Consider the following 57,671-nt stretch of genomic DNA (forward strand, 5'->3'; position numbering starts at 1 on the left):
GCGGGGATGTTGGCCATCTTATTGGTTTGGGGAGTAGTCAACTTAAAGTAGGCAGTTTGATAAAGTGAAACGTAGCGTAACACCGGGTGCGGCCGGGTTACGCTACGTTTTTTAGATCGCCAACTGACGGAAACATTTCTAAAATTTTCCTTTAGACACCTTCAGCGTTGCATCAAATCTCTGAAATTTTACATTAGTTATTAGTAAGGGCTAAAAACCACAGAGACTTTCCGTTCAAATCAACCTAGATAGTTACTCACGGCTGCCAGGCGGTCCCCACAGGTGGTGTCGATGACTCGTTTAATGGCGGTAAGCTATGTCAGCTGGGGATTGGAGCATGTTTGCGAACTTTCAACCTTTAGTAACACTCTCAATCTCAGCCCCGTGGACGCAAAAAAACCGGAGTAACCAACTCCGGTTCCCATTAGCATCATTGAGTAACCACAACATCTTTAAGTTTGTAGTCAGAAAAACGCTGTTCACTCAGCTTAGCCATATCTCAATATGTAGTATTGAGCAATCTGATCGCGTCAATTTGGGCAATTGGCCCGGTCTGTAAAGGTAAGTCTAATCTTGACGATAAGGCCTGCTTTCACAAAGTCGAGAACCCGTCAAACTGCCGAATTATTCGGGCTTCTCTGAAAGATTGATTGGTATTACATAACTCAGTATATCAGATGGCAGTAGAATTGCAAGCGCTTTCGTGGATACGCTTATCCATTAGATTAATTTTCAGTTAATTGTCTCAGTAAACAAACTTTGTGAAACTTCCAAGGGTTGGATTACCCTTTCGGTAAGGCAACGATGAGCTGACCCCAGTGTAGTTTAACCTGCAGCGTGCTCGTGGCCGCTTGCGGCAGTGAACGCTGGAGCTTTGAGAAGTCCAGCACCCCCTTCTCAGCCACGACACGGTGCTTGCCATCCACCTGCGCATCGGCAGGTACTGGAAATGTCAGCGATAGCCGTAGGAGCGTGGGCGTTTCAGCCAATTCTAGCGTAATCATCGGTGGTTTAACGTGGCTGATACTCGGCAGAATGGGGGGAATCGTCTGGTTTACCAATTTCACCATTTCCTTGAGTACTGAGACCGTCGCCGTCAAGGGATCGGGAACCTTAACGAAGAGCTGGACACCGCTTTCCCTGGCTAACAGGTAGTTGTGGTAGAGCTCATAGCGTAGGCCCGGCGTCGGGATGTTCGACAGGTCATCGACGGTCAGCTCAGCGGCGTTGCTGGTCGCCCAGCCCGAACGAATGTCGATATAAAGCTGGCGAAAGCCCTCGTAGTCTTGATCCTCCAGGTAGCCGCCCAGCCCCAGGAGCATGTTCTGATAGTCGTGACTAAATTTGCGAACAGTCGCCAATTGGCGGTTCAATTCGGTCGTGTACTGCTCACGAAATTTCTGTTGCTGTGTCTGAAGCTGAATGTGCTCCTCTTGCAGGTGGGTCTGCATCAGCATGTAGGTGCTCAACGTCAGCCCCACCACCAGCGTCCCTGAAATTCCAGCTAGGAAGATCAGGTAGTGGTCGGAATCGGCCAGACTCTGAAGCGAGTATTCAAAGAGAATGTACACCAGGCCCAGGACCGTCATAAAAATCAAAAATAAATACTCCGTCGACCGCCCCAACATCGCTTGAATCAGGTTCTCCATGGGTGCCCGCGTGAGCAGGATGCCCATTGCCACCAGGGTAAAGAGGACGGTGTCAATCGTCAGTTCCGTGAGAGTCCCCCACACGCTGGCAGCAAAGGTGACACTCGTCAGGCGAATCGTTCCGGCAATCACCGTCATGTCCACGAATTCAATCAACAAGTAGGCCAAAATCGACACATCAATAAACGCCGGGAGATATTGCCAGCTATTGCGCATGGCAAGTATTCCAATCTCAACAACTAATAGCACAATGATTGGGAGCATCCCCAGCAGCTTGCTGGTGGCCGTAAACGGGTTGAGAATATCAATCGCCGTGAACCCCAGTCCCATGAGCGCACAGAAGAGCAAGAAATTTTTCTTCACGTGCAGTCGCGGAAACCAATAGTATTGAAAGTACACAAACCAAAAGACCAACGAAAAGTCGGCCAGTCCAAAACTCACCGTATTTACCGTAATCACGTGCTCACCTCCCCGGTTTGGTCAGAATCACCGTAAAGTACAACCGGCCACGTTTAATCGCAATCTGTAGCGATGCATTCTCCGTCCGGTTAATAATATCCTGAACCGTGCTCAATCCCAAGCCATGGTTCTCACCCTTAGTGGAATACCCCGCTTGCATAAACCGATTAATCTTCGGCGGATTCGTCTTGGAGACCGCATTAGCCACAGACACCTCCACGGCACCCGGATAGTCCAGAATTGCACAGTAAATGGTCAAGTTGTCATCCACTGTGGGCGCCTCAATCGCGTTATCCAGTAAAACCCCCATCATACGCAGCAATTCCATACTATCCATGGGCAGCGTTTTAACCGGATCGGGAATTTCCAAGCGCATTTCCTTGCCTCGGTTCTGCGCCGCCAACATCTTCTGAAAAAGTAGGCTCTTGAACGGGGGATCCCCCAACCGTTGCAGGCCATCCGCTTCCAGCCCCACCAGATGATGGGTCGTGGACCAGCGTGAGCTCAGCGTTTGATAATAGGCCGCTAAGCCATCGTAATCTTCGGCATCGAGGTAGTCGCCTAGACGTAGCATCTGTTGTTGATAGTTGTGGGTGAATTGTCGAATCGCCCGTACCTGATCGGACATGCGCCGGTCGTAGCGGCTCTTCAACAGACTCTCCTGATAATCCGCGCGCACGTGCTGCCGATGGAAGAAGCTTTGGAGAAAGGCGAAGAGGCTCACCGCAATCACCAGGACCATCACCAGTTCGATACTTAAGGCAAACGTCAACATGGCGTGGGTAATCCTCAAGTGGTGAATGATCAGCGACGACATTTCCGCCAGTAGCGCTAGGCTGGCCAATAAAGCCATGACCGTCCACTGTTCCTTATGACTAAAGTCCAACGCATCCAAGTTCCCCGGGCGCAACCGCATGCCGGAGACCCCAACCGAAATCAACATGTAGATGGCGAACTGAAAGATCAATCGCGCAGTCACTCCCGAGACCCCGTTGGTGAAATCCACCCCCCACAGTTCGATGAAGACTTGACGACAGACGTCGTTAATCAGCACGACGACCAAATAGATAACAATCGTCGCATTCACGAAGATTAATGCCGACTTACGCCGGTGATGCACCAGATACGTCAGCGCACTGATGGGCGGAATCAGAAGACTCCACGACTGGCCGATAAAGGCGGGAATCAGCCCCCAGCCAATCCACTTTAGGGGTAGCTTCCAGTTTTGTGGCCGAATCACCCCAATCCATAACGTGATGAACCATTGCATGGTGACCGCCAGTACCAGATTGACCCAAAATCGACGGTCAAATATTTGAAATAAGTCCATCATCTCTCGCACCCTCTTAGGACTTTAAATGTTTTTGCACTAAGGTTTTAACCTCGTGGAAGCGACGTGTGGCCACGTCCGTCTGATCCCCATTGGGAAAAATCAGCCGCCGCGTCGCCGTGTCAATCCCACTGACGTTATCCAAGTTCACCAAAAAACTCTTATCCGTGCGGTACAGCTCCGGATATTGATCCGCAATATCCTTTAAGAAACCCGGAAACTCCATCAGCTGATTAACCGCGTGGACGGTGACCTTATGGGGCGTGGTCGACGTCGCCACGAAGTACACGTCGCCCATCGGCAGGCTGAACGTCCGCCCCCCTATGTTATAACTGAAGAGATTTTCCGTATTGCCTAAGTAATTGGTATACGAGAGCGTAAAATATCTTGTGTAAACGCACAAAAGATTTCTAAATTGTATAGAAATAGGGAATGCCTTCCCTTATGATATTTAGTAACCACAGAAAACATCACAGGAGGCATTCCCCATGAATGAACTTACCACAGAAATTATCGCTGCACTAGCCCAAAAACAAGATTTGGACGAAGTTTTTCGTCACCACCTTGAAATCGCCATCAACCAGCTGCTTCAAACTGAATTGGCAGAGTTTTTGGGTTACGAACGCTACTCATACGCTGGGATTAACACTGGTAATAACCGCAACGGCAGTTATGAGCGCTCGTTTGATACGAAGTACGGCCAACTTAACTTAACCATTCCTCGAGATCGCAATGGCCGGTTTGAAAATCATACCTTGCCAGCCTACGGTCGGCACAGTGATAATTTAGAAACAACGGTTATTCAGTTGTATACCAAGGGAATTACCACTGCTGAAATTGCCGAACTCATTGAGAATATGTACGGTGCTCACTACTCCAAAGCCACGGTTTCCAACATGACTAAAGCCGTCAATGAACAGGTTCAAGCTTTCCAGCAACGTCGACTGGCTTCACAATATGCGGCTATCTTCTTAGATGCCACTTACTTGCCGTTAAAGCGGGATACCGTTCAAAAAGAAGCGGTTCATATTGCGATTGGCATTCGTCCAGATGGTACGAAAGAAGTGCTGAACTACCAAGTGGCGCCGACGGAATCAACTGGGATCTGGACTGAATTACTGGGAACCCTGATTAAGCAAGGTGTCAAAGATGTGCTGTTGTTTGTGGCCGATGGGTTAGTTGGTTTGGATGAAGGTTTAAATCGGCATTTTCCCAAAGCTAAACGACAACGTTGCCTGGTTCATGTTGGGCGTAATTTGATAAACAAAGTTCGGGTGAAAGACCGTAAGGCCGTGATCAATGACTTTAAACAAGTTCATTGGGCTGCCAATCGTGAAGCAGCCGAACTGAAACTGAATGAGTTCGCCAACAACTGGCATCGTACCTATCCCAAGTTAATCAAAGATCTGCTTAAAATGCCGAATCTGCTCACTTTCATGGACTTTCCACCAGCCATTCGGCAATCACTCTACTCCACTAACTTGATTGAGAACTTTAACAAGCATCTCAAGCGCACCACCCACCGCAAAGAACAATTTCCAACGGAAGATTCACTGGATCGATTCCTGGTTTCTCAGTTTAATGCTTATAACGAGAAGTCTCTGAAGCGGATCCACCGAGGCTTTAAAGGACTCCAGGACACCTTGGAAGCATCATTTATTTGAGTTAGTTACATATTATATGTACGAAGGCATTTCATTTACACAAGATTCTTGACGCTACCTGGTATACCGCTAATAGCCATAGTCCACATTTTCACGAAGTTTCTGATCAATCTGGGCCCGTCCCAAATCCTTCACCACGAAGTCCATGGGTTCCACCTTTCGTTCGAAGGTCAGGAGCGCCATTTCGGAGTGGGTCGTCACGAAGACAATCTCGGCAAACCCCAACTGCTTTCTGATGGCAATCGCCGTTTCAAGCCCCGTGGTGTCCTCGGCCGGAAATTCGATATCCAAGAAAAACAGTGCATATTCTGGCGGATTAGCGGCCAAATTCTGTAACAACGCCTGCGGACTGGGCGTGGCCTGTCGAATCTGCATATCGTAGTCATTAATCATGATGTAGCGCTTCACAACGTCCGTATAGTGGGCGAGTTGCTCTGGATTATCTTCACAAAGATATACGGCTAACACCCTATCACGTCCCTTCACCCATCCATGGTAGTCCTGTTTGAAAAAATGTTAAATTAACCAATACCACAACTCAATTATACCGTAACCTTATTATTCCTTAATGTACCTTGATTCCCTTTCAGTTGCAATCGTTTCCTCCCACAAAAAAAGAATCATCCCCTCAGATGATCCTCTTTTGATTGGATTATTTAATTACCGGCGTTGGCTTAATTAGCACTCCCCCAAGTTCTAATGAAGTCATGAATCCTTTAGGTATTAGGAATAACCCAATTCAGTCGCTTACTCTTCAGTCCATCACTGAAAATCCTGCTACTAGTCGCCTAAGTTTCAGACTAATTTTCTACTCTGCCAACCGTCCTCTTGATTAGATAATCTCAGGGTGCGAATCTGATTAAGGTCTCCCCCAAATTGTGACCTTAACCACGCATAGTTTGATTAGTTGATTCGCAACATCAGTCCCGCAAGAACTGACCCCTTCCAACTGTCATAACTTTAACATGGTTTTTGCTTATCGGGCGTTAAGTCGCAAAAACGTCGATATTTGCACGATAAAGCAGTAAAAATCAGCACAATTTAATTGTGTCGTAGCGAATAAGTGACGTAACCACCCAAAATCAGGGGACCAAAGAAGGCCAGAACCAGGTCGACTAGCCCCCGCCAATACCACTTTAAGTGGGTTTTAGGTGCCGCCTCTAACCAGGGTTCGCGTTGGGGCCGATTCATCTTTTCGTAGACCGAGGCTGTCCGATCAGCTGCGCGCTGCTTCTTTTTCCGGCGAATTGTCGGGGCTTGGACGTCGCGCTGATCTTCCAGAATGGCCCACTTGGCGAACGGAAAGCACAGCCAACTGATCAGAAAGTACCAGTCGGCCCCCGTCATCCCCGGTAATAGGCGCCACCGCGCGTAATTGAGATGCCCTAGTAAGGCGAGCACGAGGACGAAACCCAAGCCGATTCCGGCCTGGCGAAGCCAATACGTTAGGGATAATTTCATGAGGAGAACTCCTTTTCTTTTTCAAAAAACTTGGTAAAATTGGGGTAAATGCGATGTAAACGAGGTGGAACACATGGCAGGAGATTTCAATCCCATCACTGCCGCGGGTTACCGCGACCTGCAGAAAAAGATTGCGGCGCTTGAGGCGGACCGTCCGGAAAAGATTGCGATTCTGGCGGAAGCCCGGGCCCACGGCGACCTCTCGGAAAATGCGGAATATTCCGCGGCTAAACGCGATCTACGGCACTTGGAGAGCCAATTAAGATTCTTCAATAAGCAACTGCAATACGCCAAGGTCGTTGACCCCAGCCAAGACGACAAGGTGGAGCTGGGTAAATGGGTCACCGTCAAGTTCATGGACGATGACGATCAGGTCAGCTACCAGCTCGTGGGGACGCAGGAGGCCGACCTAAACGCTGGTAAAATCACCCGCGTGTCGCCGTTGGGCAAGGCCTTACTGGGCCATCATCCGGGAGACACCGTGACCATCAAGGCGCCGAACGCCAGCTATCAGGTCACCTTACTGGCGGTAAGTTTGGAGCGGCCCGCGTAATATTAGGAATATTATACCACGCTAAAAATACCGGTTAGGATCGTTCATCACGATTCTAGCCGGTATTTTGTCATATCCACTACATTACCGCGTTGAGGTTACCCCAAAGACCGGCAATAAGATTTGATCGACAATCTCATATCGGGCCGCCAGAGGCAAAGCCTGCCGGGTAATCACCTCGTTAATCAGGAGTATGCCGGGGAGGTTGACCAACCGATCTGGCCACTGCGCGTGGGTAATCTCGCCGCGTGCGGCCGCGTGATCCAATAGGGGTTGGACAATCTTTTGAATTCCCCGATTTGGGTCGTCCGCGTTGGCTTGGGTCAGTAAGTTATCCAACTCTAGGTGCTGCAGACGATCTGCCAATAGCCCCCGAAACGTCTCGTCCTGTAATTTATCCAAAAAGGCCGCCATCTGGCCCATCAACGCGAGAAAGTCCGTCCGCAGACTCCCGGTATCCGGGACCACGTAGCCCGTAAATCCACCAAACCGTGCAAAGGCCGCGATCACAAGGTGAGCTTTGTCCGGCCAACGCCGATACAACACCGTTTTAGTCGTGGCGGCCGCGGCGGCCACACCTTCGATGGTTAGGGCTTGATAGCCCTTCTCCTGGAGCTGGGCCCAAGCGGCCTCAAGGATCGCGTTCGTCAGGGCTGGCCCGCGTCGCCGAGTCTTTTTTTCTGCCATTTCGATTAGTCTCCCTTGTTTTTTATAAAATTCGGGTGTAATATGCCATTCATAAGATACGGCCGTATCTAATTTGAAATCAGGTGATTCGATGTCTACACAAAAATCGCAACAAAATATCACACAAATCGCACTCTTCCTGGTCATCGGAGCCATCGCGCCACTACTCGATACTACCATGACCAACGTCGCTCTCGACACCATTATGAAGTCACTCCACGTTTCCGTCAACGCTGCCCAGTGGATAACGACCAGTTACGTCCTCGCACTGGGAATTACGGTTCCCGTTACCGGTTGGGCCACCAATTGGTTCGATGGAAAACACCTGTACCTGGGTGCTTTAGCCGTCTTTTTACTGGGCTCGCTACTTTCCAGCTGGGCGTCCACACTGCCGGTTCTCATTAGCGGCCGGATTATTCAAGGTGCGGCAGCCGGGATAATCGTACCACTGATTACGACCCTCGTGGTCCAAGTGGCCGGTAGCACCGGTCTTGGTAAATTAATGGCTGTGGTCGGCATGCCAGCCGTCTTGATTCCCATCCTAGGGCCCACCATCGGCGGCTACCTGATTCAAACGCTGAACTGGCACTGGATATTTCTGATTAACATTCCGCTGGTGGTGATTTCACTCTTCCTATTGGGTTGGAAGATGCCCACCTTTCCCGCACCCAAGCGTGGGAAGCGCCTCGACATCCCCAGTTTGGCTTTCCTCGCTAGCCTCTTCACGTTTGCCATCATTGGCATTACTCACTTCAGCACAGGCGTACAACTCTCCTCCCGCAACGTCTGGCTCCCCTTATCAGCGGCCACAGCGAGTCTATTCGCTTACGTAATCTATGCCCATTTCCATGCTGACAAGGCCCTCGTTAGCCTGCAGTTATTTAAATCACCCACCTTCGACGCTGCCACCATCATTCTGATGCTTTCGGGAATCGCCGTCAATGGCGCGATGTTCCTGTTACCCCTGTATCTCCAAAACACACGAGGACTCAGCGTGGTCTGGTCCGGAACCTACCTCATTGCCCAAGGCGTGGGGCTGCTGGTCGCACGTAGCCAGATCGGCAAGCTAACCGACAACATCGGGGCGCGGTGGGTGGTTCTCGTATCCATCGTGATTGCCGTGGCGGGAACGCTACCGTTCGTCTATTTTTCAGCGCATACCAGCACGTGGTGGTTACTTCTGGCGCTCTTCATCCGCGGAATCGGCCAAGGTGGCCTGACCATCCCCGTCATGGCCGACAGCTACACGGGACTCCCGCAAGATTTGATTGCCGAAGCCACGACAGCCACCCGGATGCTTCAAAATATCGGCGGCGCCATGGGTACGGCCGTCCTCGCCACCATCATCCAACATACCTTGCCACACGCCGGGCTGAACGCTGCTTACCAGACAGCCTTTCTGTGGTCGGTCGGCTTTATTCTGATGACAGCCATCCCAGCATGTTTTCTGAGTCACCACTCGGCTAAAAGTTGGCGGTAATCGCGTACTGGCCGTCTGATTCTTCGTCAAGTTTGATCTGGATCGCTGTGGACAGGATCGGGAAAAATCAAGGGTGATCTTGCCCCTCGCTTTGCGCCGCCAGATAAAAATTTAGCCAGCCAATTACGTTGGGCGCCAAGGGATTTATCCGCGTATTATTTGAATATGATTAAATTAAGTCTTGACATCTCATCTAATTTTAATTATTGTAGGACTCATCAACTAACCTAAAACAATAACTTTTGAAAGCGAGGGACGACCATTATGACGATTAAACCAACAACCACCATGTGCCAGTCCCTGGCTATTCAATTGGCAGCCTTATTATTAACGAAGAAGGACCCGGTCACTTGACCTTGAGCTAACCCTCAAAATTCAAGTGCTGAGCCCTTCTTTCCCGTGTGGTAATGAGGGCTCGGCATCCGTGTAAGACCTCATTCACCCCGTGGATGAGGTCTTTTTGTTAGAACAAAGGAGGATTGGGTACCACCACGTTTCATCAAAAATAAGAAGGCAGGGATGACAAATGATTAAATGGCAAAAAACATTCTTCAAATTGGGCGGACTCGTTGCGATTATTTTAACACTCGCGGGTTGTAGCACGGCTAAAAGCAACGGTAGCGCACAAGGTAACAACCCAGGCAAAACCATCAAGATTGGTGTCAACATGGAGCTTTCCGGTTCGGCAGCCGGTTACGGCCAACAGCAAAAACAAGGCATTCAGCTCGCCGTCAACAAAATCAATCGGGCCGGGGGCATCAAGGTCGGTCAAACCAAAAAGAAGATTCAGCTGGTTGTTCGCGACAATAAGACTTCCAATACGACCGCTGCTTCGGTAGCCGCACAGCTGGTGAATAACGATAAAGTCGTCGCCGTGGTCGGACCTGCTGCCACGAATGCTGGCACCGCCTCAATCCCTAACATGACCAAGGCTGAGGTACCGTCCGTCAGTCCATCGGCAACCGACCCGGGCTACACGCTCCAGAAGAATGGCACCGTTCAGAAATACATCTTCCGGGCCTGCTTTCAGAACAATTACCAGGGGTCATCGGCCGCAACCTTTATGACCAAGACCCTTAAGGCCAAAAGAGTCGCCATCCTGACCGACAACTCGAGTGATTACGGAACCGGCTTGACCAAGTCCTTCAAGCAGACTTACACCGGAAAGATTGCTAGTAGCCAGACCTTCCAAGAAGGCGACAAGGATTTCAACGCCATCCTGACGGCCCTCAAACACAAGCGGATTGATGCCATCTACGCACCGGGTTACTACTCCGAATTGGGACTCATTATTAAGCAAGCGCGTCAGGCCGGAATTAACGTCCCAATCGTGGGCAGCGATGGCATGGCCGACGCCAAGCTCACCAAGATTGCTGGCGCGGTTAATACGACCAATATTTACTACACCACGCCATTTTCCACGAAAGCCGGTGAAACGAATACCCGGGCCGCCAGCTTCCTGAAGGCCTACCAAGCTAAGTACCACACGACCGCGCCAACCTTCTCCGCGCTAGCTTACGATTCCGTCTACATGATTAAATCCGCCATCGAAAGTGAACAATCGGCCAATTCCGTTAAGATCACCACTGGTTTGGCCAAGCTCAAGAACTTCAAGGGCGTCACTGGAACCATCACCATGAATCAACACCATAATCCCGAAAAGTCGATGGTGATTGAAAAGATGACGAATGGCCGCGTTTCACAAGCCTACACCATCAAATAATCCCGTTAAGATTGGAGTGAGTATATGCAGACATTCGGACAACAACTGATTAATGGCCTGTCATTGGGCAGTATCTACGCCCTGTTGGCTCTGGGATACACCATGGTTTACGGCATTATTAAGCTGATTAACTTTGCCCACGGTGACATTTATATGTTGGGCGCCTTCTGGGGCTATTACGTCATTAACGGGCTCCACTTTAACTTTATCTTCGCGATACTCTCCGCTATGATTTTCTGCGCTCTGGTGGGCGTCCTGATTGAATACTTCGCCTACCGACCGCTCCGTCACTCCCCGCGAATTACGGCGTTGATCACCGCTATTGGCGTCTCCTTCTTGCTCGAAAATGGGATGACCTACTTCTTTTCGGCTAACACGCGTAGCTTCCCGCAGGTCATCACCACCGTAACCTATCACGTAATGGGTCTACGCATCTCCAATATCCAACTACTTATTCTCGGAACGGCCTGCCTACTGATGATTTTGCTAGAAATCATCATCAAACGGACCAAGATGGGCAAGGCCATGCGCGCCGTCTCAGTTGACCCGGAGGCCGCCCAACTGGTGGGGATTAACCTCAATCACACCATCTCCTTTACGTTTGCCCTTGGCTCCGCCATGGCAGGTGCTGCCGGCGTACTCATCGGCCTGTACTACAACTCCATTGACCCCTTAATGGGCATGACACCGGGCATTAAAGCCTTTGTGGCCGCGGTTATTGGCGGCATTGGGTCGATTCCTGGCGCCTCAATCGGGGGCTTTCTGATTGGCCTTCTGGAGACTGGCGTCCAAGCGGTCGGTCTATCGGCCTACAAAGACGCCGTCGTCTATGTCGTCTTGATTGTGATCCTGCTAGTCCTACCGGCCGGTATTTTCGGAAAAAGGACGAAAGAAAAGGTTTAGGAGGTAACGTACGTGAAAGCAAATCTTAAATACAACCTAGCTTGGCTAGGCGTGATGGTGCTGGCCTTTGGCCTTATCGATGCGAGTGAATTTCTCGGTATTATTAACGCCTTCATCGAAAATATGCTAGTTACGATCGGCATCAACATCATCCTGGCCACCGGGCTAAACCTCATCATCGGCTTCTCCGGTCAATTTTCACTCGGCCACGCCGGTTTCATGGCGATTGGTGCCTACGCAACCGGCATTATGACCCAAAACATGGCCACCCCCCTAGGCTTCTATCTGTCTATGGTCGTGGGTATCATCATCGCCATGGTAGCCGCCTTAATTGTGGGCATCCCCACGCTACGGTTACGAGGCGATTACCTCGCCATTGCCACTATGGGAGCTGCCGAGATCATTCGGATCTTAATCAATAACTTTAAAATCACCAACGGCGCGGCGGGGCTCTTTAACATTCCACCGCTAGTCACTTGGGTCACGGTCTACATCCTGATGTGTCTTACGACCATCATCACGGTTAACTTCATTCATAGCCGCAGCGGTCGCGCCGTCATGGCGGTTCGAGAAGATGAGCTTGCCGCCGAGGCGATGGGGATTAATACGACCCGTTGGAAGCTGACGGCCTTTGTCTTCGGTGCCGCAACAGCCGCGATTGGCGGGTCGCTGCACGCCGCCTACATTCAGACTATCGCCCCGGGCGACTTCAACATCATGGCCTCGATTGCCATTCTGATTATCGTTGTCCTCGGTGGCGTCGGTAGCATCACCGGAACCTTCGTGGCCGCCATCGTCTTGGGCGCCCTCGATACAATTCTCCAGAATTTCGGGACTCTACGCATGATCACCTATTCGCTGACATTGATTCTTATCATGATCTTCAAACCCGCTGGTCTCCTCGGTAATTGGGAATTTTCGTTCAAACGTTTCGGCCATATGAGAAAGGAAGTGACGACACATGACTAGTTCTCTCTTAACCGCTCAACAACTCGTCAAAAACTTCGGTGGCCTGACCGCCGTGGCCAACGTCTCCGTGCACTTCGATCAAAACGAATTGGTCGGTTTGATTGGTCCTAACGGCGCCGGTAAGACCACACTTTTTAACCTATTAACTGGCGAAACACCGGTCACGTCTGGTGCCATTACCCTGTACACCGACCAAGGGGTCCAACCGCTAAACGGCAAACGCCCCGCGCAAATTGCGCAGGCAGGGATCTCCCGAACCTTCCAAAACATTCGCCTCTTCAAGGAACTCAGTGTCTTAGACAATGTCCGGATCGCCATGACCAACCACTATCACGACGGTTTCTTAGCGAGCGTCTTTCGACTGCCAAAGTTTTACCGGACCGAAGCTACCATGGTCACGGCCGCTCAGGACTTGCTGGCTATCTTTGACCTCACGAACGTGGCCGACCAGCCTGCCAAGAACCTGCCCTATGGGACCCAGCGCCGACTGGAGATCGTTCGCGCACTAGCGACCAAGCCCAAGCTCCTATTCTTGGACGAACCGGCCGCTGGTATGAACCCGGAGGAAACGGCCGATTTAACACGGCTGATTCGTCAGATTCAACGGGATTTTCATATCACCATCGTCCTTATCGAACACGATATGTCGCTGGTGATGAACGTGGTTGAGCGCCTCTACGTGTTGGAACACGGCGCTCTGCTGGCCGAGGGCACCCCGGCCGAGATTCAACAAAATCCAGACGTTATTCACGCTTATTTAGGAGATGAAGCTTAATGCTTGAAGTTCAAGACTTAGTCGTCAACTACGGCGCCATTCAGGCCATTAAAAAAGTCAGCTTTTCCATTCATACTGGAGAGATTGTGACCCTCATTGGCGCTAATGGCGCTGGCAAATCTACCATTCTCCACACGATATCCGGTATTCTTCGCCCTACCAGCGGTAAAATCACGTACCTGAACCACCCAATTCAGCGGGAAGCCGCTCCCAAGATTGTCCGCGCCGGCATCTCACAGGTTCCAGAGGGCCGCCACATTTTCCCTGGCCTATCCGTACAGGAAAACCTCCAGATGGGTGCCTTCATTCGCAAAGACCGGCAGAACCTGGCTCAAGCCTACACGGAGGTGTACCACTACTTTCCGGTGCTCAAGCAGCGACGTCATCAAGATGCCGCAACCCTGTCCGGTGGGGAGCAACAGATGCTAGCCATGGGCCGGGCCCTAATGTCCCATCCCCGACTGATATTACTCGATGAACCCTCGATGGGATTAGCGCCCATCTTTATCAACGAAATCTTTGAAATCATTCGGGCCATCAACGCCACGGGTACCACCGTCTTGTTGATCGAGCAAAACGCCAACAAAGCCCTTGCCATTGCCGATCGCGGCTATGTCCTCGCCGCCGGTCAAATTAAGTTGCAAGGAACCGGTCAAGACTTGCTTAACAATCAGGCCGTTCAACGCGCCTACTTAGGAGGTTAACCCATGAGTGTAGCAAATTACATGTCGACCCACTTAATTACTGCCAGTCCGCAAACGACCGTCAGCACTGCCATCGAGCTGATGAAAGATAATCAGATTCACCGCTTACCAGTGTTAGACGGCAACCGCTTAGTCGGCCTGATCACGCAAGGCATTATTGGCCGCGCATTGCCTTCGCAAGCCACGAGTCTCTCCGTCTATGAAACCAACTATTTATTAACCCAAACCACTGTGGCGACCATCATGGAGAAGCACGTGCAGACAATCGCCGCCACCGCACAGTTAGAGGAGGCCATTTACCACATGCGTCAACACCAGATTGGTGTACTTCCGGTCACTCGCGATGCGCAGGTCGTGGGCATCATCACGAATAATGACATTTTGGAGGCTTTCCTGAATATCTCTGGCTATGGTGAACCCGGTATCGTCTGCCGCGTCCGCGTGACCCACGACCACCCCGGTGTCATCTTCGCCATTGGCAAAGTGTTGGCCGAACATCACTTGAGTATCCAGACCTTGATGGTGGTCCGCGACCAGCAAGCCCGCATCATTGAGCTCCACATTGCCAGTGATCAGGCCGCACCAGTCACACAGGTGCTAACGGCCGCAGGATTTACCGTCGTTTAAGCGCCGTTAGTTAATTCATTATATTACAGGAAAAAGAGGGGTCGCGCTACGTTTCTTCCAAAATAAGCTGACCTATCGTCTTTAGCCATTTATTGGTCCACAGCGGCAACTAGTATTTTAATAATCGTGTCCGTCTATGGGCAAACTAAAAGAGCATCTCCCCACTCATACGAGTTCAGGAGATGCTCTTCTTTTAATTTGGATTAATCACCAAAGCGGTAATCTCGTGATTACTTCAATGGCTTCCATTGCCAAGCGTTAACTTCTGGCAAGTCAGTCCCAACTTCACGGATGTAAGCATTGTGCTTAGCAACCATGTCGTCCATCCGTTGTGCGAAGTATGCGCCCTTAACGGCGTATTCATCGATATCATCAACGGCTTCCTTAGCCAAGTGGTAACGGTCCAAGTGGTTCAGGACACGCATGTCAAATGGCGTGGTAATATCCCCGTTTTCACGGTAACCATGAACATGTAAGTTGTGGTTGTGACGGTCGAAGAAGAGATCCTTGATCAGGCCTTCGAAACCGTGGAAGGCAAAGATAACTGGCTTATCGGTCGTAAACAGACGGTCGAATTCGTCATCGGAGATTGCCCGTGGGTCCAACTTAGGAGAACGCAACTTCAACAGGTCAACCACGTTGATGAAGCGAATCTTCATTTCTGGGAATTCGTCATGCAACAATGAAATTGCGGCTAAGGATTCCCAAGTTGGTTCGGTACCAGCAGCAGCGAAGACAACGTCAGGTTCTTGACCTTGGTCCGTAGAAGCCCAGTCAATGTAGCCCAAACCATTGTGAACCAGGTTCGTGGCTTCATCAATGGAGAACCATTGTGGACGTGGGTGCTTGGACGTTACGATGATGTTAATCTTTTCGCGGCTCCGGAAAGCAACGTCACCAACAGCTAACAAGGTGTTAGCATCAGCTGGCAAGTATTCACGGATAAAGGCTGGCTTCTTTTCAGCCATGTGGGTCAACATCCCAGGATCTTGGTGGGTGTAACCGTTGTGGTCTTGCTGGAAGACAGTTGACGTGTCAACGAAGTTCAAGGATGGGTAGTCATGACGCCATTCTTGTTCAGCAGCCTTACGTAACCACTTGAAGTGTTGGGTTAACATGGAATCCACAACCCGACCGAATGATTCGTAGGTTGCGAAGAACCCATGACGACCGGTCAGAACGTAGCCTTCCAACCAACCTTCAGCTTGGTGTTCGGACAGTTGAGAATCGATGACTCGACCTTCGTGTGCCATGTTTTCATCGTTAGGTTCCTTGATGTCTTCCATCCATTGACGCTTCCCGTAGTCTAACATCGCGTAGAGCCGGTTAGACTTGGATTCGTCAGGACCAAAGGCACGGAAGGAATCTGGGTTCAACTTCATGGTGTCGGCCAAGTACTTGGACCAAACTAACATATCTTGGGCAATCGTCTTGCCGTGTTCAGTCGTGTCCACAGCGTACTTCTTGTAGTCTGGGAGCTTCAATGGTTGTGGCTTGATCCCACCATTAGTGATTGGGTTCATCGCCATCCGTTGTTCGCCCTTAGGTGCCATGTCGCGAACTTCTTGCTTAACAGAACCGTCTTCATTGAAGAGTTCTTCTGGCTTGTAAGACTTCAACCAGTTAACCAACATGTCAGCGTGTTCCATATCACCAGCGGCAACAGGAATTGGTACTTGGTGAGCACGGAATGAGCCTTCAATTGGGTTACCGTCTAAGTCAGCCTTAGGACCAGTCCAGCCCTTAGGTGAACGGAAGATGATCATTGGCCAGTTAGGTAATGAATCATCGTTGTTTTCACGAGCATGCTTTTGGATAGCCTTAATCTTCGTAATGACTTCGTCCATCGTCTTAGCCATGTCTTCGTGAACCCGCATAAAGTCGGTGTCACCCGCTTCAATTTCAACAAAGTGAGGATCCCAACCCATACCTTCGAAGTACTTCGTTAAGTCTTCATCGGACATCCGTGATAGGATGGTGGGGTTAGAGATCTTGAACCCGTTCATGTTGATGATTGGCAGAACCGCACCATCTTTGATTGGGTTGATGAACTTGTCAGAGAACCATGAAGCAGCCAATGGGCCAGTTTCAGATTCCCCATCACCAATTTCAACAGCGGCGATCACGTCTGGATTGTCTAAGATTGCACCAGTACCGTGTGACAGGCTGTAACCAAGTTCCCCACCTTCGTGGATAGAACCTGGTGTCTCAGGAGCGGCATGAGAAGCAACACCGCCTGGGAAGGAGAATTGCTTGAATAAACGCTTCAAACCTTCCTCGTCTTGAGAAATGTTTGGATAAATTTCACTGTAGCTACCATCAAGATATGAGTTAGAAACCATAACTTGGCCACCGTGACCTGAACCTTCAATATAGAACATGTTCAGGTCGTACTTTAAGATTGCCCGGTTTAAGTGAGCATAGATAAAGTTTTGAGAAACAATTGTCCCCCAGTGTCCGATAGGCTTGATCTTCACGTCATCAGAGGTTAAGTCACGCTTCAATAATGGGTTGTCACGCAAGAATAACTGACCTACTGATAAGTAGTTTGCTGCACGCCAGTACTTGTCAACGCCTTCCAAGTAAGTCTTGGAGTCGAAGTCTGCATTTGCCATGTAATTAACACTCCTTCTTTGAATTTGTAACTGCACAATCTAGTTGATAGAACTTAACGTAAAATTTATCTCGTAGTAATTACCGGGATGCTTTTTACAAGTATTATAATAACGCTTTTTAAATAAAAGTCAACCTTTTTGACAATTGGACCGTATCAATTTTTATAAAAGTCGAACCTAATTGTAAAAGCTTGTCCTGACTGGTTTTGTTGCCATTAGCGGACAGCTTTTTTAGTTATTTTTCATTTAAATAAGTTATACCAATATAAGGATACGCCCGGTCAATGTTCGTGTTATGTCATTCCCGTAACTAGACCAATAAAAAAGTGGCGCCCTTTCAGGCGTCACTCCGCATTGCTTATTCTTCATCTAATGAAACAAAGGTGTTATAGTTCAAATACTGATAGTGCAGGCGCATGTTGGAGACTTCAAACGGCGTTCCATCATCCAGGAAGAAGACCCCTTCCATGATACCCACCGGTTCCACGGGCTTGAGGTTCAGTAAGTTTTGATCGTCGGCCGTGGAAGGTTGTGTTCGGATAGACATGAATGACTTGGTAACAACTTTCCCTTGCGACTCCAAGTAATTAAAGATCGACTCCGAAACGGTCTTCTGGGATAAATTGGGAGCAATCTTAATGGGAATATATCCCGTTTCAATCATAAAGGGTTTGTCTTCAAACAACCGGAGTCGTTTAATCTCATAGACGAAGTCCCCCTCAGCCAAGAACAGATCCTGCTGAATTTCCTTGCTGGCCGGAATAACATCGAATTTGAGCAAGCGAATGCCCGGTGTGGTGCCGGCGGACTTCATACTGTCGGTAATTCCTAAATTTGACCCCTCATATTGAAAAATCGATTGGTTTTTCATATATAATGGATTAATAAAGGTCCCGGACCCCCGCTTTTTAAAAATAATCCCCTGGTTGGCGAGCACACTCAACGCCCGCTTAACTGAGCTGCGGCTGACCCCATACGCTTCGCTCAGGCTTCGTTCATCTGGTAGCCGCTTATTGGGAAATTCATTTTGATGGATGCGTTGTTTTAAGTCCCGCATAACCTGTCGATAGACTAAATCTGCCATGATATCTCCTCATAACTCTTCAACTAGAACTTCTACTGTGATAGAGTATAACAGGTTTTGGCGGCGGTGTCTGCTTTTATCAGGAAACAACCGTTCCATTTATTTTTAAAGTGCGGTCCAATTTACAAATATTTACGGTGAAAGGTGAGTCAAATGGCTAAGAAAAAGAAAGGCAAGCGTCTGCACAAGACGCTTGTTGAACAGATTCTCGATAAAAATAAAGTGGCCTACAAGCAGGTTGAATTTGCCACCCACATCAAGGGCGACGTGGCGCAGATGGAGGTTGACCACGATCAGGTCGACGAACACCACATCTACAAAACTCTCGTCCTCAGTGGTCCGACGACCGGCCCCGTCGTCGGTGTCGTCCCAATTGACGAGCACCTAAACGAAAAGAAACTGGCCAAGGTCTCTGGCAACAAAAAAGTTGATATGGTACCGTTGAAGGATTTAGTCAAGACAACGGGGTATGAACACGGCGCGAACACGCCGGTCGGTATTTGGGAAAAGAATCATTTTCCTATCTACTTCGACAACTCCGCTAAGGAACAAGGCACCATTCTGGTTTCTTCTGGACAGATTGGCCGGTCAGTTGAATTGGACGCTACGGACCTCGCCAATCTGGTCCACGGCACATTCACCGACCTACTGGAGTAAACGATGAATACCGACCTGAGCCTGATCTTAAAAAATCTCGGTCTCGTGGGACTGGATCTATTGGTGATTCCCTTTGTATTTGTCACCCTACTCACCTATCTTAATCGTGATACCAAGAAATTTCTGGCCAACGGTTTAGGAGTGAACAGTGAGCTTTACCTGGGATTCATCGGCATCTTTCTTCACGAACTCAGTCACCTCTTGATGGCCGTCGTCTTTGGCCATCGTATCGATCAGGTGCGGTTACTCAAGCGCCCCCACCCACAGCGAATTGGGACGGATGGGCAACCCGACCTCGCGTTGGGTTATGTTAATCATACGTGGAATCGCCGGAACTGGTACCAGACAACGGGCAATCTCTTTATCGGGATTGCTCCCATCTTCGGCTGTGCATTGGTTCTTTTGGGACTAACGGCCGTGTTGATTCCCAGCCTCTTTCACGGCATGCTCACACTCGTGGCCGATCCCTTCAATCTGGATTGGACCGGCTTCATCGCTGCGTTAGGCGGGGATAATCATCCCCTCATCCGCTGGTTCATCATGATTCTGTTGTCGTTAAATATCAGTATTGGGGGCTTTGACCTCAGTACCGCCGACTTTGCCAATTCGCGGATTGGCTTGATTGGTTTTGTAACGATAGTTGTGGTGATTACCGTACTCTTGACCATGGGTAATATCGCCACCGGTTATTTACGCGTCATCACCGCCGCGGTGATTCTACTCGCCTTAGTCTTAGGCTACGCCCTGTTAGTCTCACTGCTGACCAATCTGGTGGTCCGCTTGGCTTTTCAAATAAAAATACACTAATAGCAAACGCCGCAAGCTGATTAATGCTTGCGGCGTTTGGTGTTATCGAGATATTTATTTTTCCGACGCTTTAACCAATCACCACGCTACTGAGACCTTCAACGATTTCTTTATGGGAACATTTGTTCTATTCTTTTGGTGAGCGACCTGTTATACTACGGTTACTGTCATTGTTACTGCGGCCAAATGGACTAGGAGGAACGCCATGACCACCACATCTTTCACGCAGCTTCATGCCGACCCGAAACGCCTCTTTACGCAAGTTATTCGCACTAACCATCCCCTAGAGGTCGCCCTCGATGCCCATCAGAGCGTCGTTATTCTTAGTAAGTCCCGTTATGAACAGTTGCTAGAGCTCAATTACCTGTGGTCAGCTGGAACACTGCCACGCGTCCTTCAGCAAGCCGACGAGACGCCTACATCGTCCTCAACGTTATAAGACTCAGACCACTTAACAATCACCAAAATTTCTCCCCCAACAGCACTACTTCGTCAAAAAAGACATTTACCTACTGTAGCAAACGTCTTATTGAAAACCCTATTTATCAGATTTTTGATAGTGGAACACAATCGCATACAGACCAAAGTTCAGAATGCTTAGTGCCAGAATCAATCCGAACGCCAACTGACTCCCCAGCGCCGTCTCGTGCGCATAGGACATCCCGCTGACTTTCACGGAGGACATCAACGCTGCTAAGATGGTGGTCCCGACTGAACCGGCAAACTGTTGTCCCGTATTGTAGATGGCATTGGCATCGGCCCGTTGGCTAAAGTCGACCTCCTTTAATCCGTTGGTCATGGTATTCCCAAAGGCCATCGAACGTCCAATACTGAAGATCACGTAGAGAATCGCGATTACGACAACGCTGAGTCGCTGACCCAACAGGGTAAAACCTGCAGCAGCAACTAGGAATAAACTGCTCCCTAGTAAGATGGGCAGTCGTGCACCGTATTCATCGAGCAGATGGCCAAACCACGGCTGTAAGATTGCGGTGACCAGACTACCAGGTAGCAACATCAACCCACCAAAGAGCGAGCTGGCACCCACGACAATTTGGGCGTAGTTGGGCAAAGCAAAGTTAATCCCAATGTTACAGAACTGAAGAATAACATAGGCCACAAAACTGAAGGTAAACACGGGATTCCGAAAGATTTCCAACTTCAACAACTGTCGGTCGCTATGTTTAGCCAACAGAATGTACCCGGTCATCATCACGACGGCCAATAGAATTCCGCCCAAGAACTGCCAGCTTAACCAGCCCGCAGACGTGAAGCTGTTCAACCCCATCGTGAAGCTGACGAAGGCCACAGCTAACAGCCCGAACTGGCCCCACACGAAATGAACCTTCTTGACGGAAGAAAACTGATTAATTGCACCTACCCCTAAGAGCAGAATCAGGGCTTCCACTGGTAACGTTGACCAGAAGATCAAGCGCCAGTTCCCTAGCGACGCCATGATTCCTCCAAAGGTTGGCCCACTGGCTGGCGCAATCATCAGAATCAAGCCTGCTAGTCCCATGTAAAAGCCCAAGCGAGAACGTGGCACACTCTCCAAGACAACATTAAACATCAAGGGAATTGCAATTCCCGCACAGCCGGCCTGAATAAGCCGTCCCAATAAAAGGATTGGGAAGTTGGGTGCGAGCGCACAGATTAAATCGCCTAAAATAAAGAGCGAGGCTCCCGCGATAAATAATTGCCGATTCGTAAATCTTTGCTTTAAGAAGGCTGACGTAATCATCAGCAAAGCCACCATTAATAGGTAACCTGTGGTAATCCACTGAACTGTACTTAAAGAAACATGCATCGTGCGCATCAAGGTCGGGAACGTCACATTCATAGAGGTCTCGACCAGAATCCCCAGAAAGGCCATAATTGCCACCGCAAAAATGGCAATCAAATTTTGACGTGAAATTTTATCTGGGTCTTTTTGTGCTTGCGTCATTTGAACATCTCACTTTCCTTCAACAACTCGTTACTTACTATCATACGCACTTTTTCAAAAATTTTCATGGGAACTTTATCATTAAATCGGTTGCAGAAAGCCCTTTATCTCGGGAATCCGCGTTAAAGTTCAAAAAAGTTTCGATGTAAACCATTACATTTGGTTTTGGCCCTTGACTTTGTTTTCAGAAAATCATACGATGTTCACGTGAACAAAAGAGAAAAGAAAAAGGGGTATTTTATATCATGCATGTATTTAACCGTGTTTTAGCTGTTGTCGCTGCTGTTGCTGTTTTGGGTTCTGGAATCTTTGCTACGCAAGCCGTTGCATCTACGACTAATTCTGACGCCGCAACACAACAATCCTTATCGCAAAGTTACACCCAACTCATTCAAAAGCAAACTGAACCTCTGAAGTAATTCAGGGTAGTCAAAAAGCTCTTCCCATTGCGGGGAGAGCTTTTTTCATATAACTAAACACCTAAGCAATCACGTCGGCACCAATTTCAGATTGGGTCATAAACTCCTTCATTCGAGAGATCATGTCGTGAACGACAACCCGGCCGACCTGTACCTCTTCAGTCGTCCCAATCATGTTAAAGCCCAGACTCAGCTGACCCTTAAACGTGCTGCAGGCAACTTGGAACATCGGTGCGTAGCGGAAGGAACCCGTCATCAAGCAATTGATGACCGAACTACCCGCGAACTGTAGCCGTGCATCATCAATAATGCCAAAGTTGGTGAAGGCAATCGCCCGAACGTGATAATTGGCCTCCACAATCTCCTGGAGCTTCTGAATGGATTCCGTTTGATACTGGGCCATCAGCGAGCGCACGGAATCTAGGAACTGGTCATGATCCTTCAGGCGCTGCATCTCAACGTGCATCTTCTGAACGGAAACGGACACCGCTTCGTCCTGTGGCGAATGAATGGCCGGATTAAACCGTGCCGTGTGGTTGGCAATCCGCAAAGCTGCCGGATCTTCAACAATCTTTTGCCGCATATCCGTTGGACAAGGAATGGCGAGCTCATCACCACCTCGGTCAAAGGCCTGAACCGCCTTCCCAAAGGTGGTCAGCAGTACGTCATTGACCGTGACGCCTTGCGCGTGGGTCGCGTTAATCAGACTCCGCGTCAAGTCCGGTGTTAACCGCCAACCACTCACGTTGGGCAAGGGCTGTTCTCCCGTTTCATTGGTCAATTGCGGTAGCGCTAACGGCTTGGCCGGATGATCGACATTTCCCTGCTTGGCAGCGGCCGGATGGGTCTTCAAGAGGTCCTTTAGCCAATCGAGATTGACCACGTTAACCACCCCTGCAATTGCCGTAGCACCTTGACTATAGCACTTGCTTAGTAAGTACAGGTACTGCTTGAAGCCACTGCCATCGGTCAGAATATGACTCATGGTAATGGTCAATCGCTGACCACTACCGTTCGGTTGAAGTTCGAAGCGCACCTGCGCCTCTTTTTCCCAATCTGGCGTCGCATCCAGCTGGGCATCAGCCGGCAACACCTTCAGCACCTCGCGACCATCCTTGACGACCGGCTGCCAGCCGTTATCGCTCATTTCATAACGACAGAACAGTTCGGGAACCACCTTCGCCGTCAAATTAATGGCCGTCACTAACCGGTCCTGGTCCAACGGATCGCTAAATGTCAGTTGACACCGAATCACTGGATAAAGTTGATCGAACCCAATCGTATGCAAAATATTTAACGGATTTTCATTCATACGTGCTATTCCCCTTTCACGAAAACGAATTCATGACTTAATTTTAGATATTCTAGACCACCAATACAAGTCTGCTGGCAAACCAGTCGTGCTGCGACCGATGGCAAACAAAAAGCCCCGCAGGACTCCCGTACGGAAGCTCATGCGAGACTTTTTCGTTTACCCTAGTTATTAACCGTCAGCTTGCCGAAAATTTCGTCAGGCGTCTTGTCTGGGAAGAACTTGAAGAAGTTGTAAGCATTGTTGTAGCAAATGTTTTGAACAACCTTCCCCAACATTTCTTCATCGTCAGGTACCCGGCCTTGTTCAACCAACTTACCATAGAAGTTGCAGAGAACACGACGGAAGTACTCGTGACGTGGATAGGACAGGAAACTCCGTGAGTCGGTCAGCATACCAACGAAGTTAGGTAACAGACTTTCTTCGGCGAAGACCCGCAATTGTTCGTCCATACCTTCGGCAGTATCATTGAACCACCAGCCAGCACCGAGTTGCAAGCGTTGTTTGCCGCCTTCTTGGAAGGCACCCATCATAGTTGCTAATTGCATCCAATCGTTGTCATTCAAGGAGTAGAAGATCGTCTTTGGAATATCATGGGTGATTTGCATCTTCGTGTATAACTTGGCCATTTGGTCAGCAATATCAGGTTGCGTCCCAACAGCATCATAACCGGTATCAGGACCTAATTTGTCGAACATTGGCCGGTTAAGGTCACGGATAGAGTTGATGTGGAACTGCATCGTCCAATCAAATTCCTTGTTCAACTTCATTAAGTTTTCCAATAAGGCGGTTAAGTATTGGTCAACTTCCTTAGGTGACAATTCTTCGTTGTTGACACCCTTATCAAAGATCGCGTTCAGCTCACTGTCTGAAGCTTCGATGAAGTGATAAGTTAACAGAGAATGGTCAGATAAACGGCCGCCCATTTCATTGAAGAATTCAAACCGTTGCTTAACAGCATCGATCATCGTCTTGAATGAAGTGATCTTGACACCCGAAACATCACTCAATTCCTTCAGGTAGTCGGCGAAACCATCACGATCCACTTGGATTAACTTGTCTGGCCGCATAGCTGGCAAGGTCCGGAAGCCGTTTTCAGCTTCAGTTTCCTTCAACAGTTTGTGGTAGTGCAAGTCAGAAGCAGGGTCGTCGGTCGTGCAGACAGCCTTAACGTTAGAGTTCTTGATTAAGTTCCGCGGCTTGAAGGCATCAGTTTGGAGTTCAGCGTTGGCTTTCTTCCAAATGTCTGGTGCGGTCTTCCGGCTCAAAACTTCGTCAATGTGGAAGAAACGCTTGAGTTCCAAGTGAGTCCATTCGTAGAGTGGGTTCCCCAGAGCACTTTCAATCGTTTCAGCCCAGGCCAAGAATTTCTGATATTCGTCGCCGTCACCGGTGATTAATTCTTCAGGAACTCCGTTGGTCCGTTCTTGACGCCACTTGTAGTGGTCACCGTAAACGCCTTCGTTTAACCAAATCCGCGTAATATTAGGGTAGTTCTTGTTTTCATAGATTTCCTTTGGGTTCAAGTGACAATGGAAGTCAATGATTGGCATATCCTTGGCATAGTCGTTGAAAAGCTTCTTGGCCATGTCATTGCCGAGTAAGAAATTGTCGTCCAATAAAGCCATCAGGATAGTCCTCCTTCTAGAGTCTTGCTAATTTAATCAGCTATCGTGTCTAAATTAGTCTTCGTTGATCTTTGGTTCGTACTTAGCTTGAACTTCAGCCTTGGACTTTGCCAAACCTTGGAGTAAGTCGAGGTGTTCTGCAATGTGGATGTTCAAGTACTTGTCGTACAAGTCTTGGTGTTCCTTCAAAATCTTGAAGAACTTGTCACGGTAAACGTACTTGTAGCTCTTTTGAGCGTTCAAGAGTGAACCGTACATCGTGTGCAGAACTTGACGAGAATCGTCACCATCCAGCAAACTCATAACGTTGGATTCGTTGATCGTTTCTGGCTTAGGTGCAGTCCCATCGGTTTGTGCGTTGAAGACGTAGAATGAAGCAACGTCATCCAAGTTGTCGTAAGCAAACTTGTAAAGTTGAACCATGAACTTAGGATCGACATGGGCAATAACCCGGAGAGCTTCCAACCAGTTAGTCCCAGCGGTCTTAACGTGCCAGCCGTGTTGCTTGGAGATCCGGCCAATGATTTCGTAAACGGAAAGTTTGTCGGAACCTGAGTGAATACTCAACTTGTAACCGAACTTTTCAGCAATGGCTTCATGAACAACGTATTCACGTTCGAAGCGCTTAACGTCACCGATGTAGTCAATAGCCTTCTGGAATTCACCGTAGAACTTAGGTGCGATGGTTTCAGGAGTGATGCCTTCACGATGTAATTCGTTAGCAAAGAAGTAGTGGTTTGCAGGCGTCGTAGGAACAATCGTTTCATCCATAGAAATTTCGAAGTCCAAGTTGTATGGCACGATGAACTTGTGGTAGATGAAGATAGCGTACTTAACAGCTCCATAGAAGATCAGAACTGATTCTTCAACGTCACGCTTGGAGAAGTGAACAGAAGCGTCGTCGCTGATTTGGAACGTCTTGTCTAAGTAAGTCTTGTTGAAGCGTTCTACTAAATCGTCATCCAAAGCGTTGAACTTTTCATCCAATTCTTCGTCAGAGAACTTAGCAACTTCGTTATGAATCTTTTCAGTGGCATCCAAAGTAATCATGGTGCAACCGGCCTTAACGGCGTAGTCAACTTCGTGAGGGTTCTTAACGTGGTCACCATCGTCAACCCAGCCATCGGTGTAACCTTCTTCGAAGACGGCCCAGCCGGCATCCAATAAGACATCGGTTTCGGTACGGTTCATCAATAGTAATTCACGAATGGATTGTTGTGCTAAGACAGGTACGATGCCCCGGCCCTTGAACAAACGTAAGTGAGCGTTAGAAGCGTTGCCTAACCGGTCACCTAAACCAAAGGTGTACTTGTAACCATGACGAGAAGTTGGCTTGATCCAAGCAAAGCGCTTAGCAAGTGCACGCCAGTTGGTTTCGTTCAAATCACCAGTGATTAACGTCTTGTTGTGGTCAACGATGCTTTCCTTGGCGTCAAAGTCCTTGACGTCATCGCGATCTTCGTAAACAACCAAAGTCTTGGCCGTTTGCTTGTTAACGGTTTCATGTAAGATGAAGTAGACGTTGCGGCGATCTACTTGAATTGAAGGTGCATAAACTTCTTTATCTGATAAGCTGTCATAGTTACCTTGGGCAGCAATAATCTCATAGACATCTGAAACTAACTTTTGTAAGTCCATTGATATAACCCTCCATAAATGTAGTTTGATAAAGTTTTTAAAAACCGTGATCCCAAATTATTTAGTATGACGACTAGTTCTTATCCTTATCGGTAGCTTTGCTTTCACCGATCTTGCCGCCTTCCCAACGACCATGGTCAAGGTCATCGGCAATTTCACCAAAGCGCTTGTCATCCAGTTTGTATAAGAAACCGATAACAACAGCGGCAATGATTAAGCAAAGGCCAGGATACAACGTCATAGCGGCCTTGATACCATTTAAGGCACGAGGAGTTTGTGTTGCGTTGGCAACGTAACCCGTTAAGGCCAAGACACCGGCACTAACTAAAGCAGCCAGTGATTGTGCAATTTTCCGTGAGAAGTTAAATGCAGCGTATGTAATAGCTTCTTTACGGACACCTGAACGCCATTCACCAAAGTCAATCGCGTTGGAAACCATGGCCCAAGTAATCCCGTTAGGAATAGCTAAAGCCGTGTACCCAATGGTAACTAAAACGATGAATGTGATAACGTTGGAAGGCAAGAAGTAGTTCAAAATGTTGGCTACGGCACCAACAACGAAACTCCACATTGCGGTCCGCTTCTGACCAAAGTGCTTAGTTAATGTAGGAATCATGAAGACCCCGACGATTGAGCACCCCATCATAATAGCGTTGATGATTGGCTGAAGGCCAATGTTACCTAAGTTGTATTGTGCGTAGAACACCATCATTTGGTTGTTCGTGTTCATGGCAGAAATGGTAAACAAGGTCATGAGAATCAAGGCACCTAAAGGACCGTTCTTAAAGATAACTTTGATGTAATCCTTAAAGCCTTCCTTTTTGGCTGCTTCACCAGTTGCCCGGTGAACCTTAACATTTTCCTTAGTTCCTAAGTAACAAACGGCAAACATTGCAATCCCAATGACAGCGAAGACTGCGGCTGCCCAGAAGTAACCGTGTTCTTCTTTGACACCAGTGTTCCCGTTAGCAATCAAACCCATCAAAGGAATGAAGGCAACCCCGGCAATGAATTGAGCACCGACAGAACCAACCTGACGAGAAGTCGCCATGAAGCTCCGGTCTTGCGAGTTCCGGGACATAACGGAAGCCAAAGAACCGTACGGGTCATTGGTAAATGAATAAACCAGGCCCCAAATCATGTATGCAGCATATGCATAAATAATCTTTTGGACCCCAGTGAGACCAGATGGCATCGTAAACGTTACGACGGTCATAATCCCTAAAATGATGGCTGAAATCATCATGACCGGACGGAACTTACCACGTTTACCGATGTTCTTCCGGTTATCAATAACTGACCCGGCAATTGGATCCATAAACGCATCGAAAATCTTGGTGAAAGCAAAAATCCCAGCGACCGCTCCGGCACCGATACCACACGCATCAATCCAGAACTTAGTCAGATATGCTTGCCCAAGGTCAAACATGAAGCCGTTACCAAAGTCCCCAAACCCATAAGCAATCTTTTCATGAGTAGGAATCCGCTTAGAGGAGTCATTCATCATTTCCCCCTCTTTAACTGCGGGTTTTGGACTTGTTGCTGCTTCTTCGCTCATTTGAGCACCTCCTTGAATCTGCTTCAAACCATTAAACGAAATCGCTTACAATTTTGATACACACGTTAACACAATACTTAACGTGGTTTCGCCATCGCTCGTCGGTTTCCACAACAAATGTTAAACGTCAGAGCTTCCAACGACACATTAGTAAGCGCTTTCCTTTAACAATGTCTATACTATCACAAAGTCATGCACACGTTAACAATTTTTTTGATAAAAAAAGGATTATTTTCGCAAATCCTTTACAGAATCCCGGACTATCAACGTTGGGACGATTACTTTTTTTATCGGATCAGTCATTGAACCGTCCAATAATTTTGTCAAAGCATCGATTCCCTCTTGGACAATATCATCGGTTGGTTTACGCACCGTCGTCAGTCGTGGAACCAGATATTTTGCATAGCTCATGTCATCATAGCCGATGATGGAGAGATCATCCGGTACGGAATAGCCCAGATCTTGGCAAGCGCGAACCGCACCAGCCGCCATATCATCATTGGACGCGAAGACACAGGTCGGGGTTTCAATGTTGCCGAGGATGCTCCGCATAGCTTCGTAGCCGCTATCTGGCAGATACGTGCCCTGTTGCACCCATTCTGGCTTAACCGTGGCGTTACTGGCCGCCGTGACGTCAACAAAGGCCTTTTGCCGGTCACGCGTGGACACAAAGTCACTAGCCCCCTTGATCAAGCCAAACTTTTGATGGCCCATTCGCACAGCGTACTCCATGAGCTTCCGGGCGCCCAGGTAGTCGTCCGTCGTAAAGTTCGAGACATCCTCACGATCAATTTTTCGGTTGAGAATCACCACAGGTAAGCCACGTTCAATCATCATATTGATAAACGCATCATCATTGGTACTCTGACTCACGACAATGGCGCCATCATATTGATGGCGACTCACGGCGTTGCTGCCATCCAGTGCCTCAATACTATCAATCGAGATTGAATAGCCCGCCGGCAAAGCTTCCTTTGAACGATTGATAACATCGACCAAGAAACTTGGTGACGTCCCCGTATCCAGTTCGGAGAAGAAAATGCCGATAATAAAGGAGCGCTTCTCAACCAGCCCCTTAGCATTAATGTTAGGCACATACCCCAAATCATCCGCAATCTTGCGAATCTTGCGTTTTGTTTCTTCTTTGACTAAGGGACTATCGTTCAGAGCACGTGAAACCGTGGTGTGTGAAACGTTAGCGCGCTTAGCAATTGTTAAAATTGTGACCTCTTCCAATGTCTTATTGCCTCCCTGTTACGATCATCAATCGCTCGACTCTCTATTTTAGCAGCCAGCGGGGTAACTTAAGCACGCCTTGAGACTTTCTAAGGTGTTGACGTTATCTACGAAACTGCCGATAGACCTACTATAACAAAACCGTCGACCAAATACAGTGTTTTGGGCCGACGATTTTAACGTTTATTCAAATTTTGACGTTCTTAGGAATTGGTCTAGCTGTTGGCGAGTTGGATAGCCATCATTGTCACCTGGGCTTTGTACCGCCATTGCACCGATAGCATTGGCCCGCTTTAAGGCGATTGGTAGTGGCTGGCCTTCCAGCAATCCTGAAATGAGACCAACGGCAAAACCATCCCCCGCTCCCACAGTATCAACGACCCGTGGCACGGTGAAGCCAACTACGGTGAACTGCCGACCGTCCTTCAGCTTCGCAAAAGCTCCGGCAGCCCCCAATTTCACGACGACCGCCTTGGTGGTTACCCCTTGTTGCAGGTAGAAATCCGCAATCGCTTCCGGTGTTTGGTACCCCGTCAACGTCTGGCCCTCGCTAAGGCCGGGCATGACAATCGTCCCATAACGCGCCAGGTCATTTGTCACCCGCACCATTTCCGTCTGCGAACGCCAAAGCGTGGGCCGCAAGTTGGGATCAAAGGTCACGGGAATCCGTTTATATACCAAGTCGGCGTTGAGTTGGCGGTACGCCGCCAAACAATTGGGTGATAACGCCGCAAATATCCCAGAGAGATGGGCAAACCGAACGCCGGAAAGGTTCACTGTCGCTAAATCAGCGGGTTGGTAGTTCGCGGCGGCCGATCCTTGGCGGAAATAAGCGACGGCCGGATCGCCACGTGTCACGCGTTGCTTGAGATAAAATCCCGTGGGCAATCCCGGCTTTGTGAGCATGGCAGCATCTGCCACACCATCCGTCCGTAACACCCGTCGCAAGTAAACACCGAAGGGATCATCCCCAACCGCGGAAACGTAATCGACAGGGTGGCCAAGCCGGGCCATGCCAATCGCAACGTTGAGTTCTGCCCCAGCCGAAAACTTTTGAAAGTGTTGTGCCGTCGCCAAATCGACGTCACTCTCTTGCGCCTCGAACACAACCATGGGTTCTCCAATTGTCAGTAATTCCCCCATCGCTTACACCTCCCCGTTAGGATTTAGAAATGGCTTCCCAGAGCCCGTTCAAATAGGTCAACCCCAAAGCACGATCGTAAAGACCGTAGCCTGGTCGACCAGCCTCACCCCAAATATCACGGCCATGATCGGGACGAATGACACCGTCAAAACCCGAGTCGTGGAGAGCTTTCATAATCGCAAACATATCGAGTGATCCCGCACTGGATAGATGGGCCGCTTCACGAAAGTCGCGACCATTTCCCGTAAATTTAATATTTCGCGCATGAACAAAGGGTACCCGTCCCTGTGCAACAAACTCACGAATAATGGCCGGAATATCGTTGTCGGGATTTTCGCCCAGACTACCCGTGCAAATCGTAAAGCCATTCGCAAGCGATGGATTCATGGCCACAATGGCCCGCATATCGGCCGCATTTTTAAAAATCCGCGGCAGGCCAAACAACGGCATCGGCGGGTCATCGGGATGAATCGCCATCTGAATATGGCAAGCCTCGCAGACCGGCAAGATCGCATCTAGAAAGTACTTGAGGTTGGCCGCTAACCGCGACGCATCGACATCGGCATAAGCTTTAAACAAGCTCTGTACCTTAGCCAGACGCTCCGGTTCCCAGCCCGGTAGACTAAATCCATTGTCGCCACTCTGAATCTGCTGAATTAAGGCTTGCGGATCTTCTGCCGTGTAACGTTCCTGAAACGCCAACGCCTTGGAACCATCCGCCAATTCGAAGTGCAAATCCGTTCGAATCCAATCAAAGATCGGCATAAAATTATAGCAAATCGTCTTAACCCCAACCTGTGCGAGGTTACGAATTGTTTGCTGATAATTTTCAATGTAGTGGTCCCGTGTGGGCAACCCAATCTTGATATCATCGTGAATATTAACTGACTCGACAATTGTAAACTTCAAGCCTGCCGCTTCAATTTGGGCCTTTAGCGCCTTGATCTTAGCCAGCGGCCACACTTCGCCAACCGGCACATCAAAGAGTGCCCCCACAACCTGTTGGGCCCCCGGAATCTGCCGAATATCCCGGAGCTTAACGGCGTCCTCATCAGGGCCGTACCAGCGAAATCCCATTTCCATCTCTTGCTCTCTCCTTTTAACCGCCATGCATCACATACGATAGGTCACAAGCCCTAGGCACCGTCTAACTGCAACTGATGCCCTTGCCTGCCAAACTACCGTAAGTCATTCATCGCAACTTGATCCATATCATCATATGTTTGATTCTCACCACACATTGCCCAGATGAAAGCGTAGTTCGTGGTCCCAACACCACAGTGAATGGAGTAACTGGGGTTAACCACAGCTTGGTCCTGCTTCATCCAGATATGCTTCGTGTTTTCTGGAGTTCCCATAAAGTGGGAGACTCGCGTATCAGCTGAACCGAATTCACAGTACAGGTACGTTTCCATCCGGCGCGCATGCGTGTGCGCGGGCATCGTATTCCAAGAATTACCGGGTTCCAGCACCGTGTAGCCCATTTGTAGCTGACACGTCTGCATCGTTGAAGCATCGATGTACTTGTGAATAACCCGCTTGTTCATATGTTCTTGATCACCCTTAGGCATCGCAATGGCGTCCTTGTAAACTAGTTTCTTATTCGGGTAAGTCTTGTGTGCCGGCGTAGAAACGACGTAGAACTTAGCTGGGGTCGTGGGATCGATGGAGTCAAAGACCACGTGCTTTGTTCCCATACCGATGTAAAAACCATCGTGGGGCGCAATGGCACTCTCTTCGCCATCAATCGCGACCGTCCCAGCACCACCAATGTTGATAAACCCTAGTTCGCGACGTTCCAGGAAATAATTAACACCTAATTCCTTATCCAGCTTGATTTCCAGCGGACCGTGAACCGGCGTAACACCACCAAAAATCATCCGGTCGTTATAGGTATACGTGAGTAGAATATCGTCAGGACTAAAGATCTTTTCCATCAAAAATTGTTCACGCATCTGGTCTGTATTGTAGTGGTCGATATCTTCAGGACTGTGCGCGTATTGCGTGGTCATATTGAATGCCATCATATTACCTCCATATTGTCGTGTTTAACCAACTAATGAATGCTCTTTTCTCCGCTCAGTTCACATACCAGTTTAGCACATGCTGACGAAAAATCCCCCTCATATATCACCGACTTGAGCGCAAAAGCCACCATCATCTTGTAACAAGTTTCACGTTCAAAATGATTCGTGGATCGGCCTGAAAAGTCGGCCAACCGGTCAGGAATTCCCATTTCTAGGACGCTTGCTAGCGTTGAATTGAAAGCGCATTCATTTAAAAATGTTAACGTGTTCATTATACTGAATTCTTCGGCTGATTGCCAGCCCTCACCCACGAGGTTACTTTCAAAAAAATCGTCGTCGATAGTTAACATCATCAACGACGAAGCAGTCTACTTAAATGTCCAAATCAGTTTTATCACTGGGGCTAACGTTCATGAAGTACCCCGGAAACTTGTCCAACAAGTACTTCCGTTCCTGAAGCATCAACCGCAAGTGGGCCGTCGTTTGAAAACGAACGTCCTCTAGATCACGGCGATATACCACGTCTAACAGATTCTCATGTTGTTGGATAATCGTCTGCCAATTAAGCGTATTGACCTTTAGGCGAATCCACCGGAACCGGTTCAACTGCATGTTCACTGTCTGCAACCAATCCCAAATGTTATCGCGGCCCGCAATCGTATAAAACTCATGGTGAAAGGCCTCATCGAGATCGAAGAAGGTATCCGGATCTTCCTTTTGAATCGCCACCGCCTGCTCACGCAAGTTCACCTTCTGCTCGTGATAGGCTGCATCCGTCATCTTAGCTGTGGCTTCCAGCATAATCTCGACTTCCACGTTTTGCCGAACAAACCGTGCATCCTTTGCTTTTTCCATATCGATCTGGGAAATGTACGTCCCACTCTGCGGAATCACATCAATGAGGCCATCCCGTTCAATTCGAATTATGGCTTCTCTGACTGGCGTCCGTCCAATTCCTAATTCCTCAGAAATTGTCTTCTCAGAGATCTTCTGGCCGGGAATAAACTTATTATGCATGATCCGGTAGCGAAGCTCAGAGTACGCCTCATTTCGCATATTCTTCGTCATTTGCTGCATCTCAACTACACCTCCTTATGGTGTTCACCAACTTACTTGTATATTAGTTTAACACAGGCACCAACGATTTTCTCTTGATTTTTATCGAATGGTTAAATAGTTCACAATTTAGTAAACCGATTAACGTTTTGTCAAACCAACTCTTCTTTATCGCCATAATTTTTTAAAATTTAACTCATTACTTAACATTTGACTAACAAACTAGTTTGGCAGTTAGGCGATTTACGCGAGGCATTCCTCTCCATATTGGTCAATTGGTCGGAGTCGAATGGTTGCAAACGATATAAGCCGCTCATACCATTTTCAATGAAATCGAGAACAATATCATCGCCCGACCTATTAAAGTTTGCCTTTGGCTTTTGAAATATTATCAAAAAATCCTGATCCGAATTTCTCCGCAATCAGGCTTTATTTTACAACTTAAAACACTTGTTGATACAGCATTGCCGCTGCGATTGCACCGGCAGTTGGGGCCACAATCGGCACCCAGCTGTAATTGAACTGTGAACTCCCCTTGTGGGGGAACGGCCAGACCGCATGCAACAACCGCGGTCCGATATCCCGAGCCGGATTCAACGCCGGTCCAGTCGGTCCCCCAAAGGAAATGACCAAACACATGACCAGAAAGCCTAGGCCAATAAAGTCCGCACGTGGGTCAATCTTGTCAGCAGTCATGCTCACCGCCCCTAAGACCAGAAGAAAGGTACCCACAAATTCATTGATGAACCCGTTCAACTGGCTATTGGCTGCGTCAATCGTCGAGAATGTCCCCAGGATAGCCTCCGTGTCGGTCGTCCGATCATAGTATGGTTTGTACGCCAAGACGAGGACTAGCTGGCCAATGATGGCCCCCACCGTCTGCGCTAATATGTATGGCATGACCTCCTGCCAAGGAAAATTACCGGTAACGGCCATAGCCACCGTCATGGCCGGATTAATCTGAGCGCCGGAAATGGTCGCGAACATTAAGGCCGGGATCATCACCCCAATGCCATATCCAAAACCAATCAAAATCCAACCACCATGATAGCCCTTAGTTCCCTTGAGCTCAACGTTAGCAACCGAACCGTTACCTAGGGCAACCATGACGGCCGTCCCAATCAGCTCGGCCATACACCGAACGAATAAAGAATAATGCATAAATTCCTACCCCAATCATCTTTTCTGGTTTATCCTGCCGAAAATATTCATGGCCGTCATCAGTCAATGACGCGCCCAAAAAACAGCAGCATTAACATCATCCCCCTATCTCCAGTCGCTTTCAACATATTTTTCATGGTTTCACACCATAATTTGAAAATTATCCCTAAATTAGCTTAAATTTACCCATTAATCACGCATCCCCCCGCTAAAACATCACTGTATTTTCACGGCTTTTCAATTTCGCATCCATTTCAAATCAGTAATGTAAGCAAAAAAAATACGGCTCATCTCCCCCTTCAGGGAAAATAAGTCGTATTATTTCGAGGATTGCCCTCAATCTTTTAACTGACGACTAGTCTTCATCAAAGAAGCCAAAGTAGTCGTGCGCATTATTGTAGGAAATATCTTCCACAATCTTACCCAGGTAATCGTAATCTTCTGGCACTTGACCAGTCGTGACCCATTCACCGATCAGGTTGCAGAGAACCCGACGGAAGTATTCATGCCGCGTGTAGGAGAGGAAGCTCCGTGAGTCGGTCAACATGCCTACGAAGTTTGGCAACAAACTTTGTTGAGCCAAGATGTTCAGTTGGTCGTGCATCCCATCACGGGTATCGTTGAACCACCATGCACAGCCCAATTGCAACTTCTGAACGCCGTCGCCTTGGAAACTTTGCATCCCCGTAGCCAGTTCCATCCAGTCATTCGGGTTGGTGGAGTACAGAATGGTCTTAGGAATACTGTCTTCTTCGGACATTGCACTCAGTAACTTCATCATTTCACCAGCAATGCCTGGTTGTGACCCCATGGAATCCCAACCGGTATCAGCACCTAATTTACGGAACATTGGGCCGTTAGCATTCCGCAAGACATTGATATGATACTGCATTGTCCAGCCGAACTTTTGGTTCAAACGCATCAGCACCTTCAATAAGGTTGTCTGGTACTTGTTGACCTCATCGTCCGTCAGGTGTTGATTATCTTGACGTGCCTTGGCCATGATGGCGTTGAACTCATCGTCCGTGGCTTCAGCGTAGTGGAAGGTGTTCAGCCCATGGTCGGATAACCGGCCACCCATTGAAGCAAAGAAAGTAAAGCGTTGTTCCAATGCCGCCGTCAAGGACTTCAAATCCGTAATCTTGACGCCAGAAACATCGCTAAGCTTGTCCATGTACTCACCATAATTACCTTGGTTGATCCGTACCAGGTTATCTGGCCGCATTGCAGGCAAGACTTTGAAGCCATTTTCTTTTTCTTCGGCCTTCAGCAACTTGTGGTAGTGCAAGTCAGATGCCGGATCGTCCGTCGTGCAGACGACCTTGACATTGGCGTTCTTGATTAAGTTGCGGGGCTTGAAGTCATCCGTTTGGAGTAAAGCATTGGCTTTCTTCCAAATTGCTGGCGCACTCTTTTCATTAAAGACTTCGTCAATCCCGAAGAAACGCTTTAATTCCAAGTGGGTCCATTCATAAAGCGGGTTCCCAATTGCCCGGTCGATAGTCTTCGCCCAAGCTAAGAACTTCTGGTATTCGTCACCATCACCGGTGATTAATTCTTCTGGCACACCGTTGGCCCGTTCCAGACGCCACTTGTAGTGGTCCCCGGCGTTACCATCATTCAACCAGATCCGTGTAATGTTAGGATAATTTTTGTTTTCGTAAATATCCTTTGGGTCCAAGTGGCAGTGATAGTCGATAATCGGCATTTTTTCTGCGTGTTCGTGGAACAGCTTCTTTGCTGGTTCACTTGTGAGTAAAAAGTCTTCGTTCAATAAAGCCATGACACAGGTCTCCTTTAATTTTTATCAAAAATTATTGGTGATTCGGTGAAACACGCTATCTTTGCGGCACATCAATCCGCCGTCTCAATTAATTTTTCGCATTCTTTTCCCGTAAAATGGCTGCGTTAGATTCAACCCGCTTCTTGTTAAGTGGGTAGAAGAACAACATGACCAGGGCTGCCAAGCCACAGCAGACCGCCGGAATACCGGAAGCCAAGTAGTAGATTCGGTCAATGACTTGTTGAGATTGTTCTGCCCCACCGGAAGTGGAGGAAACGTACCCAATCATCGTTAACATAAACGCCCCGAAGCTCCCACCTAAGGCTTGTGCAACCTTACGTGCGAAGGAGTTCACACCGTAGATGGTCCCGTCTTCACGAATCCCAGTCGTCACCTGCTGGTTATCAATCACATCGGTAATAAAAGCCCAGACCATCAGGTTAAACATCGCCGCGCCCAAGCTCCCGAAGAAGAGGAAGACCAGGTAAACCACGGCACTACTGGTGTGGATAAAGACCAGAATCCCGTAGACAATACTTGCAAAGAACAGAGAAACCGTCGTGACTTCTTTTCGACCAAACCGTTTCGTAAAGTACTGGGCGAAAGGTGCCAGCAACAGAACCGTGGCAAAGTTAAAGATTAACGCAATGGACATCGCACTACTGTTCTTGAAGTAGTCATTAAATAGGTAGGAAATATTCGTCCCAGATAGGTTTTGGTTAATCACCAAGATGATATCCAAGACCACCAGGATCACCAACGCGCGGTCCGTAAACATATCCTTCAGAACTGTCCCCAGAGGAACCGATTCACTCCGTTGGGTTCGTACCCGTTCGGTTGGTAATACACTGGTCAGAATGTAGCAACCGAAGCCCAAGAGCGCCATGACCGAGGCCACGATCCAAAACCGGACGCCGTCAATCTTCTGGGAAGCCCCAACGTACATGAAGATAGGCACCACAAAGCTAACGATGGCACTCCCTGTCGCCGACCCCAAGCTCCGCCAAGTCGATAAGGAAGTCTTATCGTTTGGCGAATCACTCAGCGCAGACGCCATCGAGCCATAAGGAATGTTCACCGTGGAGTAGAAAATCCCCCACAGTAAGTAAGTGATAAAGACGTACGTAATCTTAAATGGAAACGCCCACTCTTTAACGAAGGGCACAAAAACCAAAATTGTCGCGATAAGCAGTGGATACTTGAAACGGGCAATCCACGGAATAAACCGGCCCCGTTTGTGTAGCTTACTACTATCGACCAACCGACCAACAGTGACATCAGCAATGGCATCAATAAACCGGGCAATCAGGAACAAAAGTCCCACGGTCACCCCCGATAATCCCAACACGTTGGTGTAAAAGATCATCAAGAAGGTATTCACAACAGCGAATGAGAAGTTGTTCCCAACATCCCCTAGGGCGTAACCAAAACGGTCAGCCCAACCAAACGGCTTTGAACGATCAATACTTGTTTTTTGTGTATCCATTTCTTCAACCTCCGGCAATTTTGCCAAGATAATTTTAAAAAGTGAGATGCCGCAAATATAGCAAATAATTAGATTTAGATTGAGATTAAGTCCTTAACACTGGATTCAATGCTCAGCTCAATGTCTGAATCGCTTACATTATTAAATTTAATGATGACTTGACGTCTCTCGCCATCGAAGAACCAGCCTTCGGCAGCGGCGTTGAACTTATCAAACTTCAAGAATTGGGCCAACGGCTTCCCTTGTAATTCAATCGTCAACGGTGCGATGTCTGGGCAGCAAACACGGAACGTGTACCGCTTCAGCTTGGAATCATAAGTTCCTTGCTTATGCAAGTTAATTAACGTTTGGTGCTGGCTTGGCTTAACGGAAATATCCGTGGTCAAGAAGTCGCCTTGCTTGTAGCTCATGGTCTTACCATCATCTTCATACAACTGGAAGTTGCTTGCCGTTGTCGGTTCAACTAAGACATCTAAGTTTTCAACTGTGTCGTTGTGGATATTCATCAAGCCCTTGCTTTCAGGAATAATGCTTCCTGTCCGTAAGAACATTGGAATACTTCCCAAGTCGACTGGCACCTCAACGGTTTGACCCCCATTGTAGTAGTGATAAGTGGTTAAATCATACCAATCGGCACCCTTTGGTAGGTATACTTCCTTGGTTGTTTGTCCCTTATCAACCACATTGGCGACTAACAATGAAGCCCCCAGCATAAATTCAAAGCTTTCCTCAAACGTCTTCGGATCGTTTTGGAATTCGTAGACCAACGGCCGCATGATTGGTGCCCCAGTCACCGAAGCTTCGTGCAACAGTGAGTAGAAATATGGAATCAATTGGTAACGGAGCTGAATGGCATCACGAATATACTTGGTGTAGCTTGGATACATCCAAGGTTCCGTAACGGTATTATCATCATTAGATGAATGAATAGAGAACCGTGGTTGGAAAATTCCGTTTTGAACCCAGCGAACAAATAATTCTGGTTCTGGTGCTGGTCCATCAAAGCCACCAATATCACAACCCTGGTTGGCAACCCCGGAAAGGCCCATTCCTAAGATGGTTGGAATGTTATACTTCACGTTCGTCCAACTCGTTCGGTTGTCGCCAGCCCAAGTCTGTGCGTAGCGTTGAATCCCCGCAAAACCGGCCCGATTAATCAAGTAAGGCCGCACGTTAGAATCGTAATCCGCGATCGCCTTTTGGGCCGTCTTGGCCATCATGGTTGGCATGATGGGTTTAACCGCACCAATGGTTTCGTGAACGCCGTCAGCGTCAACCTTAGCCGCCGTTTCATTAATTTCGTATTCGTTGTTATCGTTCCAAATACTGGTAATTCCCAGTGACAGGAGCTGCTTGGTCATGAATTTAGCCCAAGTAGCCCGGCCCTTTTCGCTGGTAAAATCAACGAAGTGAGCGGCACCGCCCCAGTACTGGTCTTCTTGATCATGCTTGCCATCCGGCGTCTTGATGTAGGCATCGGCGTCCTCGAAGTCCTTGGCTAACGGGTGTGTCACCAGCATCCCCGGCTTAACGTTAGGCGCCAGTAAGACCCCTTTTTCTTTCAACTTATTCACAAAGTCTTGAGGATCTGGGAAGCGTTCCTTGTTCCAATTGAAGACGTACCGCTTGCCATCGTCTCCGGTCGTATAGCCAGAAGACATGAAGAAGCCGTCGCACGGAATATCATTTTTCTTGCAGGTATCCACGAAGTCTAAGATCGCTTGATCGGCGTCCTTGTCGAGCTCCGTGTAGTACATGGTTGACCCCATGTAACCTAATGAAGCCTTAGGCATCATGGCCGTCTTCCCGGTCAAGTCGGTGTAGTGTTTAACCACGTCCTTGATGGTTGGCCCGGCGATGAAGAAGACATCGAGGTCGCCACCGTCACATTCAAAGTAGCTGTAACGGTGCCAGTAGTTACTGTGTTCGCTATCCATATCGAACGTTGAATCACTAGAATTGTTGTAGTACAACCCCGAAGCAATATTCATTTCGCTATCAAAATCAATATAGAACGGAATCATCTTATATAAAGGATCAGATTTAGCGGCATTCCACCCTAAAGAATCGGTGTTATGCATCCGCATCCGGCGTTTAAATTTATTCAATTCTCCGGATTTTTCACCGAAGCCGTAGAAGAAATTATGGTCACCCATCGTACTGTAGTGGTACGACCGACCCAAGTCATCTTGGAGGAAGGAGCGTTTTGGTAAATCTTTATGTAAAACGTTGCCTGCCTTGTCGAGGACCTCAAAGCCAAACGGTTCACGATTGATCTTTAAGGTTAAATTCTCTGTAGAGACCGAGTAGCTATCCGCATCTTCCTTCAGATTGAGTGGTAGCGGTTGTACCCGTTCCCGCTCACCTGCCATTAATGTGTCGGTCTTGTCTGCCCATGCAGTCTTGACCAAAGCATAGGATGCTTCTGGAGCAAATTCATCCTTGAACGTTCCCCGCATCCGGATAATGTTATTATCCAACAGGTAAACTTGAAACTGGGCGCCATCCGTCTTAATCGCCAGATAGTCGCCGCGGTTTTCCACGGATTGAACCTTGCTGCTTAACTTCATTAATCTCACTCCTTGTCCAAAAAAGCTGTCTTTTCCTGATACAGCCACACAATCAAAGGATGTGATACCCCACAATTGAAATAGTAATATACCAGTTCTACCAACACCCATATCTTACTAGTTAGTGAAAGCGCTGTCAACGGACGTTTCGTTTTTATTGGTTACTAATAGTAGGCTATCTCGCTCTAAAGCCCAACGTGTCAGCATTTATGTAAAAATACAGATCTTCTTATTTTCAAAAAATAAATTAATTCGTATTCACCTAACGTGAAAACGTTTCACTAATTCCACACCATCGATCTCAAAACTATCGTAAAAAAACAGCTTATTTTAAAATAAGTTGCCCAATAGCTATCAGACTTAAATACCAGTTTATTAATATACTAATTTTGGGGGGCCACACTGACCCGCCTATTTGGTCTAATTTCTCAGTTCAAACAAAAAAGCCCAGGCTTATTAGGCCTGAACTTTCGTCTGCGATGTCATATAATTTTTTAGGATTACTTGATCTTGTCGACCGCGTGACCACCAAAACCATTCCGTAAAGCGGAAACAACTTTACCTGTAAAGGTATCGTTTTCCATTGAACGGTAACGCATCATCAACGCAAGGCTGATAACTGGAACTGGAACTTCTTGGTTGAGGGCTTCTTGTAACGTCCACTTACCTTCACCAGAACTGTGCATCGTTCCCCGAATTTCTTCAAGGTTGGCATCCTTAGAGAAGGCTTCCTGAGCCAATTCCATCAGCCATGAACGAACCACTGAACCGGAGTTCCACAGACGGGCAACGGCTTCGTTATCGTAGTTGAAGTCACTGTGTTCTAGGACATCAAATCCTTCACCGATAGCTTCCATCATCCCGTATTCAATACCATTGTGCACCATCTTCAAGTAATGGCCTGAACCAGCAGCGCCGGTGTACAGGTAACCATTTTCTTGAGCAATGCCTTCGAAGACTGGCTTCAACGTTTCAAAGGCTTCCGCACTGGTCCCACCAATCATGAAGTTCCCATCATGCCGGGCACCAGATTGACCACCAGACGTCCCACAATCGAAGAAGTTAATACCCTTGGCTTCGGCCTTCTTGGCATCTTCAACGGAGTTTTGCCAGAAGGAGTTCCCGCCATCAACGATGTAGTCGCCGGCACTTAATACCTCAGTCAACGTGGCAACAGTTGATTCGGTTGGCTTGCCAGCTGGCAACATCAACCAAACAATCTTAGGAGAAGGCAACTTGCTAAGCAAATCGTCCAGTGACGTCGCAGCTTCTGCGCCGAATCCGGCAACTTCTTTAACAAAATCCTTGTTCAAATCAAATCCAACAACTTCGTGACCGTTGTCCATCATATTTTGAGCTAAGTTGCTACCCATCTTACCTAATCCAACTAATCCAATCTTCATGGTATAAGTTCCTCTCTGCTTGAAAAAAGTAATATATCAGTTAACGACTCTTATTATATGAAAAACTTTTACAAATTTCAAGCAGTTTTTGAAAATAAATCATCAAAACTAACAATTTATTCCTTTGGTGCGCGTTTTCGTTGATATTCTGCGATACTGTCGTACTCAGTTTGGAGTTTCCGACCAAGTCGGATGTAAATTGGCATGATCTCCCGGTAGTTTTCGAACGTTTCTGGGTTTGGCTTGTAGGTGTTCATCTTTCCGATAAACTTCTTAACGACGGATAAGTCGTCGGCCAAGCCAAGACTGATCTGGGCAATCACCATGGCACCCAGACAACCACTTTCGAAGGCTTCTGGAATCGTGACGGGTTCTTCAAAGATATCCGCCAACATTTGCCGCCATAGTGGTGAGCGGGCAAAGCCCCCGGCTGCCAAGATGGCTGTTGGTTCCATGGCTTCCTTCAACGCCAATTCAACGGTGTACAGGTTGTAAACAATCCCTTCCAGAGCGGCCCGAACCATGTGGGAGCGATTGTGTTGCCGAGTCAAGCCAAAGTAGGAAGCCCGCGCGTTACCGTCCCAAATTGGGGCCCGTTCGCCACCTAAGAATGGGTGGAAGATCAGGCCATCGGAACCGGCTGGTACCTTGCTAGCAATTTCAGTTAACAGATCGTAAGGGTCCTTGCCTTCCTTCTTGGCTTGCGCCTTTTCGGGAGCAAAGAGGTTATCCCGAACCCAACGGAAGACAATCCCCCCGTTGTTCACTGGACCACCAATAATCCACTTACCCTGCATCACTGGGTAGCAGTAAATCCGGCCTTTAGGGTCGATTTGCGGCTTGTCAACGAAGGTCCGTACCGCACCAGAAGTTCCGATGGTAACAGCCACTTCGCCCTTGTTGATGGCACCCAAACCAATTTCAGAAAGGGCCCCGTCAGTACCACCCATGATGAATGGCGTGTCCGCAGAGAAGCCAATCTTCTTGGCAATTTCCGGGTGCAGACCCTTCATCTGGTAAGTGGTGTCTACGAGTTCTGGCAGTTGGTCACGCGTAATCCCAGTTAACTTCATGGATTCTTCGTCCCAGTCCATCGTGTGGATGTTAAACAGACCAGTGGTTGAGGCCATGTTGGTCTCTTCTTTGAGTTGACCGAAGTACCGATACAACAGGTATTCCTTCAAACCAACCCAGTACTGGGTCTTTTGGTAAACATCCGGATGTTGTTCCTTAATCCACAGTAACTTGTAGACAACCCCCATTGGATGGGTTGGCAAACCGGTCCGTTTGTACAGTTCCAAACCACTGCCATCCTTGGCCATCCGAGAAGCCACCTTCTCGGAGCGGTTGTCGGCCCAAGTGATTGCCCGAGTCGTTGGCTTGTAGTCTTTGTCCATCCCAACCAGACTGTGTTGTTGCGTTGACCAGGAAACCCCCAAGATTTTCCCTTCCTTAGGGTCAGCCTTAGCCGTAACTTCTTTCAAGGCCTCGACTGAGGCATCGAAGATCACGTCTGGATCTTCTTCGGCCATGTCAGGGTTGTCTTGAATCAAGGGGTAAAGTTTGTTGGCGTAACCAAAGATTTCTCCATCCGTGTTGTACAGCACGGCTTTGGTACTCGTGGTACCGACATCAATTCCGATTAAATAATCCATAATTTTCAACTTCCTTTTATTTTGGCGATTTTTGGTCTTCTCGTTGTCACCTACGGCCATCTGCACATAGTGTGTAGCACGTTAGGATATAAACGGGGCCACGTGCCCCCAATTAGCAGCACATGGTCCCGTTCGGCCTGTTTACTAGGCTAAAGTACTTGTTAATTCACGAACCAACGGCTTGTTGGCAACAATATTCTTCACATCGCTGACACATTTTTCACCCATACCGTGCAGGCATTCGTAGGTGTAAGCGGAGGTATGTGGCGTCAATAATACGCGGTCGTTTTGCAGTAATGGTGAAGTTGCCCGAACTGGTTCAACTTCGACAGCATCGGCAGCGTAACCAGCAACTTGGCCAGACTTGATCCCGTCTAAGAGGGCCGTTTCGTCGATGAGGGCACCCCGAGCGTTGTTGCACAGGTAAACACCCTTCTTCATCTTGGCAATCTTCTTAGCATCGATCAGGTGGTAGTTGCCATCATTTAATGAAGCGTTCAATGAAATGTAGTCTGCCTTTTCCAACAAAGTATCCAAGTCAACGCGTTGTACGTTGTGACTCTTTAACCAGCCAGCTGGGGCCTTAGGATCTGGGTCGTTAACCAAGATTGGGCCACCAAACACACTGAACAATTCCGCAACCCGGCTACCAATGTTCCCGCAGCCGATAACCCCAAAGGTCTTACCAGATAATTCATTACCCATGAATTCGGCACGATCTTCGTAACGGTCATCCCGTTCGCGTTCTGCGGATTGTACCGTCCGACGAACCAACGTCATCAAGTTAGCCAATTCGTTTTCAGCAACAGAGTCCCGTTCAACCAGTTGTGGGACAATGGCAACCTTAGTCCCATGTTCCTTGGCAGCTTTGATATCAACGTTGTTGAAGCCGATACCGTGACGAGAAATCAGTAAGGTTTCGTCCTTGTTGTCAAAGAATTCTTTGTTAAACATTGGCGTAACGGAAGCAATGATGATGTTGTAGCCGTTTAATTCCTTGGCTAATGACTTGCCATCGATGTCAGTAGGCAACATGAACCGCTTAACTTCACCGATTTCTTCGATTTGCTTCCAGTGTTCCTTGAAGACTTGTCCAAAACTACTTGAGTTAACCACCGCAATTTTATATTGTGCCATTTTCCAAAAACCTCCAAAATAATTAAATTCAAATTCAATCTTACACCCGCCCCCCACGAATATGCGTATAATGTTGATATACATATCCTAGGAGGTTAGTTCTTTTATGAAAACTATTACCATTGATTTCGTCCGCCACGGGCAAACCATCTTCAACACGATGGATAAACTCCAAGGTTGGGCAGATTCACCGCTGACGACAAATGGCATCGCAACGGCCGATCAAGTCGGTCAGTTGCTCAAAGATACCCACTATCAAAGCTACCACGCGTCCGATCTCAAACGAGCGATTGACACGGCGAAACATATCATTCAACCGAACCATTTCCTACAGGCCGAACCCGAACAACACGAAGATTTTCGTGAAGTCTTCTTCGGTTCCTATGAAGGCCTCGACTTTCATCAAGCCTGGATTGAAGTCGGTGAGCAACAACAGCTCGGCTGCCGTACCCAAGCCGAAATCATTCAGAAATACTCATTTGATACCGCACGAGATGCCATGCACGCCGCGGACCCCCGCCATCTTTCAGAAGACGGCGTCACGTTCAGCAAGCGGGTCGATCGGGGCATTCAAGAACTACTGAACGAAGCCCACGATGGTGACCGCTTACTGGTCGTCACCCACGGCACCTTGATTCGCTCGCTGGTGCTGCGGTATGGCCCGGATTTCGATGCGCTCACCAACTACCCGGCCAACGGTGGCATCACCACCTTAGTCGCCCAAGCAACCGATGACCAACACTTTACCGGCCGAGTGACGGTGTACAATCGGTTAAGTTAGTCTTTAACGTGAATATCGTAAGCCATGGTTTCCGTTTGACCGGCAGCCACATGGTGGTTACCTTCCTTACTCTTCAGCTCACGCAGATCGCCGGAAACATCTGGTAATCCGTTGAATGGCTCGATGCAGAGGAACGGTGCGTTGGCGCCTTCCTTGGTCCACAGGGTGACGTAGTCAAAGTCTTGGACGTCCAACGTGATGGACTGACCACTAACTTTAGAACGCAGCGTCACGTGTTCCAAGCCAGGGGCATTCAGAATCATCAAACCATCGTCAAACATCGGATAGTTCAAATCAATCACGCCATTTTCATTCTTGACAGGCAAGCTCTTGCCGCTCCGGAATGGATTTGGCGTTTTTACGATCTCAAAGTGGGTTAAGTCTTGTGGTGCTGGCGTTAAGGCCACTTGGTAATCCGTAAATTGCTCGCCGTCTGAGAATGGCACGTTGAATGCTGGATGGGATCCTAAGGAGAAGGATAGATCCTGTGCATCGTGGTTCTCAACCGCAAACTTCAAGTTCAGACCATCGGCTGTCAAGCTGAAGGTTACTTGTAATTCAAAATCAAACGGATACATTTTTTTAGTGTCGTCAGTCGCACGCGCCGACAGAGTCACTGATGAGTCAGTTTGATTGGCAACGGCAAACGTTAGCCCGTTGACAAATCCGTGTTGAGGCATCTCGAATTTTTGACCATCAATCAAGTAGCTATCTTCATTTGAACGACCAATTGCCGGGAACAATACCGGCGCATGTTTTGGCCAAAGATCGTTATTCCAAATTAAATCACGACCTGTCGTTTGATCCACAAAATGGGTTAACTCGGCGCCAACTTCATTAATCGCAACCCGAAAGCGACTATTTTGAATGGTGATCATAAACTTCTCACTCCTCGTAAATTCTGCGTGACGATCGACAATTTATTCTTTATTTTGCGTGCTTAGCTAAGGCATCTTCGATAGTCTTCACGATAGCGCCCTTGCCAGCAATCATTTGACTGAAGTAGTTTTCAACCTTTTCACCCAAACCAACGGCGTATAAGTCTTGGCCGAAGATTGATGTGTTCGTCAAAACATCCTTCAAGTGAGCGTGCACGTCAGTTGGTTCACCCAACTTAATGTCGCCAACGTACTTCTTCAAGTCATCCATCATTGGATCTGGACTTGGTTCGAAGGCTTCACCCTCATCGTTAACGGCCATCAGGTAACGGAACCAGCCGGCAATCGTCAATGGAATGAATTCCAGCGTCGAAGGATCGAAGCCGTCACGGTCAACGTATTGTTTGATCGTTACCCCGTAACGAACTGGAATCTTCTGTGACGTATCGGTAGCAATCCGTTGTGGCGTATCTGGAATGTATGGGTTAGGCAAACGCTTAGTAACCAATTGGTCGATGAATTCCTTAGGGTTGATAACCTTAGGATCCGTAACAACTGGTAAGCCTTCAACGTAACCAATTTGTTTGATCACACCAACTAGGTCTTTGTTTTGTAATTCGTCAGAGATTGACTTGAATTGCAGAACACTCCCAAAGATGGCTAAGGACGTGTGCAGTGGGTTCAAGCAGGTCGTAACCTTCATTTCATCCGCTTCACCAACCGTTTTGCGATCAGTCATGATCACACCGGCATCTTCAAACTTTGGCCGACCATTCGGGAAGTTATCTTCAACAACCAAGTAGTGAACCTCTTCAGTGTTGGTAAATGGTGCGATGTTCGTGTGCTTTGGCGTGTGAATAATCGTGTAATCTTCGAAGCCAGAATCCTTCAACTTAGCACTAACGGCGTCAGATGGGTTTGGCGTAATCCGGTCGATCATGGACAATGGGAAGCTGATCTTCTTGCTGTCTTGTAAATAGTCTAAGAAGTCTTGACCCACGAAGCCATTTTCTTTCCAGCCCTTGGCAATCGTCAAGACACTGTCCTTTAACTTGTCCCCGTTGTTGGAGAAGTTATCGGTACTCATCAACGTTAATGGCGTTGCACCGTTTTGGAAACGACCTAATAATAAGGAAACTAAACCAGCCATATTCCCCTTAGGTGCTTCAGGACCGGCAGCCAAGTCGGCCTTGGTAATGTCGTTCAAGTCACCGGCAACCGTCTTCAAGTTGTAGCCCTTTTCGGTGATAGAGAAGGAAACCACTTGTAATGAAGGTGCCTTGAAGATTTCTTGCATCCGTTTCCAATCGGCCTCACGAGCAGGCGTTGCAAAGAGAGCTTCGGTAACTGAGGCAAATAGGTCTTTGTCAAAGTTTCCGTCGGCCTTCGTGACAACCCGCAAGATCCGGTCATTGAATGGCTTGTAGACGCCATCGACAACTGAATCATCATAAGTATCCGCAACAATAACCCCGGAGTCCAATTCGCCTTTTTCAATTAAAGTGTTCGCAATGGAGGCGTGGAACGCACGGAACAAGTTCCCCCCACCAAAGTGAACCCAACGTGGGTGTTCATTCGTTGCCGTCCGCAACTTGTCTTGATCATAAGTAGGAACCGTAATTCCGGCTGCCGCAAAAGCTGCCTTGTTATTTAAGTAATCATCCGTTAGTTTAACCATCTGAAACCGCCCTTTCGTATTGTCAAAGTATCGAACTGTCAAATTCAACTAATGGTCGAACAATCAGCACCGTCCAACTAATATACTAGTATGACAGTGTAACCGATTTTATAATACAATATTATCAGAAATTGTCAACCTTTACGCAAGTAGCTTCAACCACGTCTAAGTCGCTGGTACCATGGATTTGCGGGAAAAAGTAAGGTTTTTTACTTTCTGAAATTTTTTCTCGATCGTCAATATCTAATACATTAGTTATGTACATCAATTAAGTTAGCGCTACCATTTCCATGAACAAAAAATGTTAACGTGAACATTGCGTACGGTTACAGTATATCACTTGATATGAAATCTTTAAATCCCTAACTTTGACTTCCCGGCAAATAAAAACGCGAAAGCCTATGCCTTCGCGTTCCATTCTGCTTTGTACTCCGCTAAAAAGTCCAACATGACCTGTTGACGATGTTCGGCCAACTTCTTGGCCGCTGATGTATTCATCAAGTCTTTCAAGGTTAAGAGCTTTTCGTAGAAGTGATTGATGATCGTTTCGTTGTTTAGGTTACGATATTCGGCATGCGTCATTTCCGTCCGTGGTTGAACGGCGGGATCATAAATCTTTTCGCCAAAATGGCCACCGAAGTAGATCGCCCGCGAAATCCCAATTGCGCCAATCGCATCGAGTCGGTCGGCGTCCTGCACAATCTTACCTTCCAACGGCAATGGCTTCGCTGTACCGTCTAGGGTCTTGTGGTAGGACATGTTATCCATGATTAAAAAGATCGTGTCAATCTGCGTCGACGTGAACGTCTGCTGGGCTAAAAAGTAACGTACTTCTTGGCTAGCCTGTGCCGTATCCGTTACAAGTTTTTCGTCGATAACATCGTGAAGGTAAGCCGCCGTCACCGTCAGCAGGCGATCGGCTGCTGGGTAGTGCTGAACCAAACGATCAGCAAGACCAACGACACGCTGAATGTGATCAAATCCGTGACCAGTTTCATCGTCCCCCATTTTAGCTTGAGAGAACTGCTTGACTGCCGCTAAGATATCTGTTTCTGTCATATTAGTTTGCCTGTCCCTTCGTTGTATCTTCATCAATTTGTGGTGGATCGCCAATGAAACCGTAGAAAAACAGGTGCATCAGCTGATCCGCATAGTGTTTATAGGTTTTCGCGTCACCAATCATCGGATGGCTCGTCGGCGAACTGAAGTACTGCACATACATGTCTAAGTACATCATCAGTGCTTCATCCGAGAGCATGGGATTAATCATCCCCGCGGCACGACCACGCGCAATCACGCTGTCCCAAAACCTTTCTTTACCAGCCTGATAAAGTTGTTGTGCCTCATCGTTGCCAAGAGCCCCGCGCATATCATCACTCACGAATTGATAAAAATCATCGGTCATCGAGCCCGCATACCCCGTCTTCGTGGTAATCATGAGCTGAATTAACTCCTGAAATGAATGGGTATGGTCATCGACCATCTTCTGATAGGCCGCGTACCCATCCGTAATCATGTCGAGTACGACCTGATGGCCCAGTGCTAGCTTGCTATCAAAGTATTTATACAAGGTCACCTGAGAAACATCTGCCTCGGCCGCCACATCTTTGATATGCGTGACTTTATAGCCATCCCGCATAAACAATTTGGTCGCCGCTTGAAGAATATTCTGGCGTTGCCGCTGCCGCCGCTCTTGATTTGTCGCCATCCTGATCTCACCACCTTCGTTTAAAACTCCCGTTGTTTATTTTATCATAACTCTTTTAGGAAGCGTTTTTAACTTTAGTGAACTATTTTGTAAAAATAGTTCACTTTTCTATTGACTTCCCCCCGTCGAGGGCTTACGATGATAGCGATTTAGATAAGCGTGAGGAGGGATTTTAAATGACAAAAGATCCGGTATTACAAATTAATCATCTTCAGAAAAAGTTTGGACACTTCCAAGCCTTAAAAAATATTACCTTTAATGTTAACGCAGGCGAAGTTTTTGGTTTCATTGGTCCTAACGGCGCTGGCAAATCAACGACCATTCGCGTCCTACTTGGTCTAATTCGGGCAACCGGTGGTGAGGCTACCATCTTTGGTCAAGACGTTTGGAATGACAGCGTCGCCATTCATCAACGGTTGGCCTACGTACCCGGTGATGTCTACCTCTGGCCCAACCTAACAGGTGGTGAAATCATCGATCTCTTACTCAAAATGAACGGGACGCATCACTCTCAACGAACCGATGACCTGATCAAACAGTTCGGCCTCGATACCAGTAAGAAGGCGCGCACCTACTCCAAAGGAAATCGTCAAAAAGTGGCGTTAATTGCCGCCCTTTCCCAAGAGGCTGACTTTTACATCTTTGATGAACCCACTTCCGGCCTCGATCCTCTGAATGAACGCCAATTTCAGTTGGCGGTATTAGCGCTCAAACGCCGTGGCAAAGCCGTTCTTCTCTCTAGCCACATTCTCTCCGAAGTTGAACGGATGTGTGACCGTATCGCCATTATTCGGGAGGGCAGCATTATTGAAACTGGTAGTCTGGCGGAAATGCGCCACCTGACGCGAACCGTCATGAACGTCACGTTGAAGACCCCGGTCGACCTCACCCAATTAGCCGGTGTTCACAACGTTGAGGCCGGTCAACACCCGAATGAATGGCAATTCTCGGTTGAGTCTAAGTCACTACCGGCTGTTATGCTGGCACTCACTGAACATCATATTATGGCCTTACAAAGTACACCACCAACCCTGGAAGATCTCTTCATGCACTATTACACGACGGAAAAGGAGTGAGGGACATGACCTCTCGTTTTGCCCGCACTGGTCGCTTAACTGGGCTTGCGTTACGCCGCGACCGTTTTCGTATCTTAATCTGGGTTCTGATTCTCGCTGGATTAATGGTGGGCGTTGCCTTCAAATTTACGGATATCTTCGGTACCCAGCACGAAATAGCAGCAATCAAGGATACACTAAAAAGTCCTGCCATGGTGGCCTTACTCGGCGCCTTTAAATTCAAGAACGATCCCTCGACCGCCCAAATCTTTTCGACAGAAATGGTGGTCTTCATGGCCATCACACAGATTGTCATGAACTTAATGCTGGGGATCCACGCCACCCGTGGCGAAGAAGATCAAGGAATCACGGAACTGGTTCGCTCACGAGCAGTGGGGCAACTTGCCCCGCTCGGTGCCGCCGCGTTGGAGCTTGTTTTGGTCAACGCCCTAATCGCGATCCTCTACGGCGTGGGTTTAGGTTTTTCTAACATGCACGGGATCACGGTGGCTGGCAACTGGGCCGTGGCACTCGGACTAGCTGCGGTCAGTCTGGTCTTCGGCCTCTTAGGGTTGGTGACCGCGCAACTGGCCGATCATTCGGCCAGCGCGACCGGTCTTGCTTACATGATCTTTGGCCTCACCTACATCGTCCGCATGATCACAGATATTCAGAATCCCGACTACACGTGGTGGTCACCTCTAGGATGGGTGGAAAAAATTTCGCCATATTATCACCCCAATTGGCTACCACTGCGCCTTTCTCTGGTAACGGCATTTATTCTCTTTGTTCTAGCCGCAGTCATTAATCTCCAGCGGGACCTTAACGCTGGTGCCCTCGCAACGCGACCCGGTCGTCGCACCGCTTCTAGCTTCCTACGTGGGCCAGCCTCTCTACTCTGGCGACGTGAACATAATGTGATTATCGGTTGGATTATCGGGTTAGCCGTTCTCGCGATGACCTACGGCAGTATCTACAACAGCGTCGGAAATATGCTAAAAACCAATCCAACGATGCAACAGGTCTTCGGCTCCAACGTCTTACATGAAGCCAACCACGCCATGCTGGTGAGCTTTACATCTACCTTAGTGATTCTCATGGCAGCATTGGCGGCCATCCCTGGTATTCAAATTATCTACAAACTTTACTCTGATGAAACCAACGGCTGGCTAGAATCACTCTACGCGCGGCCCCTGTCACGGACTCACCTGTTCTTTGGTTACATCTGCACGGGCCTATTCAGTAGCCTAGTCGCCTTTGGCGTTGCGATTAGCAGTCTGATCTTAGTGGGAAATGCCACGTTGCGTCATCCCCACGATGGCCTCACAACCTTTGAATTCTGGCAATCCATCTGGGGACAGCTACCAGCCGTCCTGGTCTTTATCGGCATTGCCGCCGCGATTATCGGTTGGTGGCCGAAAATTAGAAGTCTCAACTGGGTATACTTGGGAATTGGCTTTATCTCGATTTACATGGGCGGCATGTTAAAGCTTCCTGCGTGGGCGCAACATCTTTCTCCGCTCGGCTGGATGAATAAGGTCCCAACGCACAGTGTTGAGTGGACCAATTTCAGTTGGATGCTCGCCTTAGCGGTGGGGCTCATTCTACTGGGATGGTGGGGCTATCAGCGACGGGACCTGCATATGAGTTAACCTTTCAACGAAACGGCATTCCCTGTGAATGCTGTTTTTTTATTTTTGTAGACTCAGCATACGGGGATTTTAGTCAAACTGCAAGTGTTAACTATTGATAATATTATTCATATTTTAAAATTATCAAACTTGTTGCTTGATCCTAACATTTTTCGACTAATTCATTTCTAGGCACGACCGCTAAACCGCCAAATAGAATAATCAAATTGTTGTCGTATTTTGTATGGCAATCCGTTATGCTATGAATACCGACAAAGCTTCGTAATTTTTCCAGCTTTCGGTGAGCTATCATGTCTATTTTTAACGCATCACAAAAGGACCCGCCAATCGACGCGTCCTTCCTGTACCTTATGCTTGTGTCAGTCGTTCAACGTCACGAACAATCATTAACTCTTCATTCGTCGGCACCACGAGTACCTTGACCGCATTTTCATTTGGACTAATCACCCGCTCTTGCCCACGAAAATCATTTTTAACCGGGTCAATTGCAATTCCTAAGTCATGCAGTTTATTCGCAATGGCTTGGCGCATCGCAATCCCATTTTCACCCGATCCGGCTGTAAAGACAAGGGCATCGACGCCACCCAATTCGGCGACATAACTACCAACATAACGCACTACGCGGTTAACAAACATCTCTAGGGCCAGCTTAGACTTCGGCCGTTCATCTTGTGTTCGCTCAAGGTCACGCTGATCCGGTGAAAGCTCCGAGATACCCAACAGTCCCGATTCATGATTCAAAATCGTAATCATTTCCGGCATCGTCTTATGTAGCTTTTCAGCCAGAAAGGCGACAAGTGATGCATCAATATCGCCCGAACGCGTCCCCATCATAACACCTGCCAAGGGCGTGAATCCCATGGAGGTGTCACGTGCCCGCCCATGATCGAAGGCCGTAATTGAAGCACCCGATCCCAGGTGCAAGGTAATCAATTTCAAATCAGCTAATGGCCGTTCCAACAACTCAGCCGCCCGCGCGGCAACATAACGATGACTCGTTCCATGGGCCCCGTATTTACGTGCCCCAAACCGTTCGTAATAGCTGTACGGAATGCTATACATATAATTCACGGCTGGCATCTGGGTGTAAAGCGAGGTATCAAATACCGCCACTTGCTGGGCATGGGGGAGCAACTGCGCAAATACTTCAATGTAATAAGCCTGAATCGGATTGTGCAATGGTGCATAGTCTTTCAGTTCTTTAATCTGGTGTAAAACCCTTGGGGTGATGACCGCAGAATCTTTAAATAGCTCACCGCCTGCAACCACCCGATGGCCCACACCCGTGATCTCGTGTAGATGCCGCAAAATACCATATGATTTCAACCGCGTCAGCACCATCGCCGCCGCTAACTTATTCGTAATGTTATCTTGGGTTTCCGAAAACTTCTCGCCATTAGCTAATTTCACCTTAAAGATCGAACCCGGTAGATTCAAGCGATCTACCAACCCCGAAGCAATTACCCGCTCCTCGGGCATTGCAAACAGCTGCCACTTCAAAGTTGAACTTCCCGCATTAATTGCTAGCACTTTTGTCATGATACGCCTCCCGCTCAGTCATTAATCACAGTTTATCGGACTCAGGAACCGTTTACAATTAAAACACTGCACAAGATTTAATGCCTCTTTAGGCACACTGGGCAAAAGGTGACGTGAGGCTAGAACCCGCGTCAGATTACTTTTTCTATGACACCGTCTCCCTACATTGTAGTCAGCAATCGACGTAGCCATCTCAAATCACGCTAAAACAAAAATCCGCCATCGGTCCTGACGACCAACAGCGGAAATCATTTTCATTCAATTTAGAACCAGCCCCAGGATAACCAATGGCGCTTGGCCTTAACCCACGTGCCATACCGGCTGTGAGCATACTTATCAGCCGTCTTTTCTTGATTAGCCTTACTGTAGTCACCCTTCAAGTATGAGCGCGTCAACTGATATTTACCGTAATACCGGCCATTGCTAGCACGGTAGTTTCCGCCAGATTCCTTGTTGGCAATCCAGGCTTTGGCCCGCTTCTCCTTCTTAGACAGGGTGCAAACATACTTCACGCTAGCCTCAGCAGTGATACTCGTGCTAGCAACCGTCGCAACACTGGGGAGGATCATTGAAACCAGCATTAACATAACCATAAATAATGACTTCAGCTTCAACGGGGTCCCTCCTAGCGAATTTGTTAAGAATAGCATAACGTTCTTAAGTTACAGGAAAGTTGTCCGAATGTTACGAAACGGTAACAGCGAGCCCCATTTTATCCGAGATGGGGTGAGAATCCCGATTTTTAGCGGTTTACGCAACGCAAAAACGACGGTCCACCCGCAAAGGTTTTACCGTCGTTTCTTATCTTAGTTTATTAACTAGCTACTAAACGCTGATGACTCGGCTTAGTACCAGCCGTTTGCTTGCCAGAAGGCCTTGGCAGCTGCCCATGAACCGTAACGGGAGCTAACGTAAGAGTTGGCCACCTTTTCCTGGTTAGCTGCGGAGTAATCACCGTTCAGGTAAGACTTGCTTAATTGGTACTTACCGTAGTAGTTACCGTTAGAAGCGGTGTAAGAGCCACCGGATTCCTTATTAGCGATCCAAGCCTTGGCTGAAGAAGAGTCAGAGCTGGTCGTTGACGCCGTGCTCGTTGAGGCAGAACTCGTCCCTGTTGAAGCTGAAGACGTGGTGTTTTGACTGTAGTTGCTGGTCGTGTTCGCAGCAGCCGTCGTCGTTGAGGTACTTGGCGTCGTGGTTTGTGCTGATTGCGTCGTCGTAGCAGTGGTGCTAGTAGAACTAGGAACCACTAAGGATTCGCCGACGTAAATCAAGTTGACGTTCTTTAAACTGTTGGCCTTTTCGATTGAAGAAACACTAGAACTGTATTGGTTAGCAATCTTTGCGACAGTGTCTCCCGACTTCACCGTTACCCGGACGTCGGCGTTAGCGGAAGTGGTGCCAGCAAATAATCCGGCGCCTAACACTGCAGCAGTACCTAAAGTAGAAACTAAAACTTTTTTGATATTCATAAAAATGAATGTCCTCCTTTGATTTAAGTGAAGCGGTTTGTCTATCAATTACTTAACGAGACCTATCATAACCTGTGGACGTTACATCACCGTTGTCCCTGAGTTACACCCGCGTTAAGAAAAATGAGGTTAAATGACAAACTGTAACATGGTTAACCGTGCCGAAACATTAAGCCGGTTTTCGAGTGCTTCATTGCCGCTATGTGACGATTTTGACTAAAATCACACGCTATTCGCCCAGACTTTAACGAAAATACGCCTTAGTCATGGCCAATTTATCAAATTGTTTTTGGTTTTTGGGCCAACCACAGCCTGTGTTCGTCCCAAATCGGCTGAATCGGTGGGGCTGACCGTACACTCTCGTCACAATTTTCATGAGTGCGTCCATCACTTACTCTTCTATAGAAGAGAGTTATCCGAGCTCAGAGCCAACTCTTCCAATCATTCCCACTAGTAAGGCCGCTCGTAATCCCCAGATCGACAAAAAAGCCCCCACGGACCTGCATCCGTGAGAGCTTACTTGATTTAAACGATTAAATTAGCTGAGTTTTAGTACCAGCCGTTTGCTTGCCAGAATGACTGGGCAGCAGACCAAGAACCGTAACGGGAAGCAACGTAGCTGTTGGCAACCTTCTCTTGGTTGGCAGCAGAGTAGTCCCCGTTCAGGTAGGAAGAACTCAATTGGTACTTACCTACGTATTGGCCGTTACGTGCTGAGTATGAACCACCAGATTCTTTACCCGCAATCCAAGCCTTAGCGCTGGCTTCAGAGCCAGAAACGCCAGTAGAAGCAGTCGTGTTGCTGCTAGTAGAAGCTTGGTTGGAATAAGAAGTGGTTGCTTGGCTAGTCGTGGATTGGCTAGTTTGAGCGGAAGTGTTGGCCGTGTTGTTACTGTAGTTTTGGCTAGCAACGTTAGCAGACGTCGTGGCCGTCGTCGTGCTGGTTGGCACGTTTAACGTTTGACCCACGTAGATCAAGTTGCTGTTAGCCAAGCTGTTGGCCTTTTCAATGGCGTTGACTGACGTGTTGTACGTGTTAGCTAATGACCAAACAGAATCCCCCTGCTTGACCGTAACAGTATCGGCGTTAGCCGTTTGCGTTGAGGCGAAGAGACCGGCACCGACTACGGCAACCGTCCCTAAAGTCGTAACTAAAGCTTTTTTGATATTCATAAGAAATGAATGTCCTCCTTTGTTTGCTTAACGGGTATTAGAATAACCGATGGGTATTACATTCAAATTGACGTTAGATTACACGGAGGTTAAGAAAAATATTACATTATGACATTCCGTAATATTTGTAACTCTCACGTAATATAAAACGCTTTAATAAGCCATTTTTTACCCATTTTAGCCAAAAAGGGGGTGCTTTTTTGGTGCCTTTTGCACTGAAAAAACCGATTTTTTTATGTTTTCAAATGATAATTCAATGAAAATTCGGTCATTTTTCGCAAAATCGCACTATTTTTGTCAAAAAAAAAAGGCGGTTCACCCGACTAAAATCAAAATTCCAGTCAGCTTAATCGCCTGATTATTCCAATTATAAGGGGAAATCATCCTTCAAGCCGGCCGCAATTTCGTCGGGATTATTCGCCGTAAATCC

48 protein-coding genes and 2 pseudogenes (1 of these 50 running past the window's edge) are annotated in these 57,671 nt (G+C 48.0%); 16 read left to right on the forward strand and 34 right to left on the reverse strand.

The window, feature by feature from the left end:
• Positions 1-782: 782 nt before the first annotated feature.
• From KB236_08935 to KB236_08945, 3 genes and pseudogenes are all read right to left on the reverse strand, one after another.
• Complete coding sequence (locus tag KB236_08935) at positions 783-2,108, reverse strand: signal transduction protein (protein ID UIF28662.1); 1,326 nt, start codon at positions 2,106-2,108, stop codon at positions 783-785.
• Between the two features lie 4 nt (positions 2,109-2,112).
• Positions 2,113-3,441, reverse strand: a complete 1,329-nt coding sequence (locus tag KB236_08940; protein ID UIF28663.1) for a GHKL domain-containing protein — start codon at positions 3,439-3,441, stop codon at positions 2,113-2,115.
• Positions 3,442-3,454: 13 nt separating this feature from the next.
• A pseudogene (locus KB236_08945) lies at positions 3,455-3,808 on the reverse strand (LytTR family transcriptional regulator DNA-binding domain-containing protein).
• A gap of 118 nt (positions 3,809-3,926) precedes the next feature.
• On the opposite strand from KB236_08945, the gene KB236_08950 reads away from it, so the two are divergent.
• Positions 3,927-5,102 (forward strand): IS256-like element IS1310 family transposase, encoded by a 1,176-nt coding sequence (locus KB236_08950; GenBank protein ID UIF28664.1) that lies wholly within the window; start codon positions 3,927-3,929, stop codon positions 5,100-5,102.
• A gap of 72 nt (positions 5,103-5,174) precedes the next feature.
• Here the strand turns inward: KB236_08950 and KB236_08955 are convergent.
• Both KB236_08955 and KB236_08960 read right to left on the reverse strand, forming a co-directional pair.
• A pseudogene (locus KB236_08955) lies at positions 5,175-5,570 on the reverse strand (response regulator).
• Between the two features lie 573 nt (positions 5,571-6,143).
• On the reverse strand, positions 6,144-6,563 hold the full coding sequence (locus KB236_08960; GenBank protein UIF28665.1) for a hypothetical protein: 420 nt from the start codon (positions 6,561-6,563) through the stop codon (positions 6,144-6,146).
• Positions 6,564-6,636: 73 nt separating this feature from the next.
• Here KB236_08960 and greA point away from each other — a divergent pair, with 73 nt between their 5' ends.
• On the forward strand, positions 6,637-7,116 hold the full coding sequence (gene greA, locus KB236_08965; protein ID UIF28666.1) for a transcription elongation factor GreA: 480 nt from the start codon (positions 6,637-6,639) through the stop codon (positions 7,114-7,116).
• Between the two features lie 84 nt (positions 7,117-7,200).
• On the opposite strand, the gene KB236_08970 is transcribed toward greA, so the two are convergent.
• Positions 7,201-7,803: a TetR/AcrR family transcriptional regulator gene (locus KB236_08970; GenBank protein ID UIF28667.1), complete on the reverse strand. Its 603-nt coding sequence runs from the start codon at positions 7,801-7,803 to the stop codon at positions 7,201-7,203.
• Between the two features lie 91 nt (positions 7,804-7,894).
• On the opposite strand from KB236_08970, the gene KB236_08975 reads away from it, so the two are divergent.
• The 7 genes from KB236_08975 (at position 7,895) to KB236_09005 (ending at position 14,984) form a co-directional block, all read left to right on the forward strand.
• Positions 7,895-9,283, forward strand: a complete 1,389-nt coding sequence (locus KB236_08975; GenBank protein ID UIF28668.1) for a multidrug efflux MFS transporter — start codon at positions 7,895-7,897, stop codon at positions 9,281-9,283.
• 526 nt (positions 9,284-9,809) lie between these two features.
• The gene (locus KB236_08980) at positions 9,810-11,006 is read left to right on the forward strand and encodes an ABC transporter substrate-binding protein (protein UIF28669.1); all 1,197 of its coding nucleotides are present in this window, start codon (positions 9,810-9,812) and stop codon (positions 11,004-11,006) included.
• 24 nt (positions 11,007-11,030) lie between these two features.
• Positions 11,031-11,909 (forward strand): branched-chain amino acid ABC transporter permease, encoded by an 879-nt coding sequence (locus tag KB236_08985; GenBank protein UIF28670.1) that lies wholly within the window; start codon positions 11,031-11,033, stop codon positions 11,907-11,909.
• A 12-nt stretch (positions 11,910-11,921) separates the two neighbouring features.
• A complete protein-coding gene (locus tag KB236_08990) occupies positions 11,922-12,878 on the forward strand; it encodes a branched-chain amino acid ABC transporter permease (protein UIF28671.1) in 957 nt (318 codons plus the stop codon).
• The gene (locus KB236_08995) at positions 12,871-13,653 is read left to right on the forward strand and encodes an ABC transporter ATP-binding protein (GenBank protein ID UIF28672.1); all 783 of its coding nucleotides are present in this window, start codon (positions 12,871-12,873) and stop codon (positions 13,651-13,653) included. The genes KB236_08990 and KB236_08995 overlap by 8 nt, the downstream gene beginning before the upstream one ends.
• Entirely contained in the window at positions 13,653-14,357 is a 705-nt protein-coding gene (locus KB236_09000) for an ABC transporter ATP-binding protein (GenBank protein ID UIF28673.1), read from the forward strand. Before KB236_08995 ends, KB236_09000 begins: the two co-directional genes overlap by 1 nt.
• Positions 14,358-14,360: 3 nt before the next feature.
• Entirely contained in the window at positions 14,361-14,984 is a 624-nt protein-coding gene (locus KB236_09005; GenBank protein ID UIF28674.1) for a CBS domain-containing protein, read from the forward strand.
• A 230-nt stretch (positions 14,985-15,214) separates the two neighbouring features.
• On the opposite strand, the gene KB236_09010 is transcribed toward KB236_09005, so the two are convergent.
• The gene (locus KB236_09010; protein ID UIF28675.1) at positions 15,215-17,599 is read right to left on the reverse strand and encodes a phosphoketolase family protein; all 2,385 of its coding nucleotides are present in this window, start codon (positions 17,597-17,599) and stop codon (positions 15,215-15,217) included.
• 358 nt (positions 17,600-17,957) lie between these two features.
• Positions 17,958-18,683 carry a GntR family transcriptional regulator gene (locus KB236_09015; protein UIF28676.1) on the reverse strand — a complete coding sequence of 242 codons (726 nt, stop codon included), beginning with the start codon at positions 18,681-18,683 and terminating at the stop codon, positions 17,958-17,960.
• A gap of 153 nt (positions 18,684-18,836) precedes the next feature.
• Between KB236_09015 and ybaK the strand changes: the two genes are divergently transcribed.
• The 3 genes from ybaK to KB236_09030 all read left to right on the forward strand — a co-directional run bounded on the left by ybaK (position 18,837) and on the right by KB236_09030 (position 20,586).
• Positions 18,837-19,340 (forward strand): Cys-tRNA(Pro) deacylase, encoded by a 504-nt coding sequence (ybaK, locus tag KB236_09020; GenBank protein ID UIF28677.1) that lies wholly within the window; start codon positions 18,837-18,839, stop codon positions 19,338-19,340.
• Between the two features lie 3 nt (positions 19,341-19,343).
• Entirely contained in the window at positions 19,344-20,147 is an 804-nt protein-coding gene (locus KB236_09025) for a hypothetical protein (GenBank protein UIF28678.1), read from the forward strand.
• A 205-nt stretch (positions 20,148-20,352) separates the two neighbouring features.
• On the forward strand, positions 20,353-20,586 hold the full coding sequence (locus tag KB236_09030; GenBank protein ID UIF28679.1) for a type II toxin-antitoxin system Phd/YefM family antitoxin: 234 nt from the start codon (positions 20,353-20,355) through the stop codon (positions 20,584-20,586).
• A 99-nt stretch (positions 20,587-20,685) separates the two neighbouring features.
• On the opposite strand, the gene KB236_09035 is transcribed toward KB236_09030, so the two are convergent.
• Positions 20,686-22,092: an MFS transporter gene (locus KB236_09035; GenBank protein UIF28680.1), complete on the reverse strand. Its 1,407-nt coding sequence runs from the start codon at positions 22,090-22,092 to the stop codon at positions 20,686-20,688.
• Between the two features lie 245 nt (positions 22,093-22,337).
• Here KB236_09035 and KB236_09040 point away from each other — a divergent pair, with 245 nt between their 5' ends.
• Positions 22,338-22,511, forward strand: a complete 174-nt coding sequence (locus KB236_09040; protein ID UIF28681.1) for a hypothetical protein — start codon at positions 22,338-22,340, stop codon at positions 22,509-22,511.
• Positions 22,512-22,572: 61 nt separating this feature from the next.
• Here KB236_09040 and KB236_09045 read toward each other — a convergent pair whose 3' ends face one another.
• The 16 genes from KB236_09045 to KB236_09120 all read right to left on the reverse strand — a co-directional run bounded on the left by KB236_09045 (position 22,573) and on the right by KB236_09120 (position 45,305).
• A complete protein-coding gene (locus KB236_09045) occupies positions 22,573-23,823 on the reverse strand; it encodes a hypothetical protein (GenBank protein UIF28682.1) in 1,251 nt (416 codons plus the stop codon).
• Between the two features lie 164 nt (positions 23,824-23,987).
• Positions 23,988-25,451 (reverse strand): glucuronate isomerase, encoded by a 1,464-nt coding sequence (gene uxaC / locus KB236_09050; protein ID UIF28683.1) that lies wholly within the window; start codon positions 25,449-25,451, stop codon positions 23,988-23,990.
• A gap of 54 nt (positions 25,452-25,505) precedes the next feature.
• A complete protein-coding gene (locus tag KB236_09055) occupies positions 25,506-27,089 on the reverse strand; it encodes a tagaturonate epimerase family protein (protein UIF28684.1) in 1,584 nt (527 codons plus the stop codon).
• 73 nt (positions 27,090-27,162) lie between these two features.
• Positions 27,163-28,647: a glycoside-pentoside-hexuronide (GPH):cation symporter gene (locus KB236_09060; GenBank protein UIF28685.1), complete on the reverse strand. Its 1,485-nt coding sequence runs from the start codon at positions 28,645-28,647 to the stop codon at positions 27,163-27,165.
• A gap of 228 nt (positions 28,648-28,875) precedes the next feature.
• On the reverse strand, positions 28,876-29,883 hold the full coding sequence (locus tag KB236_09065; protein ID UIF28686.1) for a LacI family transcriptional regulator: 1,008 nt from the start codon (positions 29,881-29,883) through the stop codon (positions 28,876-28,878).
• 183 nt (positions 29,884-30,066) lie between these two features.
• Positions 30,067-31,026, reverse strand: coding sequence for a sugar kinase (locus KB236_09070; GenBank protein UIF28687.1), 960 nt, complete (start codon positions 31,024-31,026; stop codon positions 30,067-30,069).
• A gap of 16 nt (positions 31,027-31,042) precedes the next feature.
• A complete protein-coding gene (gene uxuA, locus KB236_09075; protein ID UIF28688.1) occupies positions 31,043-32,110 on the reverse strand; it encodes a mannonate dehydratase in 1,068 nt (355 codons plus the stop codon).
• A gap of 95 nt (positions 32,111-32,205) precedes the next feature.
• Complete coding sequence (gene kduI, locus KB236_09080) at positions 32,206-33,051, reverse strand: 5-dehydro-4-deoxy-D-glucuronate isomerase (GenBank protein UIF30334.1); 846 nt, start codon at positions 33,049-33,051, stop codon at positions 32,206-32,208.
• Positions 33,052-33,426: 375 nt separating this feature from the next.
• A complete protein-coding gene (locus tag KB236_09085) occupies positions 33,427-34,131 on the reverse strand; it encodes a GntR family transcriptional regulator (GenBank protein UIF28689.1) in 705 nt (234 codons plus the stop codon).
• Between the two features lie 420 nt (positions 34,132-34,551).
• Positions 34,552-35,271 (reverse strand): aquaporin family protein, encoded by a 720-nt coding sequence (locus KB236_09090; GenBank protein ID UIF28690.1) that lies wholly within the window; start codon positions 35,269-35,271, stop codon positions 34,552-34,554.
• A 355-nt stretch (positions 35,272-35,626) separates the two neighbouring features.
• On the reverse strand, positions 35,627-37,054 hold the full coding sequence (uxaC, locus tag KB236_09095) for a glucuronate isomerase (protein UIF28691.1): 1,428 nt from the start codon (positions 37,052-37,054) through the stop codon (positions 35,627-35,629).
• An 88-nt stretch (positions 37,055-37,142) separates the two neighbouring features.
• Positions 37,143-38,540: a glycoside-pentoside-hexuronide (GPH):cation symporter gene (locus KB236_09100; GenBank protein ID UIF28692.1), complete on the reverse strand. Its 1,398-nt coding sequence runs from the start codon at positions 38,538-38,540 to the stop codon at positions 37,143-37,145.
• A gap of 74 nt (positions 38,541-38,614) precedes the next feature.
• Positions 38,615-41,110: a DUF4968 domain-containing protein gene (locus tag KB236_09105; protein UIF28693.1), complete on the reverse strand. Its 2,496-nt coding sequence runs from the start codon at positions 41,108-41,110 to the stop codon at positions 38,615-38,617.
• A gap of 500 nt (positions 41,111-41,610) precedes the next feature.
• The gene (gene gnd, locus KB236_09110) at positions 41,611-42,513 is read right to left on the reverse strand and encodes a decarboxylating 6-phosphogluconate dehydrogenase (GenBank protein ID UIF28694.1); all 903 of its coding nucleotides are present in this window, start codon (positions 42,511-42,513) and stop codon (positions 41,611-41,613) included.
• 116 nt (positions 42,514-42,629) lie between these two features.
• A complete protein-coding gene (gntK, locus tag KB236_09115) occupies positions 42,630-44,168 on the reverse strand; it encodes a gluconokinase (protein UIF28695.1) in 1,539 nt (512 codons plus the stop codon).
• A gap of 144 nt (positions 44,169-44,312) precedes the next feature.
• Positions 44,313-45,305, reverse strand: coding sequence for a hydroxyacid dehydrogenase (locus KB236_09120; GenBank protein ID UIF28696.1), 993 nt, complete (start codon positions 45,303-45,305; stop codon positions 44,313-44,315).
• A gap of 106 nt (positions 45,306-45,411) precedes the next feature.
• Here KB236_09120 and KB236_09125 point away from each other — a divergent pair, with 106 nt between their 5' ends.
• A complete protein-coding gene (locus KB236_09125; protein ID UIF28697.1) occupies positions 45,412-46,086 on the forward strand; it encodes a histidine phosphatase family protein in 675 nt (224 codons plus the stop codon).
• Here KB236_09125 and KB236_09130 read toward each other — a convergent pair.
• The 4 genes from KB236_09130 to KB236_09145 all read right to left on the reverse strand — a co-directional run bounded on the left by KB236_09130 (position 46,083) and on the right by KB236_09145 (position 50,350).
• Positions 46,083-46,964 (reverse strand): aldose 1-epimerase family protein, encoded by an 882-nt coding sequence (locus KB236_09130; protein ID UIF28698.1) that lies wholly within the window; start codon positions 46,962-46,964, stop codon positions 46,083-46,085. The genes KB236_09125 and KB236_09130 overlap by 4 nt on opposite strands.
• A gap of 49 nt (positions 46,965-47,013) precedes the next feature.
• A complete protein-coding gene (locus tag KB236_09135; protein UIF28699.1) occupies positions 47,014-48,642 on the reverse strand; it encodes a mannitol dehydrogenase family protein in 1,629 nt (542 codons plus the stop codon).
• Positions 48,643-49,041: 399 nt separating this feature from the next.
• Positions 49,042-49,701: an HD domain-containing protein gene (locus tag KB236_09140; protein UIF28700.1), complete on the reverse strand. Its 660-nt coding sequence runs from the start codon at positions 49,699-49,701 to the stop codon at positions 49,042-49,044.
• A 1-nt stretch (position 49,702) separates the two neighbouring features.
• Positions 49,703-50,350: a TetR/AcrR family transcriptional regulator gene (locus KB236_09145; protein ID UIF28701.1), complete on the reverse strand. Its 648-nt coding sequence runs from the start codon at positions 50,348-50,350 to the stop codon at positions 49,703-49,705.
• 176 nt (positions 50,351-50,526) lie between these two features.
• On the opposite strand from KB236_09145, the gene KB236_09150 reads away from it, so the two are divergent.
• Positions 50,527-51,426, forward strand: coding sequence for an ABC transporter ATP-binding protein (locus KB236_09150; protein ID UIF28702.1), 900 nt, complete (start codon positions 50,527-50,529; stop codon positions 51,424-51,426).
• 5 nt (positions 51,427-51,431) lie between these two features.
• Complete coding sequence (locus KB236_09155; GenBank protein UIF28703.1) at positions 51,432-53,057, forward strand: permease; 1,626 nt, start codon at positions 51,432-51,434, stop codon at positions 53,055-53,057.
• A gap of 348 nt (positions 53,058-53,405) precedes the next feature.
• Here the strand turns inward: KB236_09155 and KB236_09160 are convergent, their stop codons facing one another.
• The 5 genes from KB236_09160 to KB236_09180 all read right to left on the reverse strand — a co-directional run.
• Positions 53,406-54,596, reverse strand: coding sequence for an acetate kinase (locus KB236_09160; protein UIF28704.1), 1,191 nt, complete (start codon positions 54,594-54,596; stop codon positions 53,406-53,408).
• 263 nt (positions 54,597-54,859) lie between these two features.
• The gene (locus KB236_09165) at positions 54,860-55,210 is read right to left on the reverse strand and encodes an aggregation promoting factor surface protein (GenBank protein ID UIF28705.1); all 351 of its coding nucleotides are present in this window, start codon (positions 55,208-55,210) and stop codon (positions 54,860-54,862) included.
• Positions 55,211-55,441: 231 nt separating this feature from the next.
• On the reverse strand, positions 55,442-56,068 hold the full coding sequence (locus KB236_09170) for a LysM peptidoglycan-binding domain-containing protein (protein ID UIF28706.1): 627 nt from the start codon (positions 56,066-56,068) through the stop codon (positions 55,442-55,444).
• A gap of 549 nt (positions 56,069-56,617) precedes the next feature.
• Entirely contained in the window at positions 56,618-57,241 is a 624-nt protein-coding gene (locus KB236_09175; protein ID UIF28707.1) for a LysM peptidoglycan-binding domain-containing protein, read from the reverse strand.
• A gap of 367 nt (positions 57,242-57,608) precedes the next feature.
• Positions 57,609-57,671 carry the end of a hypothetical protein gene (locus KB236_09180; GenBank protein UIF28708.1) on the reverse strand. 408 nt of this gene lie beyond the right edge of the window, so 63 of the gene's 471 nt are visible here — the last part of the coding sequence; its start codon lies off the right edge, out of view; the stop codon is at positions 57,609-57,611.

This window comes from Levilactobacillus brevis, assembly GCA_021383565.1.
Classification (GTDB): Bacteria; Bacillota; Bacilli; order Lactobacillales; family Lactobacillaceae; genus Levilactobacillus; species Levilactobacillus brevis_B.

Coding starts and splice junctions, on each gene's coding strand:
- KB236_08940 (UIF28663.1), bottom strand. CDS start 3,441: ATGATGGACTTATTTCAAATATTTGACCGTCGATTTTGGGTCAATCTG.
- KB236_08950 (UIF28664.1), top strand. CDS start 3,927: ATGAATGAACTTACCACAGAAATTATCGCTGCACTAGCCCAAAAACAA.
- KB236_08960 (UIF28665.1), bottom strand. CDS start 6,563: ATGAAATTATCCCTAACGTATTGGCTTCGCCAGGCCGGAATCGGCTTG.
- greA (UIF28666.1), top strand. CDS start 6,637: ATGGCAGGAGATTTCAATCCCATCACTGCCGCGGGTTACCGCGACCTG.
- KB236_08970 (UIF28667.1), bottom strand. CDS start 7,803: ATGGCAGAAAAAAAGACTCGGCGACGCGGGCCAGCCCTGACGAACGCG.
- KB236_08975 (UIF28668.1), top strand. CDS start 7,895: ATGTCTACACAAAAATCGCAACAAAATATCACACAAATCGCACTCTTC.
- KB236_08980 (UIF28669.1), top strand. CDS start 9,810: ATGATTAAATGGCAAAAAACATTCTTCAAATTGGGCGGACTCGTTGCG.
- KB236_08985 (UIF28670.1), top strand. CDS start 11,031: ATGCAGACATTCGGACAACAACTGATTAATGGCCTGTCATTGGGCAGT.
- KB236_08995 (UIF28672.1), top strand. CDS start 12,871: ATGACTAGTTCTCTCTTAACCGCTCAACAACTCGTCAAAAACTTCGGT.
- KB236_09000 (UIF28673.1), top strand. CDS start 13,653: ATGCTTGAAGTTCAAGACTTAGTCGTCAACTACGGCGCCATTCAGGCC.
- KB236_09005 (UIF28674.1), top strand. CDS start 14,361: ATGAGTGTAGCAAATTACATGTCGACCCACTTAATTACTGCCAGTCCG.
- KB236_09010 (UIF28675.1), bottom strand. CDS start 17,599: ATGGCAAATGCAGACTTCGACTCCAAGACTTACTTGGAAGGCGTTGAC.
- KB236_09015 (UIF28676.1), bottom strand. CDS start 18,683: ATGGCAGATTTAGTCTATCGACAGGTTATGCGGGACTTAAAACAACGC.
- ybaK (UIF28677.1), top strand. CDS start 18,837: ATGGCTAAGAAAAAGAAAGGCAAGCGTCTGCACAAGACGCTTGTTGAA.
- KB236_09025 (UIF28678.1), top strand. CDS start 19,344: ATGAATACCGACCTGAGCCTGATCTTAAAAAATCTCGGTCTCGTGGGA.
- KB236_09030 (UIF28679.1), top strand. CDS start 20,353: ATGACCACCACATCTTTCACGCAGCTTCATGCCGACCCGAAACGCCTC.
- KB236_09035 (UIF28680.1), bottom strand. CDS start 22,092: ATGACGCAAGCACAAAAAGACCCAGATAAAATTTCACGTCAAAATTTG.
- KB236_09040 (UIF28681.1), top strand. CDS start 22,338: ATGCATGTATTTAACCGTGTTTTAGCTGTTGTCGCTGCTGTTGCTGTT.
- KB236_09045 (UIF28682.1), bottom strand. CDS start 23,823: ATGAATGAAAATCCGTTAAATATTTTGCATACGATTGGGTTCGATCAA.
- uxaC (UIF28683.1), bottom strand. CDS start 25,451: ATGGCTTTATTGGACGACAATTTCTTACTCGGCAATGACATGGCCAAG.
- KB236_09055 (UIF28684.1), bottom strand. CDS start 27,089: ATGGACTTACAAAAGTTAGTTTCAGATGTCTATGAGATTATTGCTGCC.
- KB236_09060 (UIF28685.1), bottom strand. CDS start 28,647: ATGAGCGAAGAAGCAGCAACAAGTCCAAAACCCGCAGTTAAAGAGGGG.
- KB236_09070 (UIF28687.1), bottom strand. CDS start 31,026: ATGGGGGAATTACTGACAATTGGAGAACCCATGGTTGTGTTCGAGGCG.
- uxuA (UIF28688.1), bottom strand. CDS start 32,110: ATGGAAATGGGATTTCGCTGGTACGGCCCTGATGAGGACGCCGTTAAG.
- kduI (UIF30334.1), bottom strand. CDS start 33,051: ATGGCATTCAATATGACCACGCAATACGCGCACAGTCCTGAAGATATC.
- KB236_09085 (UIF28689.1), bottom strand. CDS start 34,131: ATGCAGCAAATGACGAAGAATATGCGAAATGAGGCGTACTCTGAGCTT.
- KB236_09090 (UIF28690.1), bottom strand. CDS start 35,271: ATGCATTATTCTTTATTCGTTCGGTGTATGGCCGAGCTGATTGGGACG.
- uxaC (UIF28691.1), bottom strand. CDS start 37,054: ATGGCTTTATTGAACGAAGACTTTTTACTCACAAGTGAACCAGCAAAG.
- KB236_09100 (UIF28692.1), bottom strand. CDS start 38,540: ATGGATACACAAAAAACAAGTATTGATCGTTCAAAGCCGTTTGGTTGG.
- KB236_09105 (UIF28693.1), bottom strand. CDS start 41,110: ATGAAGTTAAGCAGCAAGGTTCAATCCGTGGAAAACCGCGGCGACTAT.
- gnd (UIF28694.1), bottom strand. CDS start 42,513: ATGAAGATTGGATTAGTTGGATTAGGTAAGATGGGTAGCAACTTAGCT.
- gntK (UIF28695.1), bottom strand. CDS start 44,168: ATGGATTATTTAATCGGAATTGATGTCGGTACCACGAGTACCAAAGCC.
- KB236_09120 (UIF28696.1), bottom strand. CDS start 45,305: ATGGCACAATATAAAATTGCGGTGGTTAACTCAAGTAGTTTTGGACAA.
- KB236_09125 (UIF28697.1), top strand. CDS start 45,412: ATGAAAACTATTACCATTGATTTCGTCCGCCACGGGCAAACCATCTTC.
- KB236_09130 (UIF28698.1), bottom strand. CDS start 46,964: ATGATCACCATTCAAAATAGTCGCTTTCGGGTTGCGATTAATGAAGTT.
- KB236_09135 (UIF28699.1), bottom strand. CDS start 48,642: ATGGTTAAACTAACGGATGATTACTTAAATAACAAGGCAGCTTTTGCG.
- KB236_09140 (UIF28700.1), bottom strand. CDS start 49,701: ATGACAGAAACAGATATCTTAGCGGCAGTCAAGCAGTTCTCTCAAGCT.
- KB236_09145 (UIF28701.1), bottom strand. CDS start 50,350: ATGGCGACAAATCAAGAGCGGCGGCAGCGGCAACGCCAGAATATTCTT.
- KB236_09150 (UIF28702.1), top strand. CDS start 50,527: ATGACAAAAGATCCGGTATTACAAATTAATCATCTTCAGAAAAAGTTT.
- KB236_09155 (UIF28703.1), top strand. CDS start 51,432: ATGACCTCTCGTTTTGCCCGCACTGGTCGCTTAACTGGGCTTGCGTTA.
- KB236_09160 (UIF28704.1), bottom strand. CDS start 54,596: ATGACAAAAGTGCTAGCAATTAATGCGGGAAGTTCAACTTTGAAGTGG.
- KB236_09170 (UIF28706.1), bottom strand. CDS start 56,068: ATGAATATCAAAAAAGTTTTAGTTTCTACTTTAGGTACTGCTGCAGTG.
- KB236_09175 (UIF28707.1), bottom strand. CDS start 57,241: ATGAATATCAAAAAAGCTTTAGTTACGACTTTAGGGACGGTTGCCGTA.